This window comes from Paenibacillus mesotrionivorans, from assembly GCF_046098205.1.
Taxonomy (GTDB): Bacteria; Bacillota; Bacilli; order Paenibacillales; family NBRC-103111; genus Paenibacillus_AR; species Paenibacillus_AR mesotrionivorans.
Genome location: NZ_JBJURJ010000011.1, coordinates 1 through 57,671, shown reverse-complemented (window position 1 = coordinate 57,671; position 57,671 = coordinate 1). Strand labels below are relative to the sequence as shown.

Genomic DNA, 57,671 nt, shown 5'->3' with positions numbered 1-57,671 from the left:
GAGGTCTACGCCCTGGCCCACAGGTACGACTTCCGCTTCCCTTCTTACATGGCGGCATCCAAATTCTATACAGATTACGCCCTGCGTACCGATGACCGCTCCGTCTATCTGGAGCATTATCCGGACCGTGTGGCCATAGTCGCCCTCTATCTGGGCCGGGGCAGCAAGGAACTGGCCCTGCAGCTCACCGCTTCCATGATGGAGCAGCGGCTGCAGCCTGCCACCCCCACCTTCCTCAACGCCGGCAAAAAACGCCGTGGCGAGATGGTATCCTGCTTCCTTTTGGAAATGGACGATTCCCTCAACTCCATCAACTACGTGCTGGGCACCTGTATGCAGCTGTCCAAAATCGGCGGCGGCGTAGCCGTGAACCTCTCCAAGCTGAGAAGCCGTGGCGAACCCATCAAGGGTGTGGAAGGGGCGGCCAAGGGCATTATGCCCGTCCTGAAGCTCATGGAGGATGCCTTCTCCTATGCCGACCAGATGGGGCAGCGCAAAGGCTCCGGCGCGGCGTATTACAATATTTTTGGCTGGGATGTACTGGAATTCCTGGACAGCAAGAAGATCAACGCCGACGAGAAGATCCGTCTCAAAACTCTCTCCATCGGTCTGATCGTCCCGGATAAGCTCTATCAGCTGGCAGAGGCGGATGAACCGCTGTACGTCTTCGCCCCGTACACCGTTTACAAGGCTTACGGCAAATACCTGGATGACCTGAACCTGGATGACATGTACGAAACCCTTCTGGCTGACGACCGGGTGAAAAAGAAGCGGATCATGTCCGCCCGGGAAATGCTGATCAAGATTGCCGCCACCCAGATGGAGTCCGGCTATCCGTACATCATGAACAAGTCCAACGCCAACCGCAGTCACGCGTTGTCCGCTTTGGGCACCGTGAACATGTCCAACCTCTGCACGGAGATTTTCCAGCTGCAGGAGGTTTCGGAGATTGGCGACTACGGCCATCCTGACTTGATCCGCAAGGACATCAGCTGCAATCTGGCCTCCCTGAACATCGCCAACGTGATGGAGACGGGCCTTCTGGAGCGCTCTGTCCGGGAGGGGATGCGTGCCCTCACCGCTGTCAGCGACATGACCACGGTAGCCAATGCCCCCGGTATCGTCAAGGCCAACCAGGAGCTGCATTCCGTGGGTCTCGGTGCCATGAACCTGCACGGCTTTCTGGCCAAAAGCCGGATCGCCTACGAAAGCGCGGATGCCCGTGAGTTTGCCCGCAGCTTTTTCATGATGATGAATTATTATTCGCTGGCCGAAAGCATGGAGATTGCCCGGGAGAAGGGCGAAACGTTCCATGGGTTTGAGAAGTCCGATTATGCTACAGGATCCTACTTCAAGAAGTATCTGGAGACGGACTACCGTCCAACCAGCGCTAAGGTGAGGGCTCTGTTTGGGCAGATGCCCATCCCGTCCCCGGAGGACTGGCGGCGGCTGCAGGAGCAGGTGCGGACCCACGGGCTGTACCATGCTTACCGGCTGGCGATTGCGCCTACCCAGAGCATCTCCTATGTGCAAAATGCCACCTCCAGCGTGATGCCCATCGTCTCGCCTATTGAGACCCGGACCTACGCCAACTCGACCACCTATTACCCGATGCCCTTTTTGGCCCGGGACAATATTTTCTATTACAAGTCCGCGTATCAGATGGACCAGTTCAAGGTGCTGGACCTGATCGCCGAAATTCAGACCCATGTGGACCAGGGGATTTCTACAGTGCTGCATGTAAACAGCGATATTTCTACCCGGCAGCTGGCCCGGTACTATATTTACGCCGCCCGGATCGGCCTGAAATCTCTCTACTACACCCGCACCAACATGCTGTCGGTGGAGGAGTGCATCGCCTGTTCCGTGTAAGACAGAAGGGCAAGCCATTTTTTATGAAAAAGGGGGAAGCAGCATGTGCGCCATTAAAGCGGTCAACTGGAACCGCCCGGATGATGATTTTACCCAGGTATTCTGGAGCCAGAATATTATGCAGTTCTGGACCGACGACGAGATTCCCCTGTCCGATGACAAAATGTCCTGGATCACGCTGAGCAAGCCGGAGCAGGATTTATATATGAAGGTACTGGGCGGGCTGACCCTGTTGGATACGGTGCAGGGCGGCGTGGGCATGCCGCAGATTCTGGAGCATGTGGAGGGGCTGCAGCGCAAGGCGGTGCTGGGTTTTATGGCCATGATGGAGCAGATCCACGCCAAGTCCTACAGCAGTATTTTCACCACGCTGGCCTCCAATGAGGAGATTGACGCCATCTTCGAATGGGTGGAGCAGCATCCATGCCTCCAGTACAAGGCGGAAACCATTTCGGCCTATTACAAAAATATCACGGATGCACGCGGCCTCTACTTGGCCATGGGCGCGTCGGTGCTCCTGGAAAGCTATCTGTTCTACAGCGGCTTCTTCTACCCCCTCTACCTGGCGGGTCAGGGCAAAATGACCTCCAGCGGCGAGATCATCGACCTGATCCTCCGGGACGAAAGCATCCACGGGTTGTATGTGGGTGTGCTGGCCCAGGAGATTTACGCCGGGCTGCCTGCTGAAGAGCAGGAGTCGGCTAAGGCGGAGCTGCTGGAATTGCTGCGCAAGCTCCATGCCAATGAAGAGCGGTATACGGAGGAGCTGTACGACCCGTTGGGGCTGACGGAGGAGGTCAAAACCTTCCTGCGCTACAATGCCAACAAGGCCATGATGAACATGGGACTGGAGGCGCCATTTCCGGAGGAGGAGATCAACGCTATCGTCCAGAACGGCATCCGGACCCAGACCAAGCAGCATGACTTTTTCTCCAAAAAAGGAAACGGCTACGTCAAGGCGCTTAAGGTGGAGCCCTTGGCCGACGAGGACTTCCAATTCGATTGGCTGTCGGAAAAGGCTGGAGTCAATTAGGCGAAACATAAAAAAGGGCGGTTGGACCGCCGGAGCTTCCCATTGCGAGGGATGTCCGGGGCCAGCCGCCTTTTTTGGTTGTGGCGAGGTGGTTAGGCAGGTTCTGCTTGTCCAAATCTACCGCTTGATCAGCCGCCGGATGTCTCCAGCTCTTTCAAGCGTGTGCGGACCAGTCCGGCCAGCTGTGTTTTTTCCTGGGCAGGCAGCCATTCGATCAGACGGGCGGCAGCAACGGGAAGCATCCACTGCTCCAGCTCACTGCGGCTTATGCCGGAAAGCTTCAGGTAATGCTCCAGATACGTACGGGTCAGGCGTTTGCGGACCATCCCGATGACGGTGTTGATCCATTGGGGGGTCCCGTCGGGTAAGCTTCCATGCTGCAGCATCAGCACCGTTCTTGCGGCATCCCCGGCAGGGCTGCCCGATACGGCAGTGGCCCAGTCGATGATAAAAGGCTGTGTGCCCAGAAGCACATTATCCGGGTGGAAATCCCCGTGACACAGCCGGTTTTCCTCCGGCAAGGCTGCCGTATAGCGGATAATTCGCTCCTTTTCCGTTTCCGTCAAGACTGGCGCTTGCCGGATAGAATCCGTGAGGGCAACCTTCATAGAGCGGAATGGCGAGGTCTCGTCAGTCGGAATACGGTGAATCTCAGCATGCAGGGAGGCCAGCAGCCGGGCGCCCCGTTTTTGGAAACCAGGCACAAGTATCCGTTTCATGAGGGTAGGCCCTTGAATGCGTTGGAAAACAATGGACAGCCCGGCTTCTTCCTCTAGAAGCTGGAAGGCGCGCGGCACGGAGAGACCCTGGCGGTACACCCAATCGCTTGCTGCAAACTCTGCGCGGATCCCATGTTGGGGAAAGCCGCTTCTAAAACGTTTCATTATGCGGTCATTGCCCAATGCCATGACCTGCGCGGTTCTTCCATTGCCCACAACAGCGTGGGGTGAAGATACGCTTTTGTCAGCGGGGCGTTTTGCGGTTTCCATAAAAAATCCTTCTTTCTGTTTAATAAGAAGCAAACATGGCCTAGTCCACAGGACCGGACCGGTTCAGATTCAGCCAATCCACCGCATAATCCACTAATGGACGTTGGGGCAAAAGTAAGGCCTGGGCATGAGCGATCCGGCCTTTGCAGACTGTTCCGCCTGCGCGTTCATAATCGCTGCCCAACGCCTCAAAATCCGAGGAATCCCAATCCAAATCGCGGAACGTCACCCACTGGCGGACTCCATTCACCAGCATGGGCGCCTTGTTGTGAACGACTGCGTTTGCCCGGTACCGGGAGCGGGCTTCCGCCAGGTGCAGGGAGGTGTTGTTGCCGTGACCCACTCCCAGAAGCAGGATATGGCCGTCCAAGCCGTACAAGCGGGCAAGAGGGGAGTCCTCTCCCAAGCCGTAATCCAGGCTGTGGTTGCCGGTCACCTCTGCAGCACGGCGTCCCCAGGCGGCGAAGGACAGATGGGGGTGGCTGCTTCGGCGGACACCCTTTTGCTTGCGAAAGCATTCCGGGATGGCGCCCATTTTGTAGGTGGGGGAAAGGTCCGGGTCGTAAGCGGGCATTGTCCGGCGGATGGGGTCCCACCAGGCTTCCCGTACAGGGGGGCAGCGCCATCCGGCAGGATCGGTCAGTTCTCCCGTATGTGTGGGCATCACCAGCGTGCCGGAGGGGCCAAGCGCAGCCTCCAAAGCCAAAACCACCGCCGCCGGGCCTCCCGCCACCCAGCCGCCCAGAGCTTTCATGGAGGAGTGGGCCAACAGCGTCATGCCCGGCCGGACCCCCAGCTGCTCCAAATCCCCGAGAAGGATTTCGGTTGTAATCAGATCACCTTGAATTTCTTCCATATTCGTGCTCCCTCAGCCGTGCTCCAATCTATTTCTCTCATTATAGCAAAAGATGGATGCCTGCCATACGGGTAATATGGCGGTTTTAGGGGATGTAGGGGGACCAAGGGGCTGTTCACAAATCTCGCCAAAAGATAATAACCATCACAAAAAATAAAGATAAACATGCACCAAAAATATATACGGGAGCAAAATGTAGTGATTTCTCATCCGGTTGCCGCATGGTACGTTAGGGCAGCAGCCTATCGGGGCTGCCAAAAAAATGATGAAAGGGGTATTCATAATGTCCAGAAGTAAGCGAAGTGGTGCAGCGGCTTTTATGGTAATCGTATTTCTTATCAGTCTCCTTTTCCCCGGAAGTTTTCACGCGAGCGCACAGGAAGAGACCAATCTGCTGGCGAACGGCGGCTTTGAGTCCGGGTTATGGGGAACAAAGGCAGGATCGGCCCTTGATTCGGCGGTGAAGCACAGCGGAAATCAGAGCGCCAGCATGACGGGAACGGCAACAGGACAATACCTGGGCAGCGGACTGATCCCTGTTCAAGCGGATGAAGTGTATGAGCTGTCCGCCTGGATCAGAACAGCCGACATATCTGCCCTGGATGCCGCGAGTGTAAACATTCTGATGGTGGATGGAAACAACAACGCTTTGGGCTGGTACAACAACACCATGAAGCTGATTAAAACCGGAGGCAGCCAGGAATGGACGAAGCATACGGCGGAATTTAGTTCATTTGCAAATGGAACCGCTTACATCAGAATCTATGTCCGGTTGGACGGAAATGTCACAGGCACGGTCTGGTTTGACGACATTACCGTGAAGCTATCCAACAATTTGCTGACCAATGGCGGCTTCGAATCAGGCTTGTGGGGAACAAAGGCAGGGTCAGCTATCGATACGGCTGTGAAGCACAGCGGAAACCAGAGCGCCGGTATGACAGGCACGGCAACGGGACAATATCTGGGCAGCGGACTGATCCCCGTCCAAGCGGACGAGGTTTATGAGCTGTCCGGCTGGATCAAAACAGCTAACGTATCTACGCCGGAGGCGGCAAGCATCAACATTTTAATGGCCGACGCCAATAAAAACTCTCTGGGCTGGTACAGCAACAACATGAAGCTGCTAAAAACGGGAGGCAGCCAGGATTGGACGGCATATATGGCGGAGGTGGCCCAGCTTGTGCCTGGCACCGCGTACATCAGAATCTATGTCCGGCTGGACGGGAATGTCACGGGCACAGCCTGGTTTGATGATATTACCTTTAAGCAGAAGGATCTGGTTATGGAGGTTAGCGGTCCGACGGGCAATATTTTTTCCGGCAATGAATCGGCTCTATTGAATTTGATCATGAAAAACTCCACGGCTCAGGACAAGGCTGTTCATGTGGTCTACCGGGTAAAGAATGACGGCGGCGCCCTGCTCACAACCGGTAGCTTTGACGCCAACGTGGCAGCGGGAACGGTGTTCAGCCAAGGGGTGGACGTTTCATCTGTAGCGGCGGCGTATGGCTTATATACTCTTGAGGTCCAGGCCACAGGGGACAGCGGAAATATCGACGTGGAGGGGCAATTCCCCTTCAGCCGGGTGGCCGCTTCGCCGGGAGGCGCACAAGACAATATATTCGGCACAGCCATTCATCTGATGGGTAAAACAGATGCAAGCCTGGTGGATACTTATCTCTCGCTGATCGCGCAGACGGGCATCAAGTGGGTGAGGGAGGATGCCCGCTGGGCAAACGCGGAAACTGTCCAGGGGCAAATCAGCATCCCGGCTTCCTGGGATATGTTTGTCGATACGGCCTTGTCCAAGGGCCTCAGCCCCTTGTTGATTGTCGACTACGGCAACCCGTTTTATGACGGGGGCAATGCACCCCATACCGATGAGGCAATTGCCGCCTATGCCCATTACGCCGGGGAGCTGGCCGGGCATTTTAAGGGCAAGGTGGATCATTTTGAAATCTGGAACGAATGGAATATCGGAGGCGGCAACCCTGACCGGCTTCCCCCGGAGGCATATGCAAAGGTGCTTCAAGCGGCATACACCGCCATCAAGACGGCCAATCCGGATGCCGTGGTCATTGGCTGTACAACCTCCGGCGCGGATGCCGAATGGATCGGGAGAGTATTGGCGGCCGGCGGCTACAATTATATGGATGCCGTCTCCATCCACCCCTATACCTATCCCGTTAACCCGGATGACGGAGGGTTCATCGCCGGTCTGCATTCGATTAACGCGCTGTTTCAGCCTTATGGCCCGGCCAAGCCCATCTGGGTGACCGAAATAGGCTGGCCTACCAGTGAGGTCATAACACGCGGCGTAAGTGAACGGCTGTCGGGGGCCTATGCCGCCAGGGCGTATACGCTGGCATTAAGCAGCGGGCTTGCGGAGAAGGTCTTTTGGTATGATTTCAAAAACGATTACAAGCCGGAGACAAGTCTTGAGGGACATTTTGGCCTGGTCAGAGGGGATCATGAGGCAGTGCCTTGGTCCGCCAAGGCCAATTATGCGGCTTACCGCGCCCTGACCGGCAAGCTTGCGGGAGCAGATTACGTGGATGCCTATCCTGCGGGGGACCAGGTGCAGGCGTACCGCTTCCACCGCAGTTCGGACGGCAAGGATGTGCTGGTGCTGTGGAGCAAAAAGGATTCCAAAAGCCTCCTGCTGCATCTCGGGACCGCCAGCGCCATTTCCTTCGATATGTTCGGCAATGGCAGCAGCTTGACTGCAGCCGCGGATGGAACGATGACCGTGCCGATGTCGGAGGAGCCTGTATATGTAGAGGGGAATTTCGCCCAGAGCATCGAGGTGAAGGACCCTTACCATATCCAGGTGCTTCCGCAGCTGACGGAAACAGCAGCAGGAAAGCAATGGAATGTGAATATTGCCGTCAGCAATCATTTAGACACAGAACTATCCGGCGTACTGCAAATACTGGATTCCTCCCCATGGGAGCCGGGCAGCGCAGAACAGCCGTTTACCATTGCGGCCAATGATTCGGCAACCGTTTCATTTGCGTTTCCGGGAGCTCCGGAGGGGAAGCTGTATGATCTGAAGATTAAAACCACCCTAAGCAATGGAGCTGCTGCTGTTGTGGACCGCCGGATTAGCTTTCTCGCCGCCTCGGAGGCCGCTCAGCCGCCGATCATTGACGGGACTCTGGCGCAGGGCGAATGGGCCGCAGCCATTCCCTTCTCCATCGATCAGGCTGCACAGGCGCAGATGAACGGGTGGGGCGGAGCCTCCGACCTAAGCGGCACAGGATATATGCAGTGGGATGAGGAGCGGCTCTACCTGGCTGTTGCGGTCAAGGACAATGTCCATGTGCAAAATGGCACAGGCAGCGATATGTGGAAGGGTGATAGCATCCAATTCGCCCTGGACCCCGGCAGAAAATCGGAATTGCCCGTGCTTGGGTATAATGAGCTCGGCGTGGCGCTGAACCGGAGTACCGCCAGCGTCATCCAGTGGCGTTGGACTGCCGCGGTAGGAGTGGCAGGCCTTGGTAATGCGCAATTTGCGGTTACCCGGGATGACGACAGCGGCACCACAACCTACGAAATGGCGATTCCGTGGAACGCGTTGCTGCCGGCCGGAATAACAGCGGCTCCGGGAGCGGATTTTGGATTCTCTATGCTGATTAATGATAACGACGGCTCCGGTAGACGGGGCTGGATGGAGTATATGAGTGGGATTGGTTCGTCCAAGGACCCGGACGCTTTTGGAGATCTGCTTCTGGTCCAGACCCCTGGTCTGTAAAGTCACTGCGCCGTCTTCGACGGATAGAGGCCTCTAGCGGCCCCGCTGGAAGGCTCAACAATCGGTTTTTTACGGTTGTTGAGCCTTTCTTTTACATTTTTGAGCGACGTATATCACCCCATTTCCCAAAAAGTAAAAACCATCACAAAAAGTAAAGATCAGAATCCCGCGAAAAAAGATACGAGAGCAAAAGGTAGCGATTTCGGCTCCTCTTGCCGCGTGTTACCGTTAGGGCAGATTCAACAGCATACGAAAGGAGAGATCCCCTTGCGGCAATCCCAAGGAACATACCCGCACCCGCAGCCTGCTCAAGCTGCCCTGGCCTCCGCCCGTCCCAGGCAGGGGTGGAGAAAGCATATCCTGCGGGACAAATATTTGTATCTGATGCTTGTACCGGTGGCCGTATATTTTCTGCTGTTCAAGTACGCCCCCCTCTTCGGAGAAATCATCGCCTTCAAAAACTACCGACTGACCGAGGGCATCTGGGGAAGCAGTTGGGCCGGACTGGAGCACTTCCGGAAGCTGTTCTCCAGCAGCGATTTTTACATTGTGCTGCGCAATACCCTGCTGCTCAATCTGTACAATCTGGTGTTTGCCTTCCCGGTGCCCATTGTCCTGGCTGTCCTCCTGAATGAGGTACGCGGGAACGGCTATAAGAGGGTGCTGCAGAACCTGCTTTATATCCCCCACTTTATTTCCTGGGTGGTGCTGGGCACCATTGTCATCGCCATGCTGTCTCCCTCTACGGGAATCGTCAACACGGTGCTGAAGCTCTTCGGGATGGAGCCAATCTACTTTATGGCCAGCTCCTTCTGGTGGCCCATCTCCTTTGTGGCGTCGGGCATCTGGAAGGAGGCGGGCTTCGGCACCATCCTCTACATGGCCGCCATGGCAGGGATTGATCCCACCCTTTATGAAGCCGCCAAGATCGACGGGGCCAGCAAGCTCCGGCAAATCTGGCATGTAACCCTTCCCGGCATCCGCAGCACCGCGGCGATTCTGCTGATCCTGCAGGTGGGAAAAATGATGGATGTGGGCTTCGAGCAGGTGTTCACCATGAAGAACCCAGCCGTTAACCAGGTAGCGGAAGTCATCAGCACGTATGTGTACACCCGCGGAATCGAGAATCTGCAATATAGCTACACCACGGCGCTTGGCCTGTTCCAGTCGGTGGTGGCGCTGATCCTGGTGGTCAGTGTCAACGGGCTGATTAAAGCCATGGGAGAACGAGGGCTGTGGTAGCCCGGACAAAAAAGGGGGTGATGGTCCCATGAGGACAAAAGGCTTCAGTAAAACGAGCCTGTTCTACTGGCTTAATAACACCGTGCTGGCGTTATTCGCCGCTGCAACTGTATTTCCGTTCCTGAATATTATCGCTACCTCCTTCAGCGGCAGCAGGGCTATCTCCGCAGGCGAGGTGTTCCTGTGGCCGGTAGATTTCAACACAGAGACGTACCGGAACCTGATCGACGACGGACAACTGATTGTGGCCATGAAGAACACGGTCCTGATTACAATTGTAGGCACTTTGCTCAATATGGTGTTCACCGTTCTGGCCGCGTATCCCTTATCCAAGCCCAGGCTGAAGGGCAGAAGCGTTCTGCTGCAGGGCGTGCTGTTCACCATGCTGTTCGGCGGCGGAATGATTCCCCACTTCCTGCTCATCAACAGCCTGGGGCTGGTCAATACCTATTGGGCCATCTGGCTGCCTGCCCTGGTCAGCGTCTACAACATGTTCGTCATGAAATCCTTCTTCGAGGGGCTGCCTGCGGAGGTAGAGGAATCGGCGGCCATGGATGGGGCCAACGAATGGGTGGTGCTGTTCCGGATTATTCTCCCGCTGTCCATGCCGGTAATTGCGGCGCTGACCTTGTTTTATGCGGTGGGCTGGTGGAACTCCTACATGAATGTGCTGATTTACATCCGCAGCACCGACAAGATGTCCCTGATGGTCAAGCTGTACCAGATGATCGACCTGGTCAGCCCGGAGATGCTGAGGAGTGGCGAGGGAGTCACGGAGCGGATGATTACCCCGGAGGGGGTGCGGGCGGCCTCCATCGTGTTCTCCATCATGCCGATCTTGTGCGTGTACCCGCTGCTGCAAAAGCACTTTGTGAAGGGAGTCCTGTTAGGCTCTGTCAAAGGCTGATATCGCAGGCTGTTTGCGCAGTCTTGATATATTATAATGAAATCAGGAGGTCTACACATGAAAACCAGACAAAACAAAAAGCGGGTTGCTTCAGCAGCTGCCTTATGCGTGCTGGCCGGAGCGGTATTGGCGGGATGCTCTGACAAGGGGACAGGGGAGGCAGCTCCGTCGCCGGAGGCATCGGCTGTGGGAACAGCGGCGGCTGATCCGTATGCCAGCCTGCCCAAGGCCGTCAGCTTCTCCATGTTCGACAGAGGCTCGGTTTCCAGCGACGAAGGCACCTACGAAAACAACCGTTGGGTCAAATGGATCCGGGAGCAGTCCGGCATTGACGTGAAGGTGGTTCCCGTTCCCCGCAACCAGGCTCAGGACAAGCTGAACGTGCTGATTGCCTCCAAGCAGGCGCCGGATCTGATCTGGGAGTATGACCGGAACTATATCGGCAAGCTGATTACCCAGGGAGCCATTCAGCCAGTGGACCAATATATTGAGAAATACAGCACCTCCTATAAAAAATATTTGCAGGAGCATCCCGAGCTGAAGCCGTACCTGACCTTCGAGGGCAAGATGTACGCCGTCGCCACCGAACGGACCCTGGATTCCATCGCCAACCACGGGATGTGGATCAGGCAGGATTGGCTGGATAAGCTGGGCCTGAAAACGCCAACCACTATGGATGAATTGATTACGGTAGCCAAGGCCTTCAAGGATCAGGATCCGGACGGCAACGGCAAAGCTGATACAATCCCTCTGGTGGGCAGTACCACCTTTGACGCCTACTCCGCCATGAACGCGGCTATCAACAGCCAATGGTACCTGGAGAGCGGCAAAATGAAGTACGGTGCCACCCTCGACCGCTTCGGCGATACGCTGGCTCTGGAGAAGCAAATGTATGAGGCCGGGCTGGTGGACAAGGAATATCTCACGGACAAGAACTTCCAGCGGGCCAACCAGCTCTGGACCACTGGCAAAGCAGGCATCTATGTAGCCAGCTGGGGAAGTGGCGCCATGGAGGTCCATATCCGGGATATGTGGAAAAATGTGCCCGGCGCCAACCCTGTGCCGCTGGAGCCGGTTTCCACCAAAAACGGCAAGTTTGGACTGTACCAAGAGACTGCGCCCTTCATTTTTGTAGCGTTCAATAAGGAAATGCAGAATCCCAAGGCGGCTGTAGAGTATCTGGACTGGCTAGTGGACAAAGGCTGGATGACCTTGGTTAATGGTACGGAAGGGGTCCACTACAAGAATGTGAACGGAGTGGCCCAGCAGTTGGATGCGGATAAGTACAAGAAGGAAGTAGCCTATGCCGGGGAATACGGGTTTCTGAGGAATGTAAAGTTCTCTCCTGCCGATCTGCTGGTGAAGGCTGCGCCGGATGAGACCTCCCAACGGCTGGCTGCGCTGAGCAAGAAGGGGCTGGAGACGGCCACCAAGAATGCCTTCCGCCGGGATATTCCCTATCAGCCCAACCTCACGGAGCTGAACGATATACAGGCTGCCCTCAAGCCCTTTATTGAAGGGGTACGCGCCAAGGTGGCCATGCAGGGCAGCCAATATACGGCAGCCTGGGGTCTGGAGGAAATCCGCAAGGAATGGAAGCGCCTGGGCGGCGAGAAGGTGGAAGCGATGGCCCAGGAATGGTATGAAGCGAATAAAGCCAGCTTCAAATAATGTACAGTCACCGCCAATTACGCACATGAAGGGAACAGAGGCATGAACAGAAGCGTAAGCAGTGCAGAGAACCGGTGGATGAAAAAAGTGATCACAGGCCTGATCATGTTTCTGTTCCTGATCATAACCGTATCGGCGGTGCTGTTTTATCTGATCTTTACTGATGACCTGAAGGACCGGCTGATCCGCACCAATGTGGAGCTGCTGGAGCATATGGAGCAGAAGCTGGAGCTGGTGCTGAAGAATGTGGATAATGAAGCCCTCCAATTGATCCAGTATGAAGAGGTAAGAAAGTTCTTTGATGACGATCTGCCGCAGGGAGAGCGGACAGATAATGATTACCGCGTCGGCAATCATATCGACAGGCTCATCCACAGCGACGAATATCTGTTCTCTGTGGACATGTACTCCTACTCCCAGGACCGGCTGGTGTCCGGGGATATTCTCACGGAGGAGCTGCGGGTGAGGGATTATTCCTGGATCGGCCGGTTCAGCCAATTCGACGGTTATTCCGACTGGCTGGGCAGCCGCAAGGTGCTGCTTCGGAACTCCAACTTTCCCATTTACCGCAATGTGGTGACATTCGTCCGGACCTATCCGATGATTCATTCCTCCGGCTACCGCAAGGGTGCAGTGGCCTTCAATTTGAAGGCGGAGCTTTTATTGCCTCTGATTCACCATGAGCAGGATGCCCAGGGAGTAAGCCTGGTGCTGGACAAGGATGGTGTGGTGGTGATTCATCCCGATGAATCCTCGCTGGGTGAAAGCTGGAGCTCCACCCCCTTCGTGGCGGAGATGGCGGCGATGGACAAGAGGTCGGGTTACTTCAAGGCCACAGTGAATAATAAGGCCTCCACTGTTTTTTACAAGGTGAATCCGTATACGGGCTGGAGAATTGTGCGGGTCGTTTCGGAGATCGAGCTGAACAAACCCCTGATTGTGATTCGCAATTCGCTCACCGTTTTGTCGGCTCTGATCCTCCTTCTGGCAGCGGTGCTGGCTTTTGCTGTAGGCAGATGGACCTTCAAGCCGCTGGACCGGTTTATGGAGACCATCACGGCCAAGCTGAATGCGTTGGCTCCCCACCCTGCCGGGGATGCCGGAGGGGATGGCCTGAAGCTGCTGGAATCCCGGTTCGAGGATATTCTGGTGAAGAGCGAGCAGCTTCAGCAACAGGTCCGTGACACCAAGCCGATTCTGAAGTGGCAGCTGGTAATGGAGCTGTTGAGCGATTATAAAATCAATATCTCCAACACCAGACAGTATATGGACATGCTGGGAATGGAGCTGGATATGAACCGCTTTGTGGTGCTGGCGGCGGAATTTGACCAGCGTTCTGAGCCGCTCACGCCCCGGGATATCCACCTGTACAATTACGCCCTGTGCAATGTGGCCGAGGAGCTGATCCAGGCGGAGGGCAAAGGGGTGGCCATCGAGCTGGAAAACGGCCGGTGCGCCATTCTCATGAGCTTCCAGGACGGCGACGGGGAGGACGAGCTGCGGGCCGGAGTGGTGGCGGAATTGATCAAAAATTATGTGGCGGAAAACTTTAAGCGTACTGTGACCATCGGTGTAGGCGGACTGGCGGAAACGCCGGGGGAGATTCATTTATCCTTCAAGCAGGCCTGCAATGTGCTAGCCTACCGGCTGATTCTGGGGACGAATACGGTGATTACCCAGGATGATGTGCAAGGTGAGGAATCGGCCCCATTCTACCGGCTGGTGATGATGACGGACGGCATAATGGATTCCCTGAAGCTGCTGGACGGGGACAAGCTGAAGACGCAGATAGACCGCTGGTTTCTTGCCTTTACTCAATATGGCGTGCCTCCCGAATTGATTCGGCAGATGAGTCTGCAATGTCTCATGAAGGCCGCCGTAGTGGCGGGAGAGGCGGGGATTGAGCCGGAGCAGTTCCGCCTGCCCCAGGAGATGCGGGATTCCTTGAACCAGCACGACAATCTGGAGGATATGAAGGGCTTTATCCTGTCCGCGCTGCGGGAGTGCATGGAGCAGATTCGGCACAAACGAAGCAGCCGGGAGAAAAATGATCTGGTGGTCAAGGTGTTGGACTATATCCATGCCAATTTCAGCAGAGCCGATCTGTCCCTGAACATGCTGGCGGATGAATTCCATGTGAGCGTATCCCATTTAAGCAAGCTGTTTAAGGAGCAAACGGAAAGCAATTTTATCGATTACCTGATGAATTTGCGGATGATCCAGGCCAGACGGCTGCTGGTGGAAACCGACGCGAAGATAAGGGATATCGCCGAGGCGGTGGGCTACAGCAACGTGAACACCTTTATCCGGATTTTCAAAAAGCTGACGGTCCTTACCCCTTCGGAATACCGGGAACAAGCGCTAGGCAAACAAAATCCATGAGAGAATGTGAAGGAATGAAATTCAAGCCCGAGTGGAAAGCCCAATGGATCACCTTCGCCGGATGCCCCGGCCATGCTGCGCCGGTATTCAGAAGGAGATTCCATTTGCCAAGCGGCGTAAAAGCCGCTCAAGTCCGCATATGCGGACTTGGCTTCTATGTGATGGCCATTAACGGACGGCGTGTAGGCGACGAGATTATGCAGCCTGCTTTTACCGCTTATGATAAACGGGTTTTGTATAATATCTGCGATCTAAGCGGGTACTTGACCGAAGGCGCCAATTCTATCGAGATTACATTGGGAAACGGCTGGTATAACGAAATGCAGGCCTCCGCCTGGCAGTTTGAACATGCGGTTTGGCGGGCCCAGCCCAAGATGATTGCAGAGCTATACATCGACGGGGAATTATTCCTCTTCTCCGATGCAAGCTGGGAATGCGCCCGAAGCGGTACCGTGTTCAATTCCCTGCGGTGCGGGGAAACCTTCGACGGGGGATACCGGATCGAAGGATGGGAGCAGGCTTCCATTGCCCCTGCTCCCGGCGGTGTGATGGAGGAGCAGCGGATCCCGCCCATAAGAGTGAGAAGCGTCATCGAGCCGGTTGCGATTATCCCCGGTCCATTGCCGGTTATCTATGATTTTGGCGTCAACCTGTCGGGAAATGTGGAGATCAGGGTAACAGGCAAAAAAGGAAGCAAGGTGGCGATTCAATATTTCGAGCTGCTGCGGGCCACGGGAACCCCGGACCTGGAAAGATACAGGCAGCATGTGTATGACGAACGGTTTCAGTGTGACGAGTACATTCTGTCAGGTCAGGGAACCGAGGTATGGCACAGCGAATTCAGCTACAACGGGTTCCGTTATGCGCGAGTCTATGGGGATTATGAAACCATCGAGGTAGTGGCCCGCTGCTTCCATACCGATTTGGCCGACGTCGGGGGGCTGGAATGCGACAATCCCCATATTACCAAAATTCAGGAGGCTGTGCGCCGTTCCACCTTAACCAATTTTCACCACATCCCCACCGACTGTCCGCACCGGGAAAAAAACGGATGGACCGGAGACGCCCATCTGTCCTGCGAGCAGGCGCTGTTTAATTTTGCGATGCAGAACGCTTATATGAAGTGGCTGGATGATCTTGCCGACTGCCAGCGCCCAAACGGGCGTATTCCCTGTATTGCCCCCACCAGCAGCTGGGGATATGACCACATGCTGTGCGGACCGGCCTGGGATGCCGCTCTGTTCGTCATCCCCTGGCAGCTGTACCGCTACACGGGCCAGACCGCTTATCTCCAAAGGTATTATGAGCCGATGGAGAAGTATCTCGGGTATCTCCGGTCCATTCTCGACCATGACATTTGCCGGATTGGTCTTGGGGACTGGTCTGCTCCTGCCGGCGCGCCCGAATGTCCCACAGCAGCATTGCTGACGGCCTATTCCTTTTACATGGCCGATTTATTCGCGAGAATCTCCACGATTCTGCATAAGGAGGAAAATCAGCGGCAGGCCTCCGGGCTGGCGGGGGAGATTAAGGCTGCGTTCTTGCGGGAATATGGGGGCTTGCAGACGGACAGTCAGCTTTTTTATGCCATGCTGCTTTATTTTGGCCTTGCCGAGGATGTGCCGCAAACCCTGAATCACCTGATCAGAACAGTAGACAATGCGGATTGCCACATTATGGGGGGGATATTTTGCGCCAAAATGCTTTTGGACGTCCTTACCGACCACGGGCATGTTGAGCTTGCCTATAAGATTGCCTCCCGGAGGGATTTTCCGGGCTGGGGCTACATGACGGACTTGTGTGCGGGAACTCTCGGGGAAAATTGGTACGGAGGCTCATCCATGAACCATCATATGTTTTCGGAAATCGGCGCCTGGTACTATAAGGCGCTTGCGGGCTTCCGCATTGACGATTGCCATCCGGGATTCAAGCGCTTCCGGCTTGCCCCCTACATTCCCGCGGATGTGCAGGAATTCCGCGCCTGGCATCAAACCCCTTACGGCCGGCTGGAAATTTCGTGGGATCCGGAGACGATCAGGATTATTCTTCCGGAGGGAGTATTCGCAACATTTGTGTATGAAGGGATGACCAGGGAGCTTGCTTCGGGAGAATACAGCTTCAAGAGGGAGAAGATCAATGATGCATCATGCCGAACTGCTGGCGAAGCTTCAGACTACGGAAGCAAACTATGACGCTTTGGTCAAGCTGGTCCGGACGCCGCTGACCGCAACCTATCATACGGCGCTGAAGCCGGACACCCATCCTGTTGTACACGCTCTGTATCCTTCGACCTGCTACGCTTACGAGCTTCTGCAGGCGGGCGGAAAGGATTATGTGCAGCGGGCGGCGGACATTCTGGAGGCTGTTGTAGCCTGTCAGGATCAGGACCCCACGCGGGCAACCTATGGGATTTGGCCGTATTTTTATGAGGAGCCGCTGGACAAGATGGATCGCCCCGATTGGAATATGGCGGATTTCCACGGCAAGAAGCTGCTGCTGATTGCCAAGCATTATGCGCCCCTATTGCCGCAGTCCCTAGTGGCCCGGCTCTGGGATGCGGTATATCATGCCTGTCAGGCCATTGTGATCCGCAATGTCGGACCCCATTATACGAACATTGCCATTATGGGCGCGCTGGTAACGCTGCTTGGCGGCGAGCTGCTGGAAAATGAGGAGCTGAGGGGCTACGGTATCCGGCGTCTTCAGACGTTTTATGCGTATACGGCGGATATCGGCACGTTTTCGGAATATAACAGCCCTTGTTATACGCCCATTGCCATTGAGGAGCTGCACGACATTTATACGCAGTCGGAATCGGCGGAGGCCGTGGCGGTGGCAGAACGGCTGCTGGACCTGGCCTGGCATATGGTGGCCCGGCACTATCACCCGGCGACGGGGGCATGGGGGGGGCCACATAGCCGAACTTACGGCACCATGCTGCGGCCCAGTGAAAAAGCGTTCCTGGCCAATGCGCTGAAGGATGATCCGGCAGGTATTCGTTGCCCCGAAAAGTACCGATACCTGTTCAGCTCGCCCGAGGAGCGATATTTTACGGAGCCTACACTGCAGGAGAAGGAGACCGGCTACCAGAATTACGCCACCACGTACCAGAACGGGAAGCTGACTCTCGGCAGCTACAGCATGGGCAGCATGTGGAACCAGCGCCGTAATTTGCTGGGGTATGTGGCTGCCGGAGAGGGGAAAACGGTGTCGGTTCAACTGCAATTTTTGAAGGACGGCAAGGATTTCTGTTCGGCGATTTTTAGCGGCGTGCAGTTCCGCCAGCAGGTGTTGTTCAGCTTCAACCTGGCGACGGACAATGGTGCCTGGCATCAGGACCTGGATATCATTAACGGCCTGTTCAGGGCGAAGGATTTGCGTGTTCGTCTGCTGCTGGGAGGAGACGCAGCAGGGCTGGATGTGCCGGTGGCTCAGGACGGAATGCGTCTTGAAGCGAAGGTTGGGGACACTGCTCTGCAGGTGGAAGCGGTGCTGGACAGCGCTTCGTATGGGCCGCTCTTCGTTCAGGTGGAGCGCGCAGCCAATGGAATGTGCCTGGATTATGTGATTGCATCGGGCGGGGAGCGGGATTTTGACTTCCATACTCTGGAGAAGGCGGTATGGGTCTTTGTTTTCTCCCTGGGCGAGGAGAAGGCGCTGCCCGCCGTCCGGCTGGAGACGAAGGGGATGTGGGTGACGGCCACTGTTGAGACCGACGACGGTCCCATGGCCATCACTGTACCGCAGGTACCCCGGAAGACCGGGGAGCTGTACCGGGAGAATCAAATTCAGCTTCCGAAGGGGCTGGAGTAAAGGAAATGCGGTTCCGTTATCCGGAATAACCGCTCTAAGCCCATGGATGACTGATGGGGGAGGAGGCATGGAGGCTGGCCGACAGAAACGGGCTGAACCCGCTGGAGGGTGTTCGGTGGGACAGTAGGGTCTGTCTTCAAACTCCGAGGGGAGCAGATTTGGCGAATTTTCATTCCAGGCAAGGCACTTTTGTGAAGGCGTACCGGGGGTACGTCAAGCGAAAGTAACGCAGCAAGGGATGAAAAGGCGGTAAAAGATGCCCTCAAGCGGGTTTGAAGACAGACCCTAGGCTGCTGCATGATGAACTATTCTGGACGGGGAGTTGGAGAGGAGGGATCGGACCGTAGAATCGACTGGAGCCGGTGCAGGCTCAGATCCGTCGGGAACCCGCCTGTATCGTCCCAGTGCTGTCCGCAGCCGCAATAATCCAGGATCACACATTGGGCGGCCAGTCCGGCTGCTTTGGCGCGGAGTCCTCCTGATACCAGGTTGAGGGTGCAGGCGACTCCCACAATCGACGTATTCTCCCGGAGCAGGCGGCTGATGAGGGTATGGGAGAAGGCGTCGCTTTCGTGGGAGATGAGAATCACCTCAACGCCTTCGGCTGCTCCCAGCTCCATAACGGAGGCAACCCGGCAGCTGGCGTCGCAGCGCAGGCAGGTATGGCCTTGGCCGCTGCGTACTGCCGCACAAGCCGTACCCGTATGGGCACGGAGGCAAACGGGCAGAAGCACCGCCCGTTTCCCGGCGGCTTCAAATGCGCCGCGGTAGGCGCGGTTCATCAGTTCTGCACCGAGCCAGTTGAGGTGATATTCTACCTCGCTGCGGTTGCGCAGAATGGCGTCCTCCCGGCGGGCGGAGCGCTCCGTCAGTCCGGCGCGGAAGGCGGCCACCTGGCGGGTATACCCGCCAAGGAGCCGGGCACCCGCGTGGGTTAACCAAGCGGCGGCCTCCACCGCCGCTTCCGCTGCGGCGCGGAAGGCCCTCGGCGCCGCCTTGGTGAGGCAGCCGGCCGCCAGACGCAGCCGGCCCGCCTCCTGGCTGAAGTCGCCGGAGGCCTCCAGCCACAGCAGCAGCTTCTCCCACTGGGCGGGAGTGGGAGAAGCGGGCACTGCCGGGGAGGCCCCCTGCGGAGCGGGGCCTCCTTGCTCCAGCAGCCACCTGCTGCCCCAGGTGGCGCGCAATCGGTCCGCCGCGGGCTTCAGCCGCGGCGATGCCGTGCGCACTCCCGCCAGCCGGCGCAGCAGCCTGCCTCTGGCGGGAGTCAACCCCAGCGCGTGAGTGCCGTACACGCGCCACAACACCCCCGCCGCCAGCAGGTCGAAGGCGTACTCCTCCACGGAACGGGGAGGCTCGGCCCCCGTCCGTTCCGCCAGCTGGCGCAGCCTCTCCGCATGCGGCAGCAGCATTTCCTTCGCATATAGAAGGAAGGCGTCGGTCAGCTCCGCCACCCTCCGGTAAAATTCGTCGGAGCTTGCTCCGCCGTCGCACAAGGAATACGTCAGAATATGCATGACTAGTCGCCTCCTTTCTGCGTATTAGCTCTGAGCCCTCCGCATAGCGTCCCATAATCGGTAACCGTGCTTTTTACAGTTGGTACAGTATACGTGGTGCGGAGGACGTCCGTTTCTTAAGAAAAACGGACATGTGTGAAGGTTCCTTGCCCCGCCAATTCTCTCCACCCCTCTCCAATTTCCTCCTCCGACCTAATCAGCCGCCCTGCCATTTACAGTATGGTCCAACGGACCCAAAGGCCCTTATTCCACCATTCCCAGCATGTTTTTGATTTTAAAGGACACACGTTCCGCTATTCTACCCTTTGAGCTCTCCCAGACCTGCATTTTGCACAAATAACGGCTCCCCAGTCCGCAAGAACTGAAAGTGACCGTTTTTTAGCCAAATAACGTCTTCTCTGTCCGTAAGTTATACGGAAAGAGAAGAGCAGCAGAATGTCCGTAAGGCATGCAGGGGCCGTAGAAGGGACTGGGGCTAGGATTATGTTCGTGGGCATGCAAGGGCTGTAGAGGGGGATGGAGCAGGATTATACCATAGGCGTACGGGCACAGGGGAGGTCGGAGCTCTGTTCGTAAGGCTTGTGGGGGGCGTTAGGGAGCAGGCAGGGGGTGTGTCCATGAAACAGGAGAAAGCAGGAGGGGACTCTGTCTATCAGTAGCTGAGAACGGAGCGGGCCCCCGCTCCAAACAAAAAACCGCCGCCCGAGGGCGACGGCGAATACAGCAACCAACTTAGAACGCAGGGACAACGGCGCCTTGGTACTTCTCGGCGATGAACTTCTTCACGTCTTCGGTTTGAAGAGCCTTCACCAGCTTCTTCAGGGGCTCAGAGTCCTTGTTGTCCTCACGGGCAACGAGAATGTTCACATATGGGGAGTCGGATTGTTCGATGAACAGAGCATCCTTGGTCGGTACCAGCTTGGCTTCCAGCGCATAGTTGGTATTGATGGTGGCGATGTCCACCTCACCCAATACACGGGGCAGCATAGCCGCTTCTTGTTCAGTGATCTTCAGGTTCTTCTTGTTTTCGGCGATGTCCTTCACGGTGCCGTTGATGCCGACGCCGTCCTTCAGCTTGATCAGACCGGCTTTTTCCAGCAGGGCCAAAGCGCGGCCGGCATTGGAGGGGTCATTGGGGATGGCAACCTTGGCGCCGTCCTTCAGCTCATCCAGCTTCTTGATCTTGGAGGAGTACACGCCGAAGGGCTCGATGTGAATGCCGGCTACCTTCACCAGCTTCAGGTTGCGGTCCTTGTTTTGCTGCTCCAGGTAAGGAACGTGTTGGAAGAAGTTGGCGTCCAATTGCTTTTCAGCCACTTGGGTGTTAGGCAGCACATAATCGGTGAACACCTTGATTTCCAGGTTCACGCCTTCCTTGGCCAACGCAGGCTTCACATGCTCCAGCAGCTCGGCGTGGGGCACGGCGCTGGCGCCGATTTTCAGGGTAACGGGAGCGGTGGACGGGCTGGTGGAAGGACTTGCAGTAGCAGCGGTAGAAGCGCCGGCAGCCGTGCTGGCAGCGGGAGAAGCGGCGGAATCCTTCTTTTCACCGCAGGCGGACAGAACAAAGGTAAGTGCAAAAACCAGAGACAGAACAACAAGCCATTGTTTCTTCATCAGATAAAACCCTCCTCAAGAATATAAGTATTATGATGGGAATAGTGGGCTTCTTGGTAGCAAAAAACCCATATATGGGTCAATCCTGCGGTCTGCGCAGCGGCGCAGGAGAATTTCTAAGGGACACAGCCATCCGGCTGGAACGTCCCGATATATTTTCTCCATGCGCTCTGCGCAGATTCGCCGGACAGGCTCCTCATTTATTTGCGGCTGAACCGGATGACCAGACGGTCGCCCAGGGTTTGCAGCACAATGACAAGAAGAATCAGAATGACCACCGTCACTACCATCACGTCCGGCATAAAGCGCTGGTAGCCGTAGCGGATGGCCAGGTCACCCAGACCGCCGCCTCCGATAATCCCCGACATAGCGGTATACGATACCAGGGTTACGGTGGTGATGGTGATGCCGGCCACCAGACCGGGCAAGGACTCGGGCAGCAGCACCTTGCGGATGATCTGCCAGCTGGACGCTCCCATTGCCTTGGCGGCTTCCACCACACCTTTGTCCACCTCCCGGAGGGTGGTTTCCACCAGACGGGCGAAGAACGGGGCGGCGGCGATGACCAGCGGCGGGATGGAGCCTTTTACTTCAATGGTCGTGCCCACCAGCATTTTCGTGAAGGGCATTACCAGAATCATCAGGATCACAAACGGGATGGAACGCAGCACATTCACCACAATGGATAAAATCAGATATACAAACCGGTTCTGCAAAATCTGTCCTCGGGAGGTCATAAACAGCAGAATGCCCAACGGCAGACCCAGCAAAACCGTGAACAGGGCCGACATACCCAGCATGGTCAGCGTATCCTGGCTGGCCTGCCAGATTTCCTGCGGGTCCACATTCTTAAACCATTCCAGCATACTAGAGCACCTCCACATCAAATCCGCGATCCTTCAGGCTGTCCAGCGTCCGCGCCACATCCGCTTCCGATCCGCCGAATTGAACGGTCAGCTGGCCGTAAGGCGTATCCTTCATCCGGGAGATAGTCCCCTGCAGGATGGCGAAGGGTGTACCCGTCTGCCGGGTCACCTCATACAGCACAGGCTCGTAGGTGGTTTCACCGAGGTACGTAATGCGTACGATCCGGTGCTGGCCGGAGGCCTTGCCGTGGCGGATGGCTTCCTTCAGCTCCTGGCTGTCGGAAACCTGCTCGACGAATTCCCGCGTGGTGGCATGCTGTGGCTTCAGGAACACTTCCGTTACCGGACCTTCCTCCACAATACGTCCCCCGTCGATGACCGCCACCTTGTCGCAGATGGTGCGGATCACATGCATCTCGTGGGTGATCAGCATGATGGTCAGCCCCAGCTTCCTGTTGATGTCGGACAGGAGAGCCAGGATGGAATTGGTGGTCTGCGGGTCCAAAGCGGAGGTCGCTTCATCACACAGGAGCACCTTGGGATTATTGGCCAAAGCCCGGGCAATACCCACCCGCTGCTTCTGGCCGCCGGACAGCTGGGCCGGATACTTGGACGCATGCTCCTCCAAGCCCACCAGCTCCAGAAGCTCCTTCACCCGCTGGCCAATGGCTTCCTTGGGCACTCCTGCCAGCTCCAGCGGGAAGGCCACATTCTTGGCCACCGTCGCCGAGGACAGCAGATTGAAGTGCTGGAAGATCATGCCGATCTTCCGCCGCTCCTCCTGCAGCTGTTTATCGGACAGGGCCGACAGCTCCACTCCATCCACATGGACCTTCCCTGTGGTAGGGCGCTCCAGAAGATTGATGCAGCGGATCAGGGTGCTTTTGCCGGCACCGGAATGGCCGATGACGCCGAAGATTTCGCCCTGGGCGACAGTGAGGGAGATGCCGTGAAGGGCAGGCACAGCCTTTTTGCCGACGGTATAGGTCTTCGTTATCTCGTTCAAGCGAATCATAGTCCTGCCATGCCACCTTTTCTCGGAAAAATAAAAAACCCTTTTTCGCAGAGAAAAAGGGTGGCTCGTCAGCAGTTTCGCTAAAAACGATTCATTCCCCTCTCATCTGCCGGAAACCCGTTTGGATTTCCGAAGGAATTGGCACCAAGACGTCTGTCCGCCGGAGGAAACAAGCGATAGGAACGCGGAAATAAGAATGCGTTCATTCAGTCTTGTCGTCCGTTGACGGATGGACCGGTTGCCGGGCTTCATAGGGCCTTACCCTCAGCCACTCTTGATAAGAAGTATTCCGGTGAAGGAATATCGTTGCTATTATGAAATTGTAACTTCACAAACCATGTTACAGGGGCTTGATAGTAATTAATATTATCAACCTTGGGTCAACTTGTAAAGTCCAAATTTCAGGAAATTTCAATTGTCTTTTGGGCCGGAATCCGTTAAAATCCTTGTGACCCGACAATTACGGACGGATTCTTACATCGGTGTCGAGGACCATTACTATGAAGCGCGTAGGAGGAAAAGCAAGACTATGAACAGCTCTCAGCACGTCAAAATTACCACCGCCGACCCGTCGGCAATCGGGTTATTCGGCTTGGCCATCGTAACACTGGTGGCATCCACCCAAAAGCTGGAATGGACCCACGGCCTTTCGGATGTGATTCCCTGGGCTATTTTCCTGGGAGCCTTCGCCCAGCTGTTCGCCGCTGTGCAGGATTCCAAACATGGCAATACCTTCGGAACCACGGCCTTCGCCGCTTACGGCTTTTTCTGGCTGGGTGTAGCCTCGACGTGGATGATTAATATGGGCGTTTTCGGCGAGAAGCTTGCAGGTTCTGTGGATACCCACCAGCTGGGTGCCGCGTTTGTGGGTTATCTGATCTTTACCCTGTTCATGACCATTGGGGCTATGGAAACCAACAAGGTGCTGTTCATCATCTTCGTGCTGATCGACTTCCTGTTCATCGGGCTGTCCCTCTCCACATTAGGCATTGCCGAGGGTTTCTTCCATGATGTGGCCGCGGTATCCGAGTTCTTGATCGCGCTGATGTCCTTGTACGGCTGCGGCGCCAATGTGCTGAACAACCATTTTGGCCGGACCTTCCTGCCGATAGGCAAACCCTTCGGGATCTTCAAAAAATAAGTAGTGCCTCAAAGCCTCCGTTTTGCTTCTGTCCTTCATTGAAGGATTGAGGCGGCGGGGCTTTTTTTCATAAGAAGGCGATATTCATCCAAAGGAGCGGTTGCCATGCATGACCTTGTCCAAGATGCATTGACCTACATGAACAACCAACTGGAGCTGATCGAAAAAAGCCTGAAGCTGCTGCCGGAGGAAAAGCTTTGGGCCAAGCCGCGACCGGATCTGAACAGTCCCGGCAACTATTGCCTGCATCTGGCGGGCAATGAATACCAGCATTTTGTCACGGCGGTGGGCGGCAGACCTCTAATCCGGCAACGCTCGCAGGAGTTCACCACAGCAGGGGGGCTTACGCGGGAGGAGGTGCTGAATCTGCTTAAGAAGGTGCGGCAGGAATCCTCCGGGATTCTGGGAACTCTTACAGAGGCGGACCTGTTCCGGGAGGTATTCGTGCCCTATCAAGAGGAGGATTGGCAGCGGATGAAGCCGGGGGCGCCGGCGGAGGAGGAAGCGGGAGACAGGCGTCTGATCCGTACGCTGCTGATCCGGATACCGGCCCATTACGGCTACCATACGGGGCAGATTGTGCTTCTATCCAAGCTTCTCTCCGGGTCAGGCGCACACCTCTCAGGCTTGTATCATTGACCGGCACAGCAAAAATGGCCTTCCGGAACGGAATTGATCCGTCCGGAAGGCCGGGCTTGTCCAAATAAAGCTAAGCCTGCTTCATATGCTGCTCCTCATCCACCGACAATCCCAATGCGGCATAGGCCGAAGCCTCCTTGCGCATCAGCTTGGACTGGTACATCCGGAAGTCGGCCATTCGGATCAAGTCCTCCAGCCGGTGCCCGTCATCGGGGAACACCGCCGTACCGGCTGAAACGGACAGGGTCAGGTTCATCTCTTTGGCCAGAATATCCAGCTCCTGACGGAGCCGTTCGATCACCGTCAAGGTGGAGCCGTAAGTGGAATGCCGGGTCACCAGCACGAATTCATCTCCGCCCAGGCGCACCAGAAGATCCTCGTTCCGTGTATGCTTGATGATCAGCTTGGCAATACCCTGAAGCACGGTGTCGCCGGTATGGTGCCCGTTTTCGTCATTGATTTTTTTGAAGTCATCGCAGTCCAGAATGGTCAGCGTCAGGATTTCCCCCTTTTTGGCAGCCTTGTTCAAAAGGGTGGGAATGGAATGGTTAAGAAACCTCCGGTTGTACGCCCGGGTCAGATCGTCCCGGACCGCCAGATTCATGGCCCGGTCATAGCCGATGCCGAAGAGCCAGATGACGGTCAGACTCAATCCCGCCATCACAAGATGGGAGTAGCGGAAGTCCCAAACGGAAAATTCCAGCTGGAGGGAGAGCAGAATGGAAACCACAGTAAAGCCGGCTGCATACCATTTTCCATGTCTGTTCATACACATCACCGCCTGCCAAATCTGGCCTGAAATAAGAAGAATGTGCAGCTGTTCTAATTATAGGCAATTAGTCCTGCTCGTTCGTTTACAATATTTCATTATAACGCAAGATGTGTTAAAATGATGTAGGATCATGTCGAACGCCAATATTTTTTTTATTTATTTATATCTGACATGAATGTGACATTGAAGGTATGAGAAGCTTGCATACCAGTGAGGCCTGCTGGTACAATCATGAAAAGAAATCGGTGAGCGAGCGCATAACAGGTAGAAGAAGGAAAGGGCGGACTCCAAATGATCGACAGCCAGAATACATACCTGCCTTCCGGGCAGATTTGCCCCTTCTTTCAGCCCATTGTCTCCCTGCAAAGCATGTCCGTCATTGGTCATGAGTCCTTGGGCCGGGAAATCATCGGCGGGGAAGTGCGCAGTCTGGGGGCTTTTTTTCATGATCCGGCCGTTCCGGAGCCGATGCAGATTGCCACGGACCGGAGACTCCGGGGGATGGCATTTGAGAAAGCGGTCCAAGAGGAATATGCCGGTCTTTTGTTCGTGAATCTGAAGCCCGGCTGGATTTACCGCGCTTACCGGGAAACCGGCAAGCTGCCCACCCTGGAGATGCTTAAGGAGCATGGCTTGCCCTACCACCGGGTGGTGGTGGAGATCACCGAGGAATCCTTTTCGGGAAAGCTGAAGGAGCTTCTGGAGATCGTGGATATCTACCGGCAGCACGGCTGCCTGCTTGCGGTGGATGATGTGGGCAGCGGCTTCTCCAGTCTGGACCGGATCGCCATGTTCCGCCCGGATATAATCAAGATGGATCTGAAGATCCTCCGCAAAAGCGTCACCCACGACGGCTACCGGGCCCTTCTCCGTTCCTTCTCCATTATCGCCGAGCAGATGGGCGGCTCTCTCTTGGTGGAGGGGGTGGAGAATGTTCTCGATCTGAAGAATGCCATGGCTGCAGGCGCGCGTTATGTGCAGGGTTATCTGTTCTCGGAGGCCAAGCGGGATTTTTTGCCCGAATACGAATATGCCCCGCTGCTTAACGATCAGATGGGCCGGTATGGCCGGGAATCCTATGCCTCTTACCTGAAGCTGATGGATGCCGAGCACCGGCTGAAGGAGCTGGCCGAACGGACTGCCGTTATGTCGGCGGTACGGGAGCCGGACCATCTGGCGGGAGAGCTGATCCACGAGGTGCCGGAGAACGCCATCCGGGTGTATCTGTGCCGCGGCGACGGCATCCAGGTATCCTGCAATTTCGACCGGAACGAGGACGGCACATGGACCCGGAATGAGGAATTCCGCGGCTCCAATTGGCTGTGGCGCCCCTATTTCATTCCGACCATCATACATATGCAAAAACAAAGGTCGGGTATCCTGTCCCAGGCATACGCCGACCTTACTACCACCAAGCCCATCCAGTCGTATTCCTGTCCGGTGGGCGCGGATTTGTACTTATTCGTGGATTTGCTTATACGTTGATCCATTCCTGGCGCAGGGAGAACAGCTCCTTCAGATCCTCGGTGGACAGCTCGGTGATCCAGCCTTCGCCTCCGCCTACAATCTGCCTGCTTAAATCCTGCTTGCGCTCGATCATGTCGTCGATCCGCTCCTCCAGCGTGCCCAGAGTCACGAACTTGTGCACCTGCACATGCCGGCTTTGGCCGATCCGGTAAGCCCGGTCTGTGGCCTGGTTCTCCACCGCCGGATTCCACCAGCGGTCGAAGTGGAACACATGATTGGCCGCCGTCAGATTCAGCCCGATCCCGCCTGCCTTAAGCGATAAGAGGAACACACCGTTCCGCTCCGCTTCGGGCAGGCTTTCGTTTTGGAAGCGGTCCACCATTTCATCCCGCGTATGCTTGGGAGTGCCGCCGTGGAGGAACAGCACCGGCTCCGCCAGCTCCTGCTCCAGCACATGCTGGAGCATATACCCGGTTTCCACGAACTGGGTGAAAATCAGGCAGCGGTCCCCCTCGGTGCGCAGCTCCGACACCATATCCAGAAGCCGCTCCAGCTTATTGGAGCGTTCCCGCCACTGGATGGCGGCGCCCCGCATGCTTTTCTGCAGCAGCTCGGGATGGTTGCAGATTTGCTTCAGCCGGGTAAGAGCCGACAGAATCAGGCCGCGGCGCTCCATGGGGCCAAGCCGGTCCAGACGCTCGAACAGGTCCCGGATATAATTCTCGTACAGGGAGGCCTGCTCCGCGGTAAGGGAAATAAACACCTTGCTCTCGTCCTTGTCGGGCAGGTCCAGCTGAATAGCCGGGTCCTTCTTCAGACGGCGGAGCAGGAACGGCCGGATCATCCGCTGTACCTGGCCGATGAGCGCCTGGTCGGATATCCGTTCGATCGGCTGCACGAACCGGTGGCTGAATTCCCGCAGGGTGCCGAAGTAGCCTGGGTTCAGGAAGTCGAATATGGACCACAGCTCTGTCAGCCGGTTCTCGATGGGCGTACCCGTCATGGCAATGCGGTGGTACCCGTCCAGCCGGCGGACGGCACCGGACTGCTTCGTATAGGCGTTCTTGATATTCTGCGCCTCGTCCAGACAGATGGAGCTCCAATAAATAGAGGAGAATTCCTTCTCGTCCAGATGGGCCAGAGTATAGGAGGACAGGACCAAATCCGCCTCCATGGCCTCCTTACGGAAATCCTCACCCTTCCGCCGCTGGGGCCCGTAGTGGAGCAGCACCTTCATGCCGGGGGCAAAACGCTGCAGCTCCTTCTGCCAGTTGCCCAATACGGAGGTGGGACAAATGAGGAGCCCTGGAGGCAGCGGCTCCTGATCCTCACCGGGCTGAACCTGGCCCTCCTGCTCCTTGACGGACAGCAGGTAGCTGATCCACTGGATGGTTTTGCCCAGGCCCATATCGTCCGCGAGACAGCCGCCCAATCCGAATTGGCGGAGGAACAGGAGCCAGGAAACGCCTTCCGCCTGATAAGGGCGCAGCGTACCGTGGAAGCCGGGTGGCGGCCCCTGCATGGGCACACCCTTATGCTCCTTCAGCCGGGTAATCAGCTGGCGTAGATGGTCGTTCAGCTCCACCTCCAGCTTCAGATCGATATCATCCTCTTCCCGGCCGGCCGGGTTCTCGCCGTCCTCCTCTTCTCCTGCCAGGTGCAGCTCCAGCACATCCCGGAAGGACAGGCCGCGTTTCTTCTTGACCTGCTTCATCACCTGGCTGATGGCCTCCATCTGCTTGGGGTCCAGCTGGATCCAGCGTCCCCGGAAGCGCACCAGCCGCCGCTTCTCCTCCATGAGGGTGCGGAATTCCTCTTCGGTCAGCTCCATATCGCCAACCGCCAGCCGCCAATCAAATTCCATCAGCTGGTTCAATCCAAAAGCGGATGAGCCCGTTGTGCCCACCGAGGAGCGCAGCTTGGCCCGGAGGCGTGGTTTGGTGCGGCGCAGCCGCTCCCACCACGCCGGCAGGAATACCGGCGTACCCGCCTCTACCAGCTGCCGGCTGCCCTGGGCGAGAAACTCCCAGGCCTCGTCGGCAGTGAGCTCCCGCTTCAGCCGGGTCGGCTCATGGGTATCCCGGAGCTCCGGGATAATATGAAGCCAACGCTCCACATCCCGGCTGACCCGGGGCAGCTCCGGCTGCCATTCCTCCGGCACCGGCTCGCCGGGGCTGGGAGTGCCTTCGGCGTCGCAGGAGATAATCCGCTCTGCCAGCTGCCGGTCCTGGAGCAGGATGGCCAGCCGCCACATCCCGTCATGCTCCGGCTCCACCAGCTGGAGGCAGGTGCGGAAGGGGGCGGTATCCGGCTTCCAGCCGATGGATACCAGCCAATCCTCCTCATCCAGCCACAGATCGGCGGAGATGTCGCCCCGCTGAATCCGCGGCACCGTCTCCGTGAGCTTGGTTAATGCCTCCTGCAGCTCGGGACGGCGGCGGACCTCCGCTTCGATAAGCGTATCCGCCCAGGTCTTGAGGAGCGGGGACTCCATCCCCCGGAGCTCCTCAGGCAGCTGCAGCTTCCACCCCAAGGACCCCTGCCGCCACTTGTCGTAATCGGGCATCACTCTGCCCGCAGCCAGGGCCTCCCGGATGGCGGGAGCCGCGGCCTTCAGCGGAGCGGCCTCTGTAGACCATTCGATGGAGGCATGCTGCAGCTCCGACGGGTCGCAGAAGTAATGCAGGGCGTCCTCGGACTCCAGCACCACGCCTTCCTTCCCCGTAAACTCCAGCGTCTCGATAAAGGTGCCGTAAAAGCTGGCCGCATGCCAGGCAAACAGCAGATGCTTCAGCTCGGTAGCGTCCACGGACCCGCCCTGGCGGCGGGCTCCCCAGAGGAACAGGGCGCCTGCCGGCATCCACGAGGCGTGAACGGTATAAGGGCCGGTGACAATCATGTCGCCCACTGTCCTTTCGCCAGCTCTTCTTTGAATGCGCGCAGCCGGGCATATTTCAGGTGGAGCCGGGCGAGATAATCCTCCCAAAGCTCGTTTTTGCCAAGCTGCTTGTAAAGGCTGTTCAATTTTTTAAGGTGGCGGATGGCCAGCTTGTAGGAATCCCGGTTTTTCTCCGCAACCGCCTTCTCCACCGATTGGTGGAACAAGGGCAGCAGCAGTGCCGGGTCATGCGCCTCGACGGTATGCAGCTCCGCCGTGTACAGACTGGCCGGGGAGATCCCCGTGGCCAGCTGCAGATCCACCCATTGGCGGAAGCGGCCGGTCTGCATCAGATAGTCGGTGTAATAGTAGTAGCTGCGGGGCAAGAGAGAGAGCATCACGCGGATCCACTCCTCATCGGTGGGCTGATGCTTCACCGCTTCCACCCAGAAGGCACAGCCCTGGTTGAACTCCTCCTGCTTCGCCTTGGAGAGCACTGGCAAGAGCCAGCGCAGCCAGCTGAGCACCCGCTCCCACTCTCCGCCGCCGGAGAGCTTCTCCAGAATGACATAGAAATCCGAGAACTGCCGGGTGTGCAGCTCCGAGAGCCGCTTCATAGCCTGGGCATCCTGGCCCCGGATAATATCGAACAGGGACATGGCGAGATAAATGCCGTCCTTGGCCCGGGGGATATTCTCCTGTGCGGACAACAGGGAGAGCCGGTGCAGCTCCCGTTCTGCTGCCGCCTCCGGCTCCGCGCCGGCCCCGTAGAATAGCTGCCACCACAAAAACCGGTACACATCCGTCCAATACACCGGTCCCGACCGGGCATGGAGCAGCCGGGAGGAAACGGCCTCCAGGGTCTCCTTCCAGTGTTTGGGAAACTGGAGGGCGGCCTGGTGGAAGGCCTGGCGCTCCTGCACCAGCTCCTTCAGCTTATCCCAGCTGGAGGCCGCTACCAGCTTGCAGCCGTTCTCTATATAGTAGGACAAATAAGACGATTGGTTGTCCTGATGGAATTGCTCGATTTTAGCCAGCACATACAAGGACAGGTGCAGCCGGTACAGAGCGGATAACGGCTCCGGCCATTCCTCCGCCGTCCCGCCCAGGGTGTCCCAAACCGTCTGATGGAACTGCTCCACCGAATGCTGGTTGGACAGGGAATATCCATGGAATTTCTGCTCGAAATAGCGGGCCCATTCCTTGGGCGTCAGCTCCGGCAGCAGGGTAGCCGCCGCCGATTCTCCCGCCTTGTCGGCCTTCAGCCCCGCCTTCGCCCGCCGACGGGCATTGATGGCCTGCTTCAGCTGCATCAACAGAAGCTCCGGCCTGCCGTGGGCGGAATATGCCCAGAAGATCAATCCCGCCATATGCTGGCAATATCCGTTGAAGGAACAGGTGCATTCGCTTCTCTCGAACTGCTCCAGATCCAGTTTGACCTGGAAAATCTCCTTGCCCCGGACATCCGCCTGAAGGATATAACCCTGCACCAGATTCACGTTTTGCACCAGGTTCCGGTGGTAATATTCCCAGCCCCGTTCCAGCACGGCCAGCTTCATCCGGCGTTCGGCTCCGGCAGCCAGAAATTCAATCCGGTTTTTGGGCAGCTTGAGCTTCAGCATTCCTGCACCTCCTTTTCCTTGAATGTGGGCATCACCGCATGAATCGCATCCTACTATTGTAGCATGATTTGCCTCTTCATAACCTCATTTTGGAAAAACTGCATATCACTTTTTTGCGGGGAGGGAGGTTAATTCAATGCCGGCTCCCCCTGATACACCATGCAATAAAAGTCCATATTCCCCTTGGGCGTCGGGCGTTCGTAACGGTCGGTGATGACGAACCCTGCCTTGCGGTATGCCTTCTGGGCGCGGATATTCCACACCAGCACCTCCAGGTCGATGATATCGTTGGGTCTGCGCCGTTTCGCCTCCTCGGCCAGGAAACGCACGAAGTCCGGGCCGATTCGCAAGCCGCACAGCTCCGGCCGCATCCCCAGCCCCAGCCGGGTTACACCGGTAATGGGGAAAAGCTGGGCATACCCCACCAAATATCCGTTTTCCGCATCCAAAATGGAGATATACTGGGTCTCGCGTATTTGTGCGTCGCCGAACTCCTCGGCCTCCGCCTCCATCTGAGCCCAGGAGCTCCACTGGTAGATGTCGTATGGCGGTTCATAGCTCCAGGTGCAGATGTCCTGACAATGTCTGATATTCATGGGCACCGCCTGAAAGGTGAAGCCCCGCAAGTTCGTACACATTTTTACCCGCTCCCGTAATATTGCGTCATCCCTTCATTGTACAACTCCCCATGGGCCCTGTCGATGGGGAGCGCCTGTGTTTTCCCCGGTTTGGCGGCTGCAGTGATATCAGAGGTTTCCACTTGGAGAGGTGGGCAAGCTATCTGACCTGACCCAAATGCAAAAGTGCATTTATTGGGCGGCTTAGCGGCTTAACCGAGGGGCATAAATGCAAAAGTGCTGCTATTTCCCGCGGATTCCACCTGTTTGGCGGGTTCAGACTAAAATAGATGCACTTTTGCAGGATAGGCACGGAAAAGGGGGCTCCTCGTTCAAAATAACTGCACTTTTGCAGGATGGTAGGCGAATGCCATGCGAATGGGATGCGAATGCCATGCGAATGCCATGCGAATGGGATGCGAAATGCAGGCAAATGGCACGCGAATGGCACACGGATAGGATGGGAATGACACGCGCCTGACAAGCGAATGTATGCAGATGGGCACGCCCCTGACACGCGAATGCACGCAGATAGCAGAGCGCGCCGTGTCCCGCCAGTCTCTTCCGTGCCGGCTTCGCTCTGTCCCATCCCCCCCGCACAACGCAAAAAGAACCGGAGACGAATGTCCCGGTTCCCAATTTGATTGCGGACGCTTCGCTGTCCGCTGCCTGCATCAGCTGTGTCTGCGGCTGGTATTGCGCAGAATGAGGCTGGTCAGGAAGACCACCACCACTGCGCCAATCAGAGCCGGTACGAAGTAGAAGCCACCGATTACCGGACCGAATTCTCCCATAATCAGGCTACCTAACCAGGCTCCGATGAAACCTGCAATAATATTGCCGATGACGCCTCCGGGAATGTCACGACCCAGAATAACACCGGCCAGCCAGCCGATAACACCACCGATAATCAAGGACCAAATGAAACCCATTTTACATTCTCCTCTCCAACATTCTATTGTGGTAGATTGGTTGGTCTTTCTCTTTACACTCTTTCTTTAAACCGTTTGTTGGAGATATAAACTTTAAAAATTCTGACAAATTTTCTGGCAGGAAAATAGGGCGGCTCTGTCATATAAACGGCGGCTGGTTCTTCTTGCAGAGGACTGCGGCGGTTAGAGGCGGATTTTGGTATAATGACAATACATTGACGCGTCAAGCGGGGAGTGGAGTTTATGGCCAATCAACACCGGTATATTGTAAGCAGGGAGCAAGTGATGGAGAAGCTGGAGGGGAAGGAGCCCGTGGTGCTGGCGGACTGCCGGTTCCAGCTGGGGCAGTCCCACTCCGGGCAGGAGGCTTACGCGGCGGGACATCTGCCGGGAGCTGTTTATTTTGACCTGGAGGAGGAGCTTTCCGGTCCGGTGGGGGAGTATGGCGGGCGGCATCCCATGCCTGATCTGGGTGTGCTGGTGCTGAAGCTGGGGGAGCGGGGGATTGACCGGGAGACGACGGTGATTGCCTATGACGACCAAGGAGGAGCGATGGCGGCGCGGTTCTGGTGGCTGCTGCGGTTTCTTGGCCATGAGAAGGTATATCTCCTGGATGGCGGCTACAGCGGCTGGGTAGAGGCCGGGCTGCCGGTTTCAACAGAGCCTGCCGCAGCTGCGGAGCCCAAGGTGTTCGGGGCCCGGGTGCAGAACCGCATGCTGGTGGTGATGGAGGATGTGCGGGAGAGGCTGGAGTGGCCGGGTACGGTGCTTATCGACTCCAGGGAACCGAAGCGTTACCGGGGTGAAGAAGAAGCTATTGATAAGAAAGCCGGGCATATTCCGGGAGCGCAAAACCGGTTCTGGAAGGATAACCTGGGAACGGACGGCCTGTGGTTGTCTCCCGAGGAGTTGAAGGACCGGTTCGACGGCATCTATCCGGACCAGGAGATTATCGTGTACTGCGGCTCCGGCGTCACCGCCTGCCCTAATCTGCTGGCCTTGGCCGAGGCCGGGCGGGAGGATGCGAAGCTGTATCTGGGCAGCTGGAGCGACTGGATCAGCCACGGGGAGAACCCGGTGGCGACGGGAGAAGAGTAAGTACCGGGAAGCCTTGCGGGACGCGGGTTTGGGGGCTGTGGCAGACTGCCGGGAGGCAGGATGCTGCGGCCCTTTTTGGGCTTCGTCAACAACAAGAGGCAGTCAACCGGAGCAAGGTACGCCCAAGTGACTGCCACGAGCTTTGGTAATGGTCGGTTAGGAGTAAATGTTTACACATAAACTTACTTGCGCTTACACCAGATTGTTGTTCCGTGCGAACGCATACATTCCTATTCCCGCGGCAATGGAAAGGTTGAACGAGTCCAGATCGGCAGACAACGGAATTTTAACGCTTTGACCAATATGGGCAAACGCTTCGCATAATCCGCTTGCCTCGTTTCCGAAAATCAGTGTAAAGAGTGGACACGGAGGTGCGTCCTCTGGCGCAATCGAGCCAGTAAGCATGAACGGAAACAAGGTGTGGAGCGGATATTGCGTCTGGTACTCGTCAAAGCTCGAATAAACGCATTGACGTATGTGAAACAACGCGCCCATACTGGCACGAACGGTTTTTGGATTCCACACATCCGCCGCCGGTTCAATCACGGCAAGATTTCTAAGATTCAGTCCTGCCATTGTGCGGATGATGGTACCGAGGTTTCCCATATCAGACGGATTTACTAGCACAATATGCGGCTCATCTACCGCAAGCGCGTCCGCGTATTTACGAAATACACCGAGTACATAGCTGTTTTCCTTTTGGTTTACAATGCTAAATGCCTTGTCAGACTGCACTAGAGGCACGTTTAGCACATTGCACAGCTCGCTAAGGCCATCGTCGTCGCGGTAATCCGAGTGGATGTATACGCACTTGGCGTCGCTAGTCCGTTTTTTCAATAACTCAAACGTCGCATAAGCGCCGGACGTGTAGGAAAGCTCGAATTCCTTTTTATATGCTTTTAATTTGTTTGTCATATTACCCGCTCCTTAAAATTGATCTTTAAGGATGCAAGGCCGACAAACAATTACGGCGAAATTATCTTATGCTCCATGCAAGTTTCGCCGTCTGTTTGACAGACCTTGCATGGAGCGCGGCAAGTACATAACCGAATGTAAGGGCCATGTTTCACCTCCAAGTCTCGATCAGGCTCTGTATGCCGACCAATCCGACTTAGCCTGATACATAATCTTCGTTTGATGCAAATTTATTGTTTAATAAATTTCCAATTATATCAAGGGATAGTTTGGGTTAAATGAATCAAGCAGAATAATCTTGCAACTACCGTCAATAGCCGGCCGTAAGCCGGTTGAAACCCCGCCCCTCCTTATGCCGTAGATAAACCAGGGATTGTTCTTGTGACCATACGGAGGTGTTGCAATTGCGTTTGATCATAGAGGATATCGTGAAACGGTTTGAGGATAAGCAGGTGCTCCGGGAAGCGGGGTTCAGCTTTGAGCAAGGAAAGATTTATGGTCTGCTTGGCCGCAATGGAGCGGGCAAAACGACGCTGTTCAATTGCTTAAGCAAAGAGATGGCCACGGATGGCGGACAGGTGCTTCTGGAGGAGAACGGAAACAGGCGGGAGCTGCGTGAGCAGGATGTGGGGTATGTGTATTCCCTTCCGATTCTTCCGGAATTTCTGACGGGGTATGAATTTGTCAAATTCTTTATGGATATTAACCGGGATAAGCTGAAGACGGAGCAGGGGATTGACCATTATTTTGATATGATGAGCATGACCACCGAGGACCGGCACCGGCTGATCAAAAACTACTCCCACGGGATGAAGAATAAGCTGCAGATGCTGCTGTTCCTGTTGACGAAGCCGCCGGTTATTCTGCTGGATGAGCCGCTTACTTCCTTCGATGTGATTGTCGCTTTGGAGATGAAGAATATGCTGCGGGAGATGAAGCGGGATCACATACTGATCTTCTCTACGCATATCCTCCAATTGGCCTCGGATCTGTGCGATGAACTGGTCTTATTGAACAACGGGAAATTGTCCGGTGTGCCCTCTGAGCTGTTGAAGAGCCCCGAGTTTGAGCAATCCGTCATTCAACTGCTGAAGGACGACGAAGCTCATGTTTAGAACGATTAACACGCTGTTGTCTATCCGCACATCCACTACGGTTAATATGCTTATGTATTATATTCAGAAGCTGCCCCTGATCGGCAAGCTGATCAAAGAAACCGCCTACGCAAATCTGAAGCTCAAAAAAACCGTTTCCGTCATCGCGTTTCTGCTTACCCTGTTGTGGGGATTCATGACCAGGCTGGCTTATGTCGGGATGCTTGTCTTTTTGCCTGTTGTGAGTTTAGGGGCGGAGTTGACAGAGGAACAAACCCTGAGGCAGTTTGTTCATATTTTGGCTATGATCAGCTTAGTGGTTGCTTGCGTTAGCAGTGTAACGGTCCTTGAACCGAAGCGGGAAAAATATGTAGCTGTGAAGCTCATGAGATTGTCTCCGACGAGATACATGAAGGCTTCGCTGGGATACCGTTATGTGACCTTTCTCATCTATCTGGTGCCTGCCTTGCTTTTGTTTGGGACACGTATGGGAGCCACGGTTACACAGGCAGTTCTGCTTGCAGCCTTGATCACCCTGTGGCGGATTGTGGCGGAGTACGCACACCTTAAGCTCTTTGAGAAAACCGGCATGGTGCTGATCAAGCATACCGCCATCGTTTGGAGCGTCATTGCGCTTGGTTATGCTGCTGCGTATGTACCGTTGCTGTTCAACTGGGCACCGCCAACGGAAACGGTTCTGCTGAGTTGGCCAGCCGGCCTGCTTATTGCGGCGGGTGGCCTGTGGGCGGCGGTGAAGCTGGCCCGTTATTCCCGTTACAGAGAAGCGGTTGATGCCGCAACCAAAAGGGATGACCCGCTGCTGAATTTGGGCAAAATGATGTCGGACGCGGAGAAAAAGAGCGTTAGGGTCAAGGACAGCGATTATAAGGTAGAGCAGGAGCAGCAGAACAAGCTGGAGTCGAAGAAGGGTTATGCCTATCTGAACGCGCTTTTCTTCATCAGACACCACAGTCTGATCAGAGGCCCTGTGAACAAACGGTTAGCCGTCATCGGTGCTGTGGGAGTGGCAGGCGTGATCCTCGTGCTTCTGTTTCGGGAACAAGTGGAGCGCCTTGGATGGGGAGTGAAAGGGATCTTCCCTATCTTGGCTTTGGTTATGTATTTCATGGCCGTAGGCGAGAAGATATGCAGGACGATGTTCTACAATTGCGATCTCAGTCTGCTGCGGTACAGCTATTACCGAAACGCGGCGTATGAACATTTTCGTATCCGGTTTGGCAAAATATTGGGTATGAACCTGACGATTGCGGCTGCTCTTGGGGCGTCATTGACCGCTGTAGCGGCTTCAGCCGGAGGGGAGTGGCTCGGCAGCGATTTGCTCCTGCTATGGGTATGCATTGTTTCCCTGTCTGTCTTTTTCACGGTCCATCATTTATGTATGTATTACATGTTTCAACCGTATTCTACGGAGCTGAATGTAAAAAATCCTCTGTATTACTTAGTAAACATGGCCGTCTCGTCCGCATGCGGAGTCAGCCTTGTTTTGCGGGTGCCAAGCTCGCGCCTGACAGTGGTAATTTTCACTGTAACAGTGATTTACCTGCTACTCGCGTTTGTTTTGGTACGCAGGTATGGGCATCGCACGTTTCGCGTGAAGTAGCGAAGTACTGATATATAGGTATAGAACGCACATACACCGCCACATGGTCTTCGGCCAGGGCGGTGTATGTGGTTTTTCTATCCCCTTGAATTCAATCCGAATTCGGATTATAATACGGATGCACGTTCAATCCGAATTCGGATTGAATAGAGGGAGGGCTGTTATGGCGGATAGCCGAACCAAAATACACCGGCTGATGATTGCCGTGAACCGTATTGATGAGCTTTATTATCGATTGCTGCGCACTCTCAGCGTCAAGGACAACACATTCGTGCTGCTGTATGCCATTTCTGATGGGAGGTCCCACACCCAGAAGCAAATCTGTGACGAGTGGCTGATCCCCCGGACCACATTGAATACAGTGGTGAATGAATGTGTACAGGCAGGATACATCCGGCTTGTTGCCCGAGGCAATAAGGAAAAGGAAATTGTGCTGACGGACAGCGGGAAAGAATTTGCGTGTTCTATTCTGACGCCGATTTTTGCCGCGGAGGAAAGGGCGATGGAGCCTTTTTTGGACCAAGGCCTGGTGGAGCAGCTCGAAAGCTTCACAGAACGGCTAGACGGGGAATTTCAACGAATGAAGGAGTGAGCCTGCTATGAAAATGGAACCAGTCGTTACTTTGGAGCGGGTGGCGGAAGCCGATCTGCCGAAATTCCGCAGGGAGCTGCAGGAAGCCTTCCGCATTGCCGTAGTAGATACCTTCGGGGATTCGGATTACGGCCCGATTCCGTCGGATCAGGATGTGCAGGAGTCCTTCGATGCCCCCGGGGCAGCGGTGTATCATATTGTTTACAACGGCGAAAGGGCGGGTGGGGCCGTGGTGTGCATCAACAGCGAAACCCGGCATAACTCGCTGGATCTGTTCTATGTCTCCTCCAAGCATCACAGCCGCGGGCTGGGCCTGTCCGCTTGGAAAGCCATAGAAGCACAGTATCCGGATACTGTGCTTTGGGAAACGGCCACGCCTTATTTTGAAAAGCGGAACATCCACTTTTACGTGAACAAATGCGGCTTCCATATCGTCGAGTTCTACAACGAGCATCATCCTGATCCGCGTATGCACCACACGGAAGACGAACACGGCGATCCGCTGCCGGGTATGGACGGTTTTTTCAAATTCCAGAAGGTGATGAAATAAAGGACAGAATATATTTACCGGCATATCGAAGCCAGGTGCTGCTCCAGTACCTGCCGGGCGCGCCGGCTGTCCAGCCGTGCTCTGTCCAAGAGCATATGGAGCGCCAGACCGTCGAGCACGGCGTACAGCCGCTCTGCCTCCAGGTCCAAATCCAGACTCTCCCGCATCTTTCCTTCCCTCTCCAGATAGGCCAGCAATCGGACCATACCCTGGTATATACCGTCATGCTGCGAATCGAATGCATCCGGGTTTGTCTTTTTCATATGAAAGGTAAACTCAAACCACACTTCCATTTCGGTGCGCCGCTCCTCATCCGTAGGGACCATCTCCAACAGAATGCTCAGCACCTTCCGGACAGGGGGCAGCTCCATCTGATACACCTGTTGGATGCGGGCGGATACACGGTCCTTCACAACTTGCATCACAAATACCAGTAATTGCTCCTGATCGGGAAAATAATGGCGCAGCGCGCCGGGGGACAAGCCTGATTCTTGGGCAATATTCCGCACACTAACCCCCTTTATGCCCTTCTGCTTGACAACCCGCCATGTGGCTTCGGCAATCTCCAGCTTTCTTTCGGAATGATCGACTATTTTTGGCATACCGTTATTGTAGCAAATTCAGCGGCTTTATAATATCCTTATTTAGTACAGTTGTGTTATTTAAATTGGGGTGATATACTTTTGTTGCTTAGCCTAGGGTGGGTTTGCAAACACGCCCTAACAAATCTCTTTAGGGGAAGGGGCCATACGATGAACGGTGTCGCCTGGATCATTGTGGTGTGTGAAATTGCTTTTTGGGTTGTCATCGCCTTGGGGCTTGCGGCCAGGTATTTGCTGCGGTTATCTAAGCTTGGCATGACATTGTTGGCTCTAACGCCGCTGATTGATTTGATTCTGCTGGCGGTTACGGGATGGGATTTGTATCATGGGGCCCAAGCGACTACAGCCCATGGAATTGCCGCCGTATATATAGGCGTTTCCATCGCATACGGCAAAAGAATGATCGCCTGGGCAGATAGCCGCTTCCGCTATTATGTCGCCAAGCAGGGGGAGAAACCGTCCAAGCTGTACGGGTATGCTTACTCCCGCGATTATCTGAAGGGGTGGGTGCTCCATTTGCTGGCTTATGCCATCGGTTGCGGTCTGCTGTTGGCCATGGTGTATATGGTGCAGGACAGCTCACGTACGGAAGCTCTCAATCAGATCATAAGTCTTTGGTCGGTTGTGCTGGGGATTGACCTGGTTATTGCCGTGTCCTACTTGGTTTGGCCTCCCAAGGCACCCGGCGAGAAGCAATCATCCTGATTTTCGATGGTGTCATTTCCCCTTACTCGCGAGCGCATCCTCCACTCCCTTAAGAAGGGCTCGGGACATTCCGTGCTTCCCGCCGTTCACCCTCCGTAATAAGCAGCGCACCTCCCAAACCTCCCACAATGACCAGCTGATTTCACTCCCATTTTCAAAACAGCTTAATAAGCTTTCCAACTGGACGGCCTCGTCTTCCACAGCCCGGAGCGCCTCCTCGGCATGTTCCCCGAAGACCCAGTGGGTGATATCCGTGTCCATCCCGAAACGGGTGGAGCGGGCTTGTCCAATCCGTCTTGGATAATTTTCCAATGGAAGGGGAGATTAGCCTTAACTCTATTCCAAGTCGGGAGTGGTTACGATGCTGAATAAAATCATCTTATGGAGTTCATTTTTGGGTCCATGGCTGACCTTGTTTTTTATGAAAAAGGATGCAATCAAGCGGTACATGCCCGTAACGGTTTTTACCGCTTTAATGGCAACAATCACATCGGAAATCGCCTACACCTATTCGTGGTGGAAGCATACCGATGTGATCGTTCCATGGGGGCATATTACCAATCCCTCATTTATTTACGGCTTGTTTTCTGTGCTGACCATCTGGATTTTTTATTTTACTTACCGGAGCTTTTGGTTGTATCTGACCGTCAATATTGTGTTTAATGCCTTCCAATGGTTTTTTCTCATCCGTTGGACCTTTGTGGCGTTGGGGATTTTTGAGTATGTGAATATAACTCCCTTTCAGGTTTTCGTGATGGGAATCTTCCAGGCGCTGCTGATCTACGGATATCATAAATGGCAGGAGGGGATTTTTCGAAGGGAGGGGGCTCCTGACTCAGATGGGGAGCTGCATATTAAGCTTCCGGAATGGAAGTCCAAGGCCAAATGATGCAACCCGCTTATTTAATCGGCCCGAAGGTAGGCTCTGTTCTCAAATAGTAATTGGTCCGCACCTCAGCTGCCCAGTTGGCCAGAACCTCCCGCCATTGGACGCTGCTGAAGAAATCCTCCACGGACTGGTTATCGGAATCCCACTCCACGAAGATGTTGAGTGGGGTAATTCCGCCTGCCCAGATTCCGTTGCCTACATCAGTGCCTCTCTCGCGGACCAACAGAATGGGAAGACCAAATTGGAAGGCCATGGAGGGTTCGATTTGCAGATATACGGACCCTTCCCAGAAGGGCGTGGTGGTCGGCGCCGGACCTACATTGCTCTTGATAAACTGGGCATAGAAGCGCCGGAAGTTAATTGCCAGCAGCCCGTAGCTGGACATCACCAGACGGCGGATGCTGGTCAGGATGGTTTCCGGGTATTGCTCACTTTCAGGCAGGGTGCGGGGAAATAGCAGTGCCTCCTCGATCTCCTGGATCAGGCGGTCCAAAAACTGCTGCTGCAGGCTGTTAAGAGAGTTGGTGGTGCTCAAAAAAATGGGAATCCGGAATGCGCGGTCCACATATTCGGACAAGTGGGCGGATACAGTTTCTCCCACCACTCTCGAACCGGAAGGAAGGCTGGAGATGGAGGGTTTATCCACGCTCAACACAGAGGAAGACCGCGCCGCAGCGGCTTGGGCAGAACGCTTCTTAACAGGGATCGGCTGGGACTTCCCTTTGGTTTTTTGAATACTCATCTTAACAGCCCCTACTAACCCGATTTAGCATACGCAGGCAGCATATGCACAACCGCCCATGGGCGTTACATGGGAGATGCCAACCATCAGGTAGAACAACACCACGCCAGTAGTGAGAAGGGCGTGTTTTTTTGCTGGCTGCAGGATCCGTCCATTTTTGGTAAAATAAGAAGCTATGTATCTATGAGAAAGGCGGCTGAATCCCGATGAAACCTACCGAAGCTCAAGAGAGCATTATGATCGCGGCTGAGCAGTTTGCCAAATCCGAATTGGAGCAGGATCTGGAGCAATTCCACTTGGAGTGGGATGGCAAGTAACAAGGAACAAGGAACCGTTTATTTCGAAGGGGAGGCAGACAGAGATGATAAGAAGTATGGAAATGGCCGATTTGGACCGGGTTATGGAAATTTGGCTGGAGGCGAACAAGCAGGGGCATCCGTTTATCCCCGGTTCGTATTGGGCGGATAACGTTCCGCTGGTGCGGGAGCTGCTGCCCCAGGCGGAGGTTTGGGTGGAGGAGACGGAAGGGTCTATCGGCGGTTTTATCGGGATCGTGGAGGGCGGGTTTGTGGCAGGGCTTTTTGTTGCAGTAAACCGCCAATCCTCCGGAATCGGCAAGGCTCTGTTGGAGCATGGCAAGGCGCGTTATCCCGCGCTGGGCCTGCATGTTTACGCAGAAAATGAACGAGCCGTCCGGTTCTATCAAAAGAACGGATTTGTGCAATCCGAGGAAATGGTCAACGAGGATACGGGCCACCGGGAATATGCGATGAACTGGAGCAGGGCATAAGGGCATGCAGTAGGAAAAAGAGCGCCTCCCACTTTGCGGGCAGCGCTCCTTTGTTTTCATTTATTCCTCAGGCTCGTGGTACTCAGGGTCCGATACATAGATCATAACTTCATTGTCCCCATCCTCGGTTAGCTGCTCCGGATGACGGGCTTCGCCTCTGACATGGAATGAATCTGCGCCGGACACATCCAAAATGACCTTGCCCGACCCGTTTACCAGCTGCTCATGGCTGTATTTGACGGTATGGCCGTTAATGGTGACGTATACGTCCAGAATCTGCCGCGACTCAATTCGGAGTGCAGTCTTGGTCAGGCGTGTTCCCGGGTTGTGGGCCCAGGAGGGGGATTCACTCAGCACAATCGTCTCTTCGGGAAGCGAGTAGTACAGGTTGGTCCCGAAGCCGGTGGAGCTTCCGGGAGTCAGGTACGACCCGGATATGTATTCTTCCGGCTCTACGTAAGCGTAATCCTCTCCAGCCGCCTTAGCCATACGGTTCAGGATGGTGACCATTTCGGCCCGGGTAACTGGAGCCTGCGGCCGGAACAGCCCGGCTTCATCTGCGGTCATAATGCCTAACCGGGTGAAACGGTACAGCGCCTCAGCCTTTACATAATCGAAGTCTCCGGCCCAACCTAGCCCATAAGCGGGGTCGTTCACCAGAAGCAGCTCCGGCACCAGAGAGGAGTAGCGGGGATTGCTCGTTTCATATTCATCGTACGAAGCAAATTGGCGCTGGGGGATATCCTTGATCCGGCCCAGCTCCTTGGCGATATCGGCTGCCGTAACGGATTCAGGGCCGTCCATGCCGCTGAACAGGGCGTCCAGAACGATCAGCACATCCCACCGGGACATTTGTTTTTCCGGCTGGTAGCTGTAGGTGTAGTCGTCACTCTGCACATCAGCTGCATACTCGGGGTAAATGGTGCTGTACAGCTCGGCAAACTCCTTAAATGCCCAATGGTTCTCCGGCACGCCGGGAATGGTTTCGGGTTTGGGGTTGCGGAGCAGGGGAAACAGGCGGTACACCATCACGGTAAACTGGGCTTTGGTGACCGGCTGGCCCGGCTGAAAGGAGCCGTCGGGAAATCCCGTAAGAATGCCTTTACGGTTCATTTCGTCAATGGAGGGTTTGGCCCAGGTGTACTGGGGGTTGGCATCCACGTCGGAAAACCCGGCCAAAGCAGGTGACATCCAGGCAGCCGACAAAAGGGCGAAGGCGGTAAAGGTTAACAGAAGCTTTTTCAAGATCGCAAACTCCTTTTTGTATGATGTCTGGAGATTCGACAAAAAGGCAGCCAATTCGTCAGGTTCCAGCAGAGCTAGTGTAGCAGATAAGTAGAGGTCGTGCATTGAAAAAATTGGAAACGACTAGCAAATTTCCGGGAGGGTTTGAGCATGAGTGATGCATTGGAATTATCCGCGCGGCAGTTTCTGTCCTTTTATCCAGTCCGGGTGCAAACCGTAGAACTGGTGGGGCAAAGCGCCAATACGGTGTTCAAGGTAACGGATATGGAGCAGAAAAGGTACAGCCTTCGGCTTCATCATTCCAAAAGTGAAGGTTTGGAGGGCTGCTGGACGGATCTGCCCGCTCTCCGTTCGGAAATGATGTGGCTGGATGCATTATCTGCTGAGGCGGGGCTGGTTGTCCCGATACCGGTGAAGAATGGGGACGGAGAATGGGTCACGGTGGCAGAGGGGCTGGCCGGTACTTTGCTGGAATGGGTGGAGGGGGAACAAAAGCCTTTTATACCCCATGCAGATGATGCAGGACGGATCGGCAGAATGCTGGGATTGCTTCACCGGTATGCGTCCGGATGGATGCCGCCGGAGTCGTTTGTGAGGCCGGCTTTTGTCGGGGAGCGTATTGGGCAAGCCCTGACGAAGCTGGAAGGGCTGGCTGAAGCCGGGCAAGTCGCAGCGGAAGATGCTGTGGTGCTGCAGGCGGCAGGACAGCGGGCTGTTGCCATGATGGATACGCTGGGCAGGACACCCGATCATTGGGGTTTGATTCATGGGGATGCGATTCCCTGCAACCTGCTGTTTGCTGCGGGGGGATGCCGCTTGATTGATTTTGGGGCATGCGGGTTCGGGTATTACCTGTTTGATCTGGGATGGACCTGCCCCTACATCCATCCTTCCTTCAGGAAGCAGCTGCTGGAGGAGTACGCTGCTGAGTTTTGGCTGCCGGAGGGGCATGTCGAGCTGCTGGAGGGTTTCTTCGTGGCGGCGCAGCTGGAGACCATGAACTTTTGGCTGGGGTTGCCGGACCACGGCGAATGGCTGCCTGGTCATTTGGCGAGGCTGGCGGCCAGGGAGTTTGCCCGTTATGCGGCGGGGGAGCCGTTTCTATACGGCGGCACGCCGTATTGGGAATGAAGAGGCGGGGCCAATTATGATTGTTTTAAATTTGTTGAAAATCCCATAGTTTAATAATTTTTGGTATAAATAGTATTCAACTGTTTACAACTCCCTGGGAATATATGATAATGAATTTAATTTAATGATTCATATTAATAGGGAGTGAATGCAGATGAGCTACGGGAAAAACGGGAATGTTATGCGGCTGGCCTACGGAATGTTGATGGTGTTGGTGCTTGTATTGGGTACAGGTTTTCAAACAGGTGTCTCCTCTGCCGCTCCAGCCCAACAAAACAACACCACCAATACTGCTCCACATGCACAGTGGGATGACTTCGACACAAATTCCAATGGTGCTCTTGTGGTTCCGGGACCGGGTGTGCTTGCAAACGATTGGGACGCCGATGGGGATACACTGACAGCAGAATTGGTGACTGGGCCAAACTATGGTGTGCTCAACCTGTCACCTGATGGCGGATTTACATATTATTGTTATACGGCAAACATTTATTCGGACAGCTTCAGCTACAGGGTTTTTGACGGCACGCAATATTCCGACCCGGTTATGGTCACCATCTACTCTCACTACCAAGCGGAGCCCTACATCAGCTATATAAGCGACCAGTATATAAGCGTAAATGAAACTGCAGGCCCATTGGAATTTTATATCAGTGATCCCGGCGGCTCCCCCTACTTTATGAATGTTTATGCCAGCTCAGATGACCCGTATTTGGTCCAAGAGAGCAACATCATTATCAGTGGCGATGGGCCTTTCCGGACAGTGACCGTGATCCCTGAGTCCGGGCAATGGGGCACAGTGCTGATTACCCTAATCACTTACGGCTCCACTGGTCTTTCTGCCTCAACCAGCTTCTATGTTAATGTGTCTCCATAAAATGGAATAATTGCGATCGGATATTTATAAAATCCTCAAATATCCAGATATATTAGCCGGCCGGAGAGGGCGTACATACGCGCCCCGGCTGGTTTTTTGCAGTTTTTGAATCCTTTCTGCCTAATTCGAAGTATTATGAAGTATGATAAAACGAGAGGCGCTTGTCTTTCGGCCATTGTGAGGAGGGGTACCATGGGAATATTGTCCAGATTCAAAACGATTATGGCCAGCAATGTGAATGCCGTGCTGGATAAAGCGGAGGACCCGGAAACAACCGTGGAGGAGCTGATGCGTGGGCTGCGGCTGGATATAGGCACGGTCCGCGCGGAAGCGGCTGCCTTGCAGGCGGAGGAGCAGCGCGCCAAGCGGGCCTTGGAGGAATGCCGGGCGGAGATCCGTAAGCTGGCTGCTTATGCGGAGAAATCCCACGAGATGGGCAACACGGCGGATGCCGGGTTGTTTCAGGATAAACGGGACGCCCTGCTCCCCAAGGAAACGGAGCTGGAGGCACGTTACACGGAAGCGGCCGGGCAAGCAGCCCGTCTGAAGGAGCTGGAGGAGAAGCTGTCGTCGGACATCGGCCGTCTGGAGGCGCGCCAGGCGGAGCTGAAGGAGCGGATGGCCGCCGCCAAGGCGCTGCAGAAGCTGAATGCCCTGGATACCCCCGGGCATGGGGGAATATCCGCCATTCAGGCCGCGGAGGATAAGTTCAACAGCGCCTATTACGAAGCCAAGGCGTTGGCGGAGCTCCGGGAAACCCCGAAGGAGAAGCTGGAACGGGAGCTGGCTGAATTGGACAAAACCTCCCGGAGGGCTGAAGGAGAAGAGAAATCCTGAGCAGCAGCCGGATAACCCCCGGAAGCGACGGACGTACAGCGAATTTGCAAGGTGAGGTGAAGCGATGCAGGTTATAGATTTCAAATGCGGCAATTGCGGCAGCAGCATGGTCTTTGACAGCGGCAAAACCGCCTTGGCCTGTCCCAGCTGCGGCCGGACGGATTCCATCGAAGGGCTGCCGGACCCAGTGGAGGACCTGAAGCCACCGGGCTCCGCCCAGCAGCCCAGCCAGGAATACCATTGCGCCAGCTGCGGCGGCGTTATCGAGACGGATGGGGAAACCACAGCAACCCTGTGCAGCTTCTGCGGCGCAAGCGCCATCCTGGGGGACAGGCTGACGGGCGAGCTCCGTCCGGCCCAGGTGCTGCCTTTTGCCATCGGAAAGGATGAGGCGGTGCGGGCCTTCAAGAAGTGGTGCCGCAACGGCCGTCTGACACCCAAGGGCTTCATGACGGCGGACCGGATCAAGAGCATTACCGGCACCTATGTGCCGTTTTGGCTGTACGCCCTCAACAACCAGATTGAGGCGCGGGCCCAAGCCACCAAGGTAAGAACCTATGTGCAGGGCGATTACCGGATTACGGAAACCCAGCATTTCAGCGTATACCGGCGAATCCGGCTGAATTACAGCCGTGTTCCCCTGGATGCCTCGGAGAAAATGAGCGACCAGCTGATGGACCGGCTGGAGCCGTTTCCCTACCATCAGATCAAAGACTTCAAAACGCCATACCTGGCGGGGTACAAGGCGGACAAATACAGCTACACCGGGGAAGAAATGCTGCCGCGGGTGAAGGAGAAAATTCGGCCTTATGTGGAAGCCTACATTCAGTCAGCCATGGCGGGTTACACCACGGTCAGCTACACCCAGAAGGATGTGGATACCCGGATGGCCCAAGCGGATTATGTGCTGATTCCCGTGTGGGTGGTCCATTACGATTACGACAAGCTGGAGCATACCTTTGCCATGAACGGGCAAACCGGCAAGGTGGTGGGCAAACCGCCCATCAGCTACGGCAAGGTGGCGGCTTGGTTCGCGGGGGTCTCGGGTGTAACCTTCCTCTCTCTCAAGCTCATTGCCCTTTTGATGGGAGGCGGTTTATGGTGATCGGACTGCGCATACGGATTATGCCGGTTATGCTCCTGCTGCTTCTCCTGGGAACGCTCCTCGTACCTGCAGGTCACGCGGCTTTTGCAGCGGCGGAGAAACGTTACATTTATGACGAGGCGGATTTGTTAACCCCCGCGGACGAGGCTGCCCTGACGGAGCTGGCCATTCGCTACGGAGCCAACCGGCAGACGGACTTCCTGATCTACACCTCAAAAAATACGGCCAACGCCGACATTGTACAGATGACCGAGGATTTCTATGACAGCAAGGCCCCCGGCTACGACAAGCCCCATGGTAACGCGGCGATTCTCACCATGGACATGCGCAACCGCGAGGTGTATCTGGCCGGCTTCTACAAGGGCGAGGATTATCTGGACAATGCGCGGATGGACAAAATCCGCAACAAGCTCACCCCTTACCTGAGCGCCGGGGATTACCGCAAGGCCTTCGAGGTGTATCTGGATACGGCCAACCGGTACATGGGCTACAAGCCGGGTGTGAATCCGGATAATATTCTGTTCCAGCTGTGGTTTCAACTGGCGGTTTCTCTGGGACTGGGTGCTATCGTCGTTGGCACCATGGCCTATCATTCCGGCGGGCGGGTTACCGTTGGCCGGGAGACATACGAGGACGCTGCATCGTCGGGGATTCTCGACCGCCAGGACCAGTACATCCGCACTACCGTCACCCGAACCAAAATCCCCAAGAACACCGGAGGCGGTGGAGGAGGGGGCGGAGGAGGCGGAGGAGTCAGCCGGGGAGGCCATTCCCACAGCGGCAGCAGAGGATCGTTTTAACACTTGGAATAACAGAATTCTGAAACGCAGCTTACCTATCTTGCATTGAAGGAGTGGTTCAGATATGTCATTTTTCCGCGGCCAGTTTGCCAATGTGGTGGAGTGGGAGGAATTCCGGGAGGATATGATCTTCTGGAAATGGAGCAACAAGGAGATCAAAAAAGGCAGCAAGCTGATCATTCGCCCCGGCCAGGACGCGATTTTCTTCCACAATGGCAAGATCGAAGGGATCTTCCAGAACGAGGGCGAGTACAATATTGAGTCGCAGATTATTCCCTTCCTGTCCACCCTGAAGGGGTTCAAATTCGGCTTCAACAGCGGCATGCGGGTGGAGGTGCTGTTCGTCAACACCAAGGAGTTCACCGTGCGTTGGGGCACCCAGAATCCGGTGCTGCTGCCTGCCCCCAATCTCCCCGGCGGTATGCCCGTCCGCGCCAACGGAACCTTCAACTTTAAGGTGAACGACTATGTGGCGCTGATAGACCGGATTGCCGGCGTGAAGGACAGCTATCTGGTGGAGGAGGTCAAGCTGCGGATCACCTCCGTGCTGGATCAGCTGTTGATGAAGTGGATCAGCAAGGAAGGTAAGGATATGTTCAATCTCCAGGCCAACGCCTTCGACATTGCCCGCGGCATCCGGGAGGATCTGGATATGCAGGTGCTGAGCACGGGCCTGACCATCACCGGCTTCCAGGTGATGAGCTTCAATTATCCGCAGCAGATTCAGGATATGATCAACAAAACCGCCTCCCACGAAATGATCGGCAACGTGGGCAAGTACCAGCAGATTTCCATGACCGACGGCATGGCCTCCGGCAATGTGAAGGGCGGCGGCGCCGCGGCGGATATGGCGGGAATGATGATGGGCATGAACATCGCCAAGGACATGATGAAAAACATGGAATCCCAGAGCCCGCAGCAGGGCAGCTCCGGACAAGGAACAGCCCAGGAAACCCAGGGTGAGGGGAAAAAGCCCAACTTCTGTCCCAATTGCGGGGCGAAAAACGAAGGCGCCAATTTTTGTCCCCAATGCGGCCAAAAGCTGGGATAATAAAACACGGCGCGTATAACCAGCCGCTTCAAATAATCGAAACACGCTCTTTCCCATCAGGGAAAGGGCGTTTTTGCTTTCTGAATTTTTCCCGTCTTTTGACTAAAATCAAGCAAACCTTGGAAAACTTCAAACAGTCATTCCAAGCGTCCAAGGGGGAGGGTGTCTGACGTGTCGTCCATCATCGCTTATATTCCGGAGTGGACTGTGCTCGGGCAGGCGCTCATTGCCTTTCTGGTCCCTGTCCTTGCCTATGGCTTGTCCCAAAAAATATATGCCTTCACCCGGACTGGGGGCGGGGAGGAGACCTCCCGGAAGCACAAACCTCCTGTCCCTGCCGCCACCCCGTTCCACGGAGATTATGAAGCGGACCTGCAATTCATTCGGACGGCCATCGGCGGCAACAGCGATCTGCGCAGCCGGGAATTTCCGATGGAGAAGATCAATGCCAGGGGGACATTATTCTTTGTAGACGGCATGCAAAGCGACCGGCTGCTTAATATGAAGATTATGGAGTTTCTGATGTTTGAGGCTACAGCAGAGTCGTTGGCGGCGCCCCCCAGTCCCGATGCCATGTTTCCCTTCCGAAGCCTCACTCATGCTCCCGATCTGGAAAGCTTCGGCAGATCCGTTCTTTTTGGCCACCCGGGGCTGCTCATTGAAGGGTTTCCCGGCGGTCTGCTCATCGAATGTCCGGATGGGGCCAACCGTGCCATCATGGAGCCGGTATCGGAAGCCCTGCTGCGCGGGCCCCGGCTGGGCTTCTCCGAGGTGCTGAGCGAGAATACGTCCATGCTGCGGCGCCAGGGCTTCAGCGATCAATTGGAAATGAAGTCCCGACGGGTGGGTACGCGGCTGCAGAAGGATCTGGTCCTTGCTTACTTTAAGGATATAGTCAATCCGGAGTTGCTGCAGGAGGTCGAGGCGCGGATCAGCCGCATGGAAATCGATTTTGCGGTGGAGTCGGGCAGCGTGGAGCAACTGATTGAGGATAACGGGTTCAGCCTGTTCCAGCAGGCACAGAATACGGAACGGCCGGACAGAGTCATCAGCGCCTTGCTGGAGGGGCGGGTTGCCATTCTCCTGGATGGAACACCCTTCGCCTTGATTGTCCCGGCTACCTTCAGTATGCTGCTGCAGTCGCCGGAGGATTATTACGAACGCTGGCTGCCGGCCTCCCTGCTTCGGATGCTGCGGTTTTTGGCCGCTTTCCTGGCGCTTATGGCCCCATCTCTGTACATCTCCTTTATTTCCTTTCATCCGGGCCTCATTCCCACCGAGCTGGCCATATCCATCATTGAGACGCGCCAGGGGGTTCCCTTCCCCTCCCTGATCGAGGTGATGATCCTGGAGATCTCCATCGAAATCCTGCGGGAGGCCGGCATCCGCCTGCCTAAGCCCATCGGTCCGGCCATGGGCATCGTCGGCGGTCTGATTATCGGCGACGCCGCCGTTCAGGCGGGGATTGTCAGCCCTTTTCTGGTGATTGTGGTTGCCGTAACCGCCATCTCCTCCTTCTCCATTCCGACCTACAGCGCCGGCATTACCCTCCGGGCCCTCCGCTTTTTGGGGATGCTGTTCGCCGCTTTCCTGGGTATGTTCGGCACCATTCTGTTCTTTCTGCTGCTGTGCAGCCATCTGACCAAGCTGAAGAGCTTCGGTGTTCCCTATCTCTCGCCGGTTTCCCCCTACAGGCTGCGGGACTGGAAGGATCTGTTCCTGCGTGCGCCGCTGTCCCTGATGAAGCAGCGGCCGGCGATGCTAAAGACCAAGAACAGCAGGCGACGGTCCTAGGTGTGTCTGAAACTAATCCCTGTTGGAAGGAGGGCTAATCTTGTTCACCCGCACCGATGATAAAATCACCACCTCCCAGGCAGCGGTTTTCCTGACTAATACTGTGCTTGGCGCCGGGATTCTGACCATGCCCCGCAGCCTCACCCAAGCAGCCCAGACTCCGGATGTCTGGTTGACCATTCTGTTGGGCGGCGCCATCATCATGCTGGTCATTCTGCTGATGGTGAAGCTCTGCCAGCGGTTTCCCGGACAGACCGTCTTCCAATTCGCAGGGACCATCGCCGGCAGAGTTCCGGGAGGAGCGCTGTGCCTGTTATTAATCGTCTATTTCCTTGTGATCGCCGGTTTCGAAATCCGTTCCCTGGCAGAGGTTACGCTGTTTTTCCTGCTGGAGGGGACTCCGATGTGGGCGGTGGTGATTCCGTTTATTTGGATGGGGACCTATCTGGTCTGCGGCGGCATCAATTCCATCGCCAGGGTTTATCAGGTGGTTTTGCCAATTACAATCCTGGTCCTGCTGGTTTCCTATGCCGTCAGCCTGCGCCTGTTCGACATCAACCATCTCCGTCCGGTGCTGGGAAACGGTATTCCGCCGGTGATGCGCAGCTTAAAGTCATCCATTCTCGTATACTCCGGCTGTGAGGTGGTGATGACGCTGGTGGCCTTTATGCAGTATCCCCGTCATGCGGTGAAGGCCATGCTGGGCGGTATCGCCATTCCCGTGGGGCTGTATCTCCTGACCGTCATTATGGTGATCGGCGGATTATCTGTGGATTGTGTCATCACCAGCACCTGGCCCACCTTTGATCTTATCCGCAGCTTTGAGGTGACCGGTTTTTTTGTGGAGCGGCTGGAGTTTCCGCTTATGGTGGTATGGCTGATGCAGATGTTCTGCAACTTTTGCAGCTTTTTTTTCCAGGCCTCCTTGGGGGTTTCCCAAGTTTTCCGGATTTCCGTCCGTCCCGTTATCTTCGGCCTTGTTCCGGTTATCTTCATTGCCACCATGATGCCCAAAAGCCTTCAGGATGTGTTCGCTCTTGGGGATATCATCGGATATGCAGGAGCTGTGCTGTTCTTCCTGCTGCCGGTGCCTCTTTTGATCCTTGCCCTCATCCGCCGCAAAGGAGGGAAGCAGCATGCCTGACCGGAGGAAGCTTCTGATCCTGTGCGCAGTCTTTATGCTTTTGCTGTCAGGCTGCTGGAGCAGCAGGGAAATCGAGGATCTGGCGCTGTATGCGGGCTTGGCCCTGGACAGCGGGCAGCCGGCTCCTGTGGAGAAGGGTTTCGAGGCCAAAGGCGCCCATTATGCCAAACGCAATAAGATTATGGCTACCATCCAGGTGGTCCCCACCAAGTCCGTGGGCACGAAGGATAAGAAGGAGCATGAAACCCAGATGCCCTACACCAATGTGTCGGGAAGCGGAGACTCCCTTCTGGAAATCTTCCGGCAGTTCTCCATCCGCCTGGACCGCCCGGTTATCGGGCACCATCTGAAGGTGATCATCATTTCCGCCGATCTGTTAAGGAAACAGAACATCAGACAGCTGTTGGATTTTACGCTGCGGGATAATGATATCCGTCCCAGCACGATGGTGTATGTCAGTGAAGGTCCGGCCAAGGATACTCTGGTTTCCTCCCAGGCGAATGAGGTTCCGGCCTTCCACATCCGGGGAATGCTCCGCAATCAGTCGAGAACCAGCAAGGTGCTGCCGCAGGTGACGTTATCCAGATTGGATGGATGGACCCATGCCAAAAAAAGCTTTGTGCTGCAAAATCTGGTCACCGCAAACGGGGAAACCGAGCTGTCCGGGGGCGGCATCATCAAAGGCTCCACCGGGCATTGGATCGGCGCCTTGAGCCAGGAGGATACGCAATGCCTGGTTTGGCTGAGAGGGGACGGCAAGGCGGGGGTCATCAAAACAGAGGATGAAAACAAGGAGCCGCTGACCTATGAAATCAAATCGGTAAAAAGCAAAATCGTTCCCGTTATAAAAGGGGACCATATCGCCTTCCGGGTGGAGCTTGCCACCGAAGGGCGGCTTATGGAAACCTGGAGCGAGGAAGCCACCCCTTCCACGGAGGAGTTTGCTGAAGAAATGAGCGGACTTCTGGAAAAAAGGCTGGAGCAGATGATGAAAACACTGATGCGGAGGCTTCAGACTGAATATAAGGCGGATGTGGCGGGATTTGGCGACAAGCTTGCTGTTGAGCAGCCTGCCGCCTGGAAAAGACTGAAGGAGAATTGGGACGGAGTTTTCAGCACTGCGGAAATTACCTTTCAGTACAAAGTGAAAATTACGGACTTCGGGTCTTTTACGGAAGAGGATTCTTGAGCATTAAAAAAGACGCTCCAGGTGAGCGTCTTGGCTGTTTTAATGGAACAAATGTTCGTTTCATATAACATTTTAAGTGGAGGGGCCTTATTTCGGCTTCCATATTATGAGTATAAATTATCTTGAAATATAAGTCTATATCTTTACCGGAAAATCCTCTATAGTTGGGTTTGCCTGGCCGGGTAAACTTGAACAGATGCGTAAAAGAGAGGGTTTTCGATGGGGAAACGTGTATGGGATTGGGATCATAATTTGAAGGTCCGGTTAGCCGGCGAAGCCTTGTACAATATGCTGTTTTGGATGTACTTTCCGTTTATCACCGTGTATTTCAGCGAAGCCTTGGGTAGCGGCACGGCAGGGATCATGATGTCCCTTCCTCCGGTTTTCAGCATGTTCGGAAGCCTCCTGGGAGGGATGCTCACAGACCGATGGGGACGCCGTCCCGTGATGCTCCTGGGCGCTTCGGTGCAAACCGTCATGTTTGCCTGTTTTGCTGTATCGCCATCCCCTTGGATGGATTATGCGGCCTTTATCGGTCTGGGATTGGGAGGAGCCGTCTACCGGCCGGCCAGCTCGGCGATGGTGGCGGATCTTGTCCCGGCGGAGCAGCTGCGCCAGGTATTCGCCACCTTCATGACTGCGAATAATGTGGGCGCGGTGCTGGGGCCGGCTCTGGGGTCCTTCCTCTTCTTCCATTACCGGCAGGAGCTGCTGTGGACCTGCACGCTGGTGCTGCTTCTGTATCTGCTGGCGATTTACTTCATGGTGAAGGAGACCATGCCTCATGCGGCGGAGGGGCCCAAGGAACCGGCAGCCATCTCCCGCAAGGTTCTGGAGCAGTGGAGAGGGTACGGCTTTATTTTCCGGGACAAAATATTCCTGGTTTATCTGATGGCGGGAATTTTTGCGCTGGTGCCCATTATGCAGCTGGATTTGTATCTGCCTGTTTACGTCATTCATCATGTGCCTGCCCAGACCCTGTTGGCTTGGAACGGTGCCTCCCTTACATTGTCCGGGACGGATATTTTCGGGTGGCTGGTTGGCTTCAACGGCCTTTTGTTCGTCTTGTTCATCCTTCCGGTGACCCGCTGGTTCGCCAAGTGGAGGGAGCGGAATGTGTTCATTCTATCCTCGCTTCTGTCCGGCTTCGGCACCTTCTTCGTCGGTTTGCACACCAACATCTGGTACCTGTTTGCGGTTACGGTCATTTTCACCTTCGGGGAGATGGTCCGGTCTCCTGCCGCTCAGAGCTTCATCAGCCGTTATGCGCCTGCGCATGCCCGCGGCCAATATCTGGGGGCCGACAGTCTGCAGAATACCGTCGGCAAATTCCTTGCTCCCATGACGGTTGTACTGTCCGGGTGGCTGCCGCCGCTGGCCATATTTACGGTTATCCTGGGCTTCGCCCTGGTCAGCATCGGGCTGTACTTCCAACTGTTCCGTTTGTACGGGGAAAAGCAAGCTGCAGTTGCTGGCGCTTGAGGTCTGCTGGCCCGATGGCGTATACTGAAACTGGGTTTATGACCCGAATTTTTGTTGCGGAGGGTTGTGCACATGGTCATCCATTACATTCGGCTGCGGTAAGAAATGCTAAAGAGCATGATGAGCCTTAGGCTTGCCTGTTATTTTTGAAAAATCATCCGGGTAGGTTTATTTGGTTATGCACTTTAAGTATCTTACGAATGAATGAGGAGGATCATCCATGAACGAGAAAAAGCGTACGATGGAAGAGATTTTGGAGCAAGCCCGTATTCACGGGATTGATATAGAGCCTGCTACAGCCAGGCTGAACGAATCGGGGCTGGATTTCCTGGCGGTGTTCGCCGACGCGGCGGATGGGGTGCGCTGGGTGCTCCGGCAGCCGCGGCGTTCCGATGTGATTGAATCCGCCGCCTATGAGCGGAAGGCGCTGGAGCTGGTTTCCCGGCATCTGCCGGTGGAGGTGCCGGATTGGCGTGTGCATACGCAGGAGCTTATCGCGTACCCCATGCTGGGAGGCGAGCCTGCGGCAACCATCAACCCCGAGCTGAAGCAGTACGATTGGGTGCTGGACCCGGCGCAGCTGCCGGAGATATTCAAGCAATCGCTGGCGGAGACGCTGGCCGCTCTGCACCGCATCCCGGAAGAGGAGGCGGTGCAGGCAGGCCTCCGGGTACGCAGCCCTGCCGGGGTCCGGCAGCTCCTGAGGGAGCGGATGGACGAGGTGAAAGCCGCCTTCGGCGTATCCCGAACGCTCTGGGAGCGGTGGGAGAAGTGGCTTGCCGACGGCAGCCTCTGGCCGGAGCATTCCGCTCTTGTTCACGGGGATCTGCATCCCGGACATATCCTGGTGGATTCTGAGGGCAGAGTAACCGGACTGCTGGACTGGACAGAGGGGGAATATGCCGATCCTGCTGCAGATTTCGTGACCTATTACATGCTGTTCGGAGACGAGGGGCTCGCTGAGCTTCTTTCCCGGTACGAACAGGCTGGAGGACGGGTATGGCCCCGGATGGCGGAGCATATCAAGGAAACCGCGGCTGCCTATCCGATTCTCATCGCCATCTTCGCGATGAAGTCCGGATTGGAGGAATATAAGCTCATGGCCTGTGGGGCCTTGGGTGTGAACGAGAACGGCGAGGAGCTTACGGACGGAGTCTAACCGTCCTGCTTCAAGAGCATAATAGAAGAACAGCCCGGTGCGAAAGACGTGCCGGGCTGTTCTGCTTAGGTCATGTTTGCAAACACGACCGGGGGGCTGCAAATGCGCCATTAACTTTTTTGACAACCAGAATGGGATGATATATGATTGACTAAGTCAATGATTGACCATGTCAAATAAACATCCGCAGGATCAGCCTGCGGAGCAAGGGAGGGATAGCTTGACCTGCTTCGGGGAACCGTCCATCTTGGACCAGCTACACCACCTATACAGCCAGATGAACACTGCAATGGGCCATTGTACGGGAGTCAGCCCCTCCCGGCTGCGGCTGCTGCAGCAGCTGTACCATCATGAAGAGATCAGCCAGACGGCTCTCCAGAAGGAGCTGCAGATCGACAGCGCCGCCATTACCCGGCAGTTGAAGCAGCTGGAGGCGGAGGGCATTATCACGCGGCGGACCAATCCGGAGGACAACCGGATTACGCTGGTCCAGCTATCCGAGCTGGGCCGCAAGAGAATTATCCATCACCTGGAGGAGAAGGTCCGGTTTCTGGATTACATGCTCCAGGGCTTCAACCAAGAGGAACAGCAGCAGCTTGCCGGGATGATTGCCCGTTTGCAAGCCAACATTCAATTATATAAAGGAGAGGAAACCCA

47 protein-coding genes and 1 riboswitch (1 of these 48 running past the window's edge) are annotated in these 57,671 nt (G+C 55.6%); of the genes, 32 read left to right on the top strand and 15 right to left on the bottom strand.

Annotated elements, in window-relative coordinates; all coding sequences use genetic code 11:
* Positions 1–1,872 carry the 3' portion of a class 1b ribonucleoside-diphosphate reductase subunit alpha gene (gene nrdE / locus ACI1P1_RS17070; RefSeq protein ID WP_416217635.1) on the top strand. The gene continues 213 nt to the left of window position 1, outside the view, so only the last 1,872 of its 2,085 coding nucleotides appear in the window; its start codon lies beyond the left edge, outside the window; it ends in the stop codon at positions 1,870–1,872.
* Between the two features lie 43 nt (positions 1,873–1,915).
* A complete protein-coding gene (gene nrdF, locus ACI1P1_RS17065) occupies positions 1,916–2,905 on the top strand; it encodes a class 1b ribonucleoside-diphosphate reductase subunit beta (protein ID WP_416217634.1) in 990 nt (329 codons plus the stop codon).
* A gap of 128 nt (positions 2,906–3,033) precedes the next feature.
* Here the strand turns inward: nrdF and ACI1P1_RS17060 are convergent, their stop codons facing one another.
* Positions 3,034–3,894 carry an aminoglycoside phosphotransferase family protein gene (locus tag ACI1P1_RS17060; RefSeq protein ID WP_416217633.1) on the bottom strand — a complete coding sequence of 287 codons (861 nt, stop codon included), beginning with the start codon at positions 3,892–3,894 and terminating at the stop codon, positions 3,034–3,036.
* A 40-nt stretch (positions 3,895–3,934) separates the two neighbouring features.
* Positions 3,935–4,750, bottom strand: coding sequence for an AAC(3) family N-acetyltransferase (locus tag ACI1P1_RS17055; protein WP_416217632.1), 816 nt, complete (start codon positions 4,748–4,750; stop codon positions 3,935–3,937).
* Positions 4,751–5,033: 283 nt separating this feature from the next.
* On the opposite strand from ACI1P1_RS17055, the gene ACI1P1_RS17050 reads away from it, so the two are divergent.
* From ACI1P1_RS17050 to ACI1P1_RS17020, 7 genes are all read left to right on the top strand, one after another.
* A complete protein-coding gene (locus ACI1P1_RS17050; RefSeq protein WP_416217631.1) occupies positions 5,034–8,507 on the top strand; it encodes a sugar-binding protein in 3,474 nt (1,157 codons plus the stop codon).
* Between the two features lie 267 nt (positions 8,508–8,774).
* Entirely contained in the window at positions 8,775–9,749 is a 975-nt protein-coding gene (locus tag ACI1P1_RS17045) for an ABC transporter permease (RefSeq protein ID WP_416217630.1), read from the top strand.
* Positions 9,750–9,777: 28 nt separating this feature from the next.
* Positions 9,778–10,656: a carbohydrate ABC transporter permease gene (locus ACI1P1_RS17040; RefSeq protein WP_416217629.1), complete on the top strand. Its 879-nt coding sequence runs from the start codon at positions 9,778–9,780 to the stop codon at positions 10,654–10,656.
* 57 nt (positions 10,657–10,713) lie between these two features.
* Complete coding sequence (locus ACI1P1_RS17035) at positions 10,714–12,327, top strand: extracellular solute-binding protein (RefSeq protein WP_416217628.1); 1,614 nt, start codon at positions 10,714–10,716, stop codon at positions 12,325–12,327.
* Between the two features lie 42 nt (positions 12,328–12,369).
* Positions 12,370–14,709: a helix-turn-helix domain-containing protein gene (locus ACI1P1_RS17030; RefSeq protein WP_416217627.1), complete on the top strand. Its 2,340-nt coding sequence runs from the start codon at positions 12,370–12,372 to the stop codon at positions 14,707–14,709.
* A 14-nt stretch (positions 14,710–14,723) separates the two neighbouring features.
* Positions 14,724–16,901, top strand: a complete 2,178-nt coding sequence (locus tag ACI1P1_RS17025; RefSeq protein WP_416217626.1) for a family 78 glycoside hydrolase catalytic domain — start codon at positions 14,724–14,726, stop codon at positions 16,899–16,901.
* Entirely contained in the window at positions 16,846–18,522 is a 1,677-nt protein-coding gene (locus ACI1P1_RS17020) for a hypothetical protein (RefSeq protein WP_416217625.1), read from the top strand. The genes ACI1P1_RS17025 and ACI1P1_RS17020 overlap by 56 nt, the downstream gene beginning before the upstream one ends.
* Positions 18,523–18,827: 305 nt before the next feature.
* Here the strand turns inward: ACI1P1_RS17020 and ACI1P1_RS17015 are convergent, their stop codons facing one another.
* From ACI1P1_RS17015 to ACI1P1_RS17000, 4 genes are all read right to left on the bottom strand, one after another.
* Positions 18,828–20,036 carry a DUF116 domain-containing protein gene (locus ACI1P1_RS17015; protein WP_416217624.1) on the bottom strand — a complete coding sequence of 403 codons (1,209 nt, stop codon included), beginning with the start codon at positions 20,034–20,036 and terminating at the stop codon, positions 18,828–18,830.
* A 732-nt stretch (positions 20,037–20,768) separates the two neighbouring features.
* Positions 20,769–21,653, bottom strand: a complete 885-nt coding sequence (locus ACI1P1_RS17010) for a MetQ/NlpA family ABC transporter substrate-binding protein (RefSeq protein ID WP_416217623.1) — start codon at positions 21,651–21,653, stop codon at positions 20,769–20,771.
* Between the two features lie 200 nt (positions 21,654–21,853).
* A complete protein-coding gene (locus ACI1P1_RS17005) occupies positions 21,854–22,516 on the bottom strand; it encodes a methionine ABC transporter permease (protein ID WP_416217791.1) in 663 nt (220 codons plus the stop codon).
* A gap of 4 nt (positions 22,517–22,520) precedes the next feature.
* Positions 22,521–23,534, bottom strand: a complete 1,014-nt coding sequence (locus tag ACI1P1_RS17000) for a methionine ABC transporter ATP-binding protein (RefSeq protein ID WP_416217622.1) — start codon at positions 23,532–23,534, stop codon at positions 22,521–22,523.
* A 99-nt stretch (positions 23,535–23,633) separates the two neighbouring features.
* A riboswitch (SAM riboswitch) is annotated at positions 23,634–23,818 on the bottom strand.
* 245 nt (positions 23,819–24,063) lie between these two features.
* On the opposite strand from ACI1P1_RS17000, the gene ACI1P1_RS16995 reads away from it, so the two are divergent.
* Positions 24,064–24,675: an acetate uptake transporter gene (locus ACI1P1_RS16995; RefSeq protein WP_416217621.1), complete on the top strand. Its 612-nt coding sequence runs from the start codon at positions 24,064–24,066 to the stop codon at positions 24,673–24,675.
* Positions 24,676–24,780: 105 nt separating this feature from the next.
* Positions 24,781–25,314 (top strand): DUF1572 family protein, encoded by a 534-nt coding sequence (locus ACI1P1_RS16990; protein WP_416217620.1) that lies wholly within the window; start codon positions 24,781–24,783, stop codon positions 25,312–25,314.
* Positions 25,315–25,384: 70 nt separating this feature from the next.
* Here ACI1P1_RS16990 and ACI1P1_RS16985 read toward each other — a convergent pair whose 3' ends face one another.
* Complete coding sequence (locus ACI1P1_RS16985) at positions 25,385–26,083, bottom strand: GGDEF domain-containing protein (RefSeq protein ID WP_416217619.1); 699 nt, start codon at positions 26,081–26,083, stop codon at positions 25,385–25,387.
* Positions 26,084–26,377: 294 nt separating this feature from the next.
* Here ACI1P1_RS16985 and ACI1P1_RS16980 point away from each other — a divergent pair, with 294 nt between their 5' ends.
* Entirely contained in the window at positions 26,378–27,571 is a 1,194-nt protein-coding gene (locus ACI1P1_RS16980) for an EAL domain-containing protein (protein ID WP_416217618.1), read from the top strand.
* Here ACI1P1_RS16980 and ACI1P1_RS16975 read toward each other — a convergent pair.
* The 4 genes from ACI1P1_RS16975 to ACI1P1_RS16960 form a co-directional block, all read right to left on the bottom strand.
* The gene (locus ACI1P1_RS16975; protein WP_416217790.1) at positions 27,561–30,452 is read right to left on the bottom strand and encodes a DEAD/DEAH box helicase; all 2,892 of its coding nucleotides are present in this window, start codon (positions 30,450–30,452) and stop codon (positions 27,561–27,563) included. The genes ACI1P1_RS16980 and ACI1P1_RS16975 overlap by 11 nt on opposite strands.
* On the bottom strand, positions 30,449–32,053 hold the full coding sequence (locus ACI1P1_RS16970) for a hypothetical protein (protein ID WP_416217617.1): 1,605 nt from the start codon (positions 32,051–32,053) through the stop codon (positions 30,449–30,451). Before ACI1P1_RS16970 ends, ACI1P1_RS16975 begins: the two co-directional genes overlap by 4 nt.
* 128 nt (positions 32,054–32,181) lie before the next feature.
* Positions 32,182–32,691: a GNAT family N-acetyltransferase gene (locus tag ACI1P1_RS16965; protein ID WP_416217616.1), complete on the bottom strand. Its 510-nt coding sequence runs from the start codon at positions 32,689–32,691 to the stop codon at positions 32,182–32,184.
* A gap of 653 nt (positions 32,692–33,344) precedes the next feature.
* Positions 33,345–33,602, bottom strand: coding sequence for a GlsB/YeaQ/YmgE family stress response membrane protein (locus tag ACI1P1_RS16960; protein ID WP_416217615.1), 258 nt, complete (start codon positions 33,600–33,602; stop codon positions 33,345–33,347).
* Positions 33,603–33,845: 243 nt separating this feature from the next.
* Here ACI1P1_RS16960 and ACI1P1_RS16955 point away from each other — a divergent pair, with 243 nt between their 5' ends.
* Positions 33,846–34,700 carry a sulfurtransferase gene (locus tag ACI1P1_RS16955; RefSeq protein WP_416217614.1) on the top strand — a complete coding sequence of 285 codons (855 nt, stop codon included), beginning with the start codon at positions 33,846–33,848 and terminating at the stop codon, positions 34,698–34,700.
* Between the two features lie 192 nt (positions 34,701–34,892).
* Here ACI1P1_RS16955 and ACI1P1_RS16950 read toward each other — a convergent pair whose 3' ends face one another.
* Positions 34,893–35,615, bottom strand: coding sequence for a TrmH family RNA methyltransferase (locus ACI1P1_RS16950; RefSeq protein ID WP_416217613.1), 723 nt, complete (start codon positions 35,613–35,615; stop codon positions 34,893–34,895).
* A 404-nt stretch (positions 35,616–36,019) separates the two neighbouring features.
* Here ACI1P1_RS16950 and ACI1P1_RS16945 point away from each other — a divergent pair, with 404 nt between their 5' ends.
* From ACI1P1_RS16945 to ACI1P1_RS16930, 4 genes are all read left to right on the top strand, one after another.
* Positions 36,020–36,730, top strand: coding sequence for an ABC transporter ATP-binding protein (locus ACI1P1_RS16945; protein WP_416217612.1), 711 nt, complete (start codon positions 36,020–36,022; stop codon positions 36,728–36,730).
* Positions 36,723–38,330 (top strand): hypothetical protein, encoded by a 1,608-nt coding sequence (locus ACI1P1_RS16940; RefSeq protein WP_416217611.1) that lies wholly within the window; start codon positions 36,723–36,725, stop codon positions 38,328–38,330. Before ACI1P1_RS16945 ends, ACI1P1_RS16940 begins: the two co-directional genes overlap by 8 nt.
* A 163-nt stretch (positions 38,331–38,493) precedes the next feature.
* Complete coding sequence (locus ACI1P1_RS16935; RefSeq protein ID WP_416217610.1) at positions 38,494–38,922, top strand: MarR family winged helix-turn-helix transcriptional regulator; 429 nt, start codon at positions 38,494–38,496, stop codon at positions 38,920–38,922.
* A 7-nt stretch (positions 38,923–38,929) separates the two neighbouring features.
* Entirely contained in the window at positions 38,930–39,472 is a 543-nt protein-coding gene (locus ACI1P1_RS16930; RefSeq protein ID WP_416217609.1) for a GNAT family N-acetyltransferase, read from the top strand.
* A gap of 14 nt (positions 39,473–39,486) precedes the next feature.
* Here ACI1P1_RS16930 and ACI1P1_RS16925 read toward each other — a convergent pair whose 3' ends face one another.
* A complete protein-coding gene (locus tag ACI1P1_RS16925) occupies positions 39,487–40,074 on the bottom strand; it encodes a TetR/AcrR family transcriptional regulator (RefSeq protein WP_416217608.1) in 588 nt (195 codons plus the stop codon).
* 150 nt (positions 40,075–40,224) lie between these two features.
* Between ACI1P1_RS16925 and ACI1P1_RS16920 the strand changes: the two genes are divergently transcribed.
* Complete coding sequence (locus ACI1P1_RS16920) at positions 40,225–40,779, top strand: hypothetical protein (protein WP_416217607.1); 555 nt, start codon at positions 40,225–40,227, stop codon at positions 40,777–40,779.
* 361 nt (positions 40,780–41,140) lie between these two features.
* Positions 41,141–41,668 (top strand): hypothetical protein, encoded by a 528-nt coding sequence (locus ACI1P1_RS16915; protein ID WP_416217606.1) that lies wholly within the window; start codon positions 41,141–41,143, stop codon positions 41,666–41,668.
* A 10-nt stretch (positions 41,669–41,678) separates the two neighbouring features.
* Here the strand turns inward: ACI1P1_RS16915 and ACI1P1_RS16910 are convergent, their stop codons facing one another.
* Complete coding sequence (locus ACI1P1_RS16910; RefSeq protein ID WP_416217605.1) at positions 41,679–42,410, bottom strand: hypothetical protein; 732 nt, start codon at positions 42,408–42,410, stop codon at positions 41,679–41,681.
* 361 nt (positions 42,411–42,771) lie between these two features.
* Between ACI1P1_RS16910 and ACI1P1_RS16905 the strand changes: the two genes are divergently transcribed.
* Entirely contained in the window at positions 42,772–43,200 is a 429-nt protein-coding gene (locus ACI1P1_RS16905; RefSeq protein ID WP_416217604.1) for an N-acetyltransferase, read from the top strand.
* 60 nt (positions 43,201–43,260) lie between these two features.
* Here the strand turns inward: ACI1P1_RS16905 and ACI1P1_RS16900 are convergent, their stop codons facing one another.
* On the bottom strand, positions 43,261–44,445 hold the full coding sequence (locus ACI1P1_RS16900) for an S-layer homology domain-containing protein (protein ID WP_416217603.1): 1,185 nt from the start codon (positions 44,443–44,445) through the stop codon (positions 43,261–43,263).
* Between the two features lie 150 nt (positions 44,446–44,595).
* On the opposite strand from ACI1P1_RS16900, the gene ACI1P1_RS16895 reads away from it, so the two are divergent.
* The 12 genes from ACI1P1_RS16895 to ACI1P1_RS16840 all read left to right on the top strand — a co-directional run.
* Positions 44,596–45,576: a phosphotransferase enzyme family protein gene (locus tag ACI1P1_RS16895; protein ID WP_416217602.1), complete on the top strand. Its 981-nt coding sequence runs from the start codon at positions 44,596–44,598 to the stop codon at positions 45,574–45,576.
* Between the two features lie 154 nt (positions 45,577–45,730).
* Positions 45,731–46,453: an Ig-like domain-containing protein gene (locus tag ACI1P1_RS16890; RefSeq protein ID WP_416217601.1), complete on the top strand. Its 723-nt coding sequence runs from the start codon at positions 45,731–45,733 to the stop codon at positions 46,451–46,453.
* 192 nt (positions 46,454–46,645) lie between these two features.
* Complete coding sequence (locus ACI1P1_RS16885; protein WP_416217600.1) at positions 46,646–47,290, top strand: PspA/IM30 family protein; 645 nt, start codon at positions 46,646–46,648, stop codon at positions 47,288–47,290.
* 64 nt (positions 47,291–47,354) lie between these two features.
* Positions 47,355–48,395 carry a TFIIB-type zinc ribbon-containing protein gene (locus ACI1P1_RS16880; protein WP_416217599.1) on the top strand — a complete coding sequence of 347 codons (1,041 nt, stop codon included), beginning with the start codon at positions 47,355–47,357 and terminating at the stop codon, positions 48,393–48,395.
* Positions 48,389–49,195: a TPM domain-containing protein gene (locus ACI1P1_RS16875; RefSeq protein ID WP_416217598.1), complete on the top strand. Its 807-nt coding sequence runs from the start codon at positions 48,389–48,391 to the stop codon at positions 49,193–49,195. Before ACI1P1_RS16880 ends, ACI1P1_RS16875 begins: the two co-directional genes overlap by 7 nt.
* Before the next feature lie 64 nt (positions 49,196–49,259).
* Positions 49,260–50,246: an SPFH domain-containing protein gene (locus ACI1P1_RS16870; protein WP_416217597.1), complete on the top strand. Its 987-nt coding sequence runs from the start codon at positions 49,260–49,262 to the stop codon at positions 50,244–50,246.
* Positions 50,247–50,426: 180 nt separating this feature from the next.
* Positions 50,427–52,040: a spore germination protein gene (locus ACI1P1_RS16865; protein WP_416217789.1), complete on the top strand. Its 1,614-nt coding sequence runs from the start codon at positions 50,427–50,429 to the stop codon at positions 52,038–52,040.
* A 40-nt stretch (positions 52,041–52,080) separates the two neighbouring features.
* Positions 52,081–53,184 (top strand): GerAB/ArcD/ProY family transporter, encoded by a 1,104-nt coding sequence (locus ACI1P1_RS16860; protein WP_416217596.1) that lies wholly within the window; start codon positions 52,081–52,083, stop codon positions 53,182–53,184.
* On the top strand, positions 53,177–54,373 hold the full coding sequence (locus ACI1P1_RS16855; RefSeq protein WP_416217595.1) for a Ger(x)C family spore germination protein: 1,197 nt from the start codon (positions 53,177–53,179) through the stop codon (positions 54,371–54,373). The genes ACI1P1_RS16860 and ACI1P1_RS16855 overlap by 8 nt, the downstream gene beginning before the upstream one ends.
* A 219-nt stretch (positions 54,374–54,592) precedes the next feature.
* A complete protein-coding gene (locus ACI1P1_RS16850; RefSeq protein ID WP_416217594.1) occupies positions 54,593–55,855 on the top strand; it encodes an MDR family MFS transporter in 1,263 nt (420 codons plus the stop codon).
* A 220-nt stretch (positions 55,856–56,075) separates the two neighbouring features.
* Complete coding sequence (locus ACI1P1_RS16845) at positions 56,076–57,014, top strand: macrolide 2'-phosphotransferase (protein ID WP_416217593.1); 939 nt, start codon at positions 56,076–56,078, stop codon at positions 57,012–57,014.
* A gap of 220 nt (positions 57,015–57,234) precedes the next feature.
* On the top strand, positions 57,235–57,671 hold a 437-nt coding region (locus ACI1P1_RS16840), incomplete at its 3' end, for a MarR family winged helix-turn-helix transcriptional regulator (protein ID WP_416217592.1).

Bases quoted from the DNA above. Each gene is read 5' to 3' on its own strand.
- ACI1P1_RS17020 (WP_416217625.1), top strand. From the start codon at position 16,846: ATGATGCATCATGCCGAACTGCTGGCGAAGCTTCAGACTACGGAAGCA.
- ACI1P1_RS16960 (WP_416217615.1), bottom strand. From the start codon at position 33,602: ATGGGTTTCATTTGGTCCTTGATTATCGGTGGTGTTATCGGCTGGCTG.
- ACI1P1_RS17030 (WP_416217627.1), top strand. From the start codon at position 12,370: ATGAACAGAAGCGTAAGCAGTGCAGAGAACCGGTGGATGAAAAAAGTG.
- ACI1P1_RS16850 (WP_416217594.1), top strand. From the start codon at position 54,593: ATGGGGAAACGTGTATGGGATTGGGATCATAATTTGAAGGTCCGGTTA.
- ACI1P1_RS16990 (WP_416217620.1), top strand. From the start codon at position 24,781: ATGCATGACCTTGTCCAAGATGCATTGACCTACATGAACAACCAACTG.
- nrdF (WP_416217634.1), top strand. From the start codon at position 1,916: ATGTGCGCCATTAAAGCGGTCAACTGGAACCGCCCGGATGATGATTTT.
- ACI1P1_RS17060 (WP_416217633.1), bottom strand. From the start codon at position 3,894: ATGGAAACCGCAAAACGCCCCGCTGACAAAAGCGTATCTTCACCCCAC.
- ACI1P1_RS16930 (WP_416217609.1), top strand. From the start codon at position 38,930: ATGAAAATGGAACCAGTCGTTACTTTGGAGCGGGTGGCGGAAGCCGAT.
- ACI1P1_RS17000 (WP_416217622.1), bottom strand. From the start codon at position 23,534: ATGATTCGCTTGAACGAGATAACGAAGACCTATACCGTCGGCAAAAAG.
- ACI1P1_RS17050 (WP_416217631.1), top strand. From the start codon at position 5,034: ATGTCCAGAAGTAAGCGAAGTGGTGCAGCGGCTTTTATGGTAATCGTA.
- ACI1P1_RS16965 (WP_416217616.1), bottom strand. From the start codon at position 32,691: ATGTGTACGAACTTGCGGGGCTTCACCTTTCAGGCGGTGCCCATGAAT.
- ACI1P1_RS17010 (WP_416217623.1), bottom strand. From the start codon at position 21,653: ATGAAGAAACAATGGCTTGTTGTTCTGTCTCTGGTTTTTGCACTTACC.
- ACI1P1_RS16925 (WP_416217608.1), bottom strand. From the start codon at position 40,074: ATGCCAAAAATAGTCGATCATTCCGAAAGAAAGCTGGAGATTGCCGAA.
- ACI1P1_RS16870 (WP_416217597.1), top strand. From the start codon at position 49,260: ATGTCATTTTTCCGCGGCCAGTTTGCCAATGTGGTGGAGTGGGAGGAA.
- ACI1P1_RS16935 (WP_416217610.1), top strand. From the start codon at position 38,494: ATGGCGGATAGCCGAACCAAAATACACCGGCTGATGATTGCCGTGAAC.
- ACI1P1_RS16910 (WP_416217605.1), bottom strand. From the start codon at position 42,410: ATGAGTATTCAAAAAACCAAAGGGAAGTCCCAGCCGATCCCTGTTAAG.
- ACI1P1_RS17025 (WP_416217626.1), top strand. From the start codon at position 14,724: ATGAAATTCAAGCCCGAGTGGAAAGCCCAATGGATCACCTTCGCCGGA.
- ACI1P1_RS16895 (WP_416217602.1), top strand. From the start codon at position 44,596: ATGAGTGATGCATTGGAATTATCCGCGCGGCAGTTTCTGTCCTTTTAT.
- ACI1P1_RS16920 (WP_416217607.1), top strand. From the start codon at position 40,225: ATGAACGGTGTCGCCTGGATCATTGTGGTGTGTGAAATTGCTTTTTGG.
- ACI1P1_RS16890 (WP_416217601.1), top strand. From the start codon at position 45,731: ATGAGCTACGGGAAAAACGGGAATGTTATGCGGCTGGCCTACGGAATG.
- ACI1P1_RS16995 (WP_416217621.1), top strand. From the start codon at position 24,064: ATGAACAGCTCTCAGCACGTCAAAATTACCACCGCCGACCCGTCGGCA.
- ACI1P1_RS17040 (WP_416217629.1), top strand. From the start codon at position 9,778: ATGAGGACAAAAGGCTTCAGTAAAACGAGCCTGTTCTACTGGCTTAAT.
- ACI1P1_RS16975 (WP_416217790.1), bottom strand. From the start codon at position 30,452: ATGATTGTCACCGGCCCTTATACCGTTCACGCCTCGTGGATGCCGGCA.
- ACI1P1_RS16880 (WP_416217599.1), top strand. From the start codon at position 47,355: ATGCAGGTTATAGATTTCAAATGCGGCAATTGCGGCAGCAGCATGGTC.
- ACI1P1_RS16855 (WP_416217595.1), top strand. From the start codon at position 53,177: ATGCCTGACCGGAGGAAGCTTCTGATCCTGTGCGCAGTCTTTATGCTT.
- ACI1P1_RS16955 (WP_416217614.1), top strand. From the start codon at position 33,846: ATGGCCAATCAACACCGGTATATTGTAAGCAGGGAGCAAGTGATGGAG.
- ACI1P1_RS16985 (WP_416217619.1), bottom strand. From the start codon at position 26,083: ATGAACAGACATGGAAAATGGTATGCAGCCGGCTTTACTGTGGTTTCC.
- ACI1P1_RS16970 (WP_416217617.1), bottom strand. From the start codon at position 32,053: ATGCTGAAGCTCAAGCTGCCCAAAAACCGGATTGAATTTCTGGCTGCC.
- ACI1P1_RS16950 (WP_416217613.1), bottom strand. From the start codon at position 35,615: ATGACAAACAAATTAAAAGCATATAAAAAGGAATTCGAGCTTTCCTAC.
- ACI1P1_RS16845 (WP_416217593.1), top strand. From the start codon at position 56,076: ATGAACGAGAAAAAGCGTACGATGGAAGAGATTTTGGAGCAAGCCCGT.
- ACI1P1_RS16905 (WP_416217604.1), top strand. From the start codon at position 42,772: ATGATAAGAAGTATGGAAATGGCCGATTTGGACCGGGTTATGGAAATT.
- ACI1P1_RS16885 (WP_416217600.1), top strand. From the start codon at position 46,646: ATGGGAATATTGTCCAGATTCAAAACGATTATGGCCAGCAATGTGAAT.
- ACI1P1_RS17035 (WP_416217628.1), top strand. From the start codon at position 10,714: ATGAAAACCAGACAAAACAAAAAGCGGGTTGCTTCAGCAGCTGCCTTA.
- ACI1P1_RS16915 (WP_416217606.1), top strand. From the start codon at position 41,141: ATGCTGAATAAAATCATCTTATGGAGTTCATTTTTGGGTCCATGGCTG.
- ACI1P1_RS16940 (WP_416217611.1), top strand. From the start codon at position 36,723: ATGTTTAGAACGATTAACACGCTGTTGTCTATCCGCACATCCACTACG.
- ACI1P1_RS16875 (WP_416217598.1), top strand. From the start codon at position 48,389: ATGGTGATCGGACTGCGCATACGGATTATGCCGGTTATGCTCCTGCTG.
- ACI1P1_RS16980 (WP_416217618.1), top strand. From the start codon at position 26,378: ATGATCGACAGCCAGAATACATACCTGCCTTCCGGGCAGATTTGCCCC.
- ACI1P1_RS17055 (WP_416217632.1), bottom strand. From the start codon at position 4,750: ATGGAAGAAATTCAAGGTGATCTGATTACAACCGAAATCCTTCTCGGG.
- ACI1P1_RS17015 (WP_416217624.1), bottom strand. From the start codon at position 20,036: ATGCATATTCTGACGTATTCCTTGTGCGACGGCGGAGCAAGCTCCGAC.